Source organism: Thioalkalivibrio sp. AKL7, assembly GCF_000381705.1.
In the GTDB taxonomy this organism is placed as follows: Bacteria; Pseudomonadota; Gammaproteobacteria; order Ectothiorhodospirales; family Ectothiorhodospiraceae; genus Thioalkalivibrio; species Thioalkalivibrio versutus.
Map to the genome: position 1 here is coordinate 56,116 of NZ_KB906953.1, position 57,282 is coordinate 113,397.

At 67.2% G+C, this 57,282-nt stretch carries 50 protein-coding genes, 1 tRNA gene, 1 other RNA gene and 1 pseudogene (2 of these 53 cut by a window edge); 22 read left to right on the forward strand and 31 right to left on the reverse strand.

Annotated elements, in window-relative coordinates; all coding sequences use genetic code 11:
- The 6 genes in view from G315_RS0110690 to G315_RS0110715 are tightly spaced (at most 58 nt apart) and all read left to right on the forward strand, a layout consistent with a single transcriptional unit that may run on beyond the window.
- Positions 1-1,339, forward strand: partial view of a peptidylprolyl isomerase gene (locus G315_RS0110690; protein WP_019612497.1) — the 3' portion only. Its footprint begins 104 nt before the window's first position; the window shows 1,339 of its 1,443 coding nt (coding positions 105-1,443); its start codon lies off the left edge, out of view; the stop codon is at positions 1,337-1,339.
- Positions 1,305-2,363: a 4-hydroxythreonine-4-phosphate dehydrogenase PdxA gene (gene pdxA / locus G315_RS0110695; protein WP_019612498.1), complete on the forward strand. Its 1,059-nt coding sequence runs from the start codon at positions 1,305-1,307 to the stop codon at positions 2,361-2,363. Before G315_RS0110690 ends, pdxA begins: the two co-directional genes overlap by 35 nt.
- Positions 2,360-3,163 (forward strand): 16S rRNA (adenine(1518)-N(6)/adenine(1519)-N(6))-dimethyltransferase RsmA, encoded by an 804-nt coding sequence (gene rsmA, locus G315_RS0110700; RefSeq protein ID WP_018144094.1) that lies wholly within the window; start codon positions 2,360-2,362, stop codon positions 3,161-3,163. Before pdxA ends, rsmA begins: the two co-directional genes overlap by 4 nt.
- 34 nt (positions 3,164-3,197) lie before the next feature.
- Positions 3,198-4,175, forward strand: a complete 978-nt coding sequence (locus G315_RS0110705; RefSeq protein ID WP_018144095.1) for a glucokinase — start codon at positions 3,198-3,200, stop codon at positions 4,173-4,175.
- Positions 4,176-4,233: 58 nt separating this feature from the next.
- Positions 4,234-4,632, forward strand: a complete 399-nt coding sequence (gene apaG / locus G315_RS0110710) for a Co2+/Mg2+ efflux protein ApaG (RefSeq protein ID WP_018144096.1) — start codon at positions 4,234-4,236, stop codon at positions 4,630-4,632.
- 8 nt (positions 4,633-4,640) lie between these two features.
- A complete protein-coding gene (locus tag G315_RS0110715) occupies positions 4,641-5,474 on the forward strand; it encodes a symmetrical bis(5'-nucleosyl)-tetraphosphatase (protein WP_018144097.1) in 834 nt (277 codons plus the stop codon).
- A gap of 259 nt (positions 5,475-5,733) precedes the next feature.
- Here the strand turns inward: G315_RS0110715 and G315_RS14765 are convergent, their stop codons facing one another.
- The 3 genes from G315_RS14765 to ilvA all read right to left on the reverse strand — a co-directional run bounded on the left by G315_RS14765 (position 5,734) and on the right by ilvA (position 8,966).
- On the reverse strand, positions 5,734-6,006 hold the full coding sequence (locus tag G315_RS14765; RefSeq protein WP_081624473.1) for a hypothetical protein: 273 nt from the start codon (positions 6,004-6,006) through the stop codon (positions 5,734-5,736).
- 216 nt (positions 6,007-6,222) lie between these two features.
- Positions 6,223-7,209, reverse strand: coding sequence for an IS481 family transposase (locus G315_RS0110720; protein WP_019612499.1), 987 nt, complete (start codon positions 7,207-7,209; stop codon positions 6,223-6,225).
- 242 nt (positions 7,210-7,451) lie between these two features.
- Positions 7,452-8,966 (reverse strand): threonine ammonia-lyase, biosynthetic, encoded by a 1,515-nt coding sequence (gene ilvA / locus G315_RS0110725; RefSeq protein ID WP_019612500.1) that lies wholly within the window; start codon positions 8,964-8,966, stop codon positions 7,452-7,454.
- Positions 8,967-9,069: 103 nt separating this feature from the next.
- On the opposite strand from ilvA, the gene rpiA reads away from it, so the two are divergent.
- Complete coding sequence (gene rpiA, locus G315_RS0110730) at positions 9,070-9,732, forward strand: ribose-5-phosphate isomerase RpiA (protein WP_026313012.1); 663 nt, start codon at positions 9,070-9,072, stop codon at positions 9,730-9,732.
- A 19-nt stretch (positions 9,733-9,751) separates the two neighbouring features.
- A complete protein-coding gene (locus tag G315_RS0110735; RefSeq protein ID WP_018144100.1) occupies positions 9,752-9,961 on the forward strand; it encodes a DUF2905 domain-containing protein in 210 nt (69 codons plus the stop codon).
- A 75-nt stretch (positions 9,962-10,036) separates the two neighbouring features.
- Here the strand turns inward: G315_RS0110735 and G315_RS0110740 are convergent, their stop codons facing one another.
- The 11 genes from G315_RS0110740 to G315_RS0110785 all read right to left on the reverse strand — a co-directional run bounded on the left by G315_RS0110740 (position 10,037) and on the right by G315_RS0110785 (position 21,801).
- On the reverse strand, positions 10,037-10,870 hold the full coding sequence (locus G315_RS0110740) for a rhodanese-like domain-containing protein (RefSeq protein WP_019594654.1): 834 nt from the start codon (positions 10,868-10,870) through the stop codon (positions 10,037-10,039).
- 186 nt (positions 10,871-11,056) lie between these two features.
- Positions 11,057-14,899 carry a DUF3683 domain-containing protein gene (locus G315_RS0110745; RefSeq protein WP_019612501.1) on the reverse strand — a complete coding sequence of 1,281 codons (3,843 nt, stop codon included), beginning with the start codon at positions 14,897-14,899 and terminating at the stop codon, positions 11,057-11,059.
- A gap of 181 nt (positions 14,900-15,080) precedes the next feature.
- The gene (locus G315_RS14335) at positions 15,081-15,230 is read right to left on the reverse strand and encodes a DUF3096 domain-containing protein (protein ID WP_018144103.1); all 150 of its coding nucleotides are present in this window, start codon (positions 15,228-15,230) and stop codon (positions 15,081-15,083) included.
- Positions 15,231-15,318: 88 nt separating this feature from the next.
- Positions 15,319-16,236 carry an MBL fold metallo-hydrolase gene (locus G315_RS0110755; protein ID WP_018144104.1) on the reverse strand — a complete coding sequence of 306 codons (918 nt, stop codon included), beginning with the start codon at positions 16,234-16,236 and terminating at the stop codon, positions 15,319-15,321.
- 468 nt (positions 16,237-16,704) lie between these two features.
- Positions 16,705-16,840, reverse strand: a non-coding RNA gene (locus G315_RS14340) — RtT sRNA.
- Positions 16,841-16,876: 36 nt separating this feature from the next.
- Positions 16,877-16,950: transfer RNA gene (locus G315_RS0110760), tRNA-Gln, on the reverse strand.
- Between the two features lie 40 nt (positions 16,951-16,990).
- Entirely contained in the window at positions 16,991-17,383 is a 393-nt protein-coding gene (gene rpsI, locus G315_RS0110765; RefSeq protein WP_018144105.1) for a 30S ribosomal protein S9, read from the reverse strand.
- A gap of 31 nt (positions 17,384-17,414) precedes the next feature.
- Positions 17,415-17,843 carry a 50S ribosomal protein L13 gene (gene rplM, locus G315_RS0110770; RefSeq protein ID WP_018144106.1) on the reverse strand — a complete coding sequence of 143 codons (429 nt, stop codon included), beginning with the start codon at positions 17,841-17,843 and terminating at the stop codon, positions 17,415-17,417.
- A gap of 239 nt (positions 17,844-18,082) precedes the next feature.
- A complete protein-coding gene (locus G315_RS0110775; RefSeq protein ID WP_018168109.1) occupies positions 18,083-18,598 on the reverse strand; it encodes a DUF4168 domain-containing protein in 516 nt (171 codons plus the stop codon).
- 303 nt (positions 18,599-18,901) lie between these two features.
- Positions 18,902-20,329, reverse strand: coding sequence for a sigma-54 dependent transcriptional regulator (locus tag G315_RS0110780; protein WP_019612502.1), 1,428 nt, complete (start codon positions 20,327-20,329; stop codon positions 18,902-18,904).
- Positions 20,326-21,801, reverse strand: coding sequence for an ATP-binding protein (locus G315_RS0110785; RefSeq protein ID WP_018144109.1), 1,476 nt, complete (start codon positions 21,799-21,801; stop codon positions 20,326-20,328). Before G315_RS0110785 ends, G315_RS0110780 begins: the two co-directional genes overlap by 4 nt.
- Before the next feature lie 366 nt (positions 21,802-22,167).
- Here G315_RS0110785 and G315_RS0110790 point away from each other — a divergent pair, with 366 nt between their 5' ends.
- Entirely contained in the window at positions 22,168-22,851 is a 684-nt protein-coding gene (locus G315_RS0110790) for an MBL fold metallo-hydrolase (RefSeq protein ID WP_018144110.1), read from the forward strand.
- An 85-nt stretch (positions 22,852-22,936) separates the two neighbouring features.
- On the opposite strand, the gene htpX is transcribed toward G315_RS0110790, so the two are convergent.
- Positions 22,937-23,824 carry a protease HtpX gene (gene htpX / locus G315_RS0110795; protein ID WP_018144111.1) on the reverse strand — a complete coding sequence of 296 codons (888 nt, stop codon included), beginning with the start codon at positions 23,822-23,824 and terminating at the stop codon, positions 22,937-22,939.
- Between the two features lie 112 nt (positions 23,825-23,936).
- The gene (gene parC, locus G315_RS0110800) at positions 23,937-26,198 is read right to left on the reverse strand and encodes a DNA topoisomerase IV subunit A (protein ID WP_019612503.1); all 2,262 of its coding nucleotides are present in this window, start codon (positions 26,196-26,198) and stop codon (positions 23,937-23,939) included.
- Positions 26,199-26,324: 126 nt separating this feature from the next.
- Here parC and cls point away from each other — a divergent pair, with 126 nt between their 5' ends.
- The gene (gene cls / locus G315_RS0110805; protein WP_018144113.1) at positions 26,325-27,746 is read left to right on the forward strand and encodes a cardiolipin synthase; all 1,422 of its coding nucleotides are present in this window, start codon (positions 26,325-26,327) and stop codon (positions 27,744-27,746) included.
- Between the two features lie 164 nt (positions 27,747-27,910).
- Complete coding sequence (locus G315_RS0110810; RefSeq protein ID WP_018144114.1) at positions 27,911-30,817, forward strand: EAL domain-containing protein; 2,907 nt, start codon at positions 27,911-27,913, stop codon at positions 30,815-30,817.
- Positions 30,818-30,832: 15 nt separating this feature from the next.
- Here the strand turns inward: G315_RS0110810 and G315_RS0110815 are convergent, their stop codons facing one another.
- Positions 30,833-32,563, reverse strand: a complete 1,731-nt coding sequence (locus G315_RS0110815) for a diguanylate cyclase domain-containing protein (RefSeq protein WP_019612504.1) — start codon at positions 32,561-32,563, stop codon at positions 30,833-30,835.
- A gap of 153 nt (positions 32,564-32,716) precedes the next feature.
- On the opposite strand from G315_RS0110815, the gene G315_RS0110820 reads away from it, so the two are divergent.
- Positions 32,717-33,214: a DUF3293 domain-containing protein gene (locus tag G315_RS0110820; RefSeq protein WP_019612505.1), complete on the forward strand. Its 498-nt coding sequence runs from the start codon at positions 32,717-32,719 to the stop codon at positions 33,212-33,214.
- A gap of 8 nt (positions 33,215-33,222) precedes the next feature.
- Here the strand turns inward: G315_RS0110820 and G315_RS0110825 are convergent, their stop codons facing one another.
- Positions 33,223-33,690, reverse strand: coding sequence for a CopD family protein (locus G315_RS0110825; RefSeq protein ID WP_019612506.1), 468 nt, complete (start codon positions 33,688-33,690; stop codon positions 33,223-33,225).
- Positions 33,691-33,861: 171 nt separating this feature from the next.
- Here G315_RS0110825 and G315_RS0110830 point away from each other — a divergent pair, with 171 nt between their 5' ends.
- Both G315_RS0110830 and recG read left to right on the forward strand, forming a co-directional pair.
- Positions 33,862-34,251: a RidA family protein gene (locus G315_RS0110830; protein ID WP_019571141.1), complete on the forward strand. Its 390-nt coding sequence runs from the start codon at positions 33,862-33,864 to the stop codon at positions 34,249-34,251.
- Positions 34,244-36,337: pseudogene (gene recG, locus G315_RS0110835) on the forward strand (ATP-dependent DNA helicase RecG); the annotation flags it as partial. The gene G315_RS0110830 and the pseudogene recG, both read left to right, overlap by 8 nt.
- 240 nt (positions 36,338-36,577) lie before the next feature.
- Here recG and G315_RS0110840 read toward each other — a convergent pair.
- From G315_RS0110840 to G315_RS0110850, 3 genes are all read right to left on the reverse strand, one after another.
- Complete coding sequence (locus G315_RS0110840) at positions 36,578-37,120, reverse strand: DJ-1 family glyoxalase III (protein WP_018144120.1); 543 nt, start codon at positions 37,118-37,120, stop codon at positions 36,578-36,580.
- 22 nt (positions 37,121-37,142) lie between these two features.
- Complete coding sequence (locus G315_RS0110845; protein WP_018144121.1) at positions 37,143-38,417, reverse strand: S41 family peptidase; 1,275 nt, start codon at positions 38,415-38,417, stop codon at positions 37,143-37,145.
- A gap of 126 nt (positions 38,418-38,543) precedes the next feature.
- A complete protein-coding gene (locus tag G315_RS0110850) occupies positions 38,544-39,725 on the reverse strand; it encodes a murein hydrolase activator EnvC (RefSeq protein WP_038031819.1) in 1,182 nt (393 codons plus the stop codon).
- Between the two features lie 74 nt (positions 39,726-39,799).
- Here G315_RS0110850 and G315_RS0110855 point away from each other — a divergent pair, with 74 nt between their 5' ends.
- The 6 genes from G315_RS0110855 (at position 39,800) to G315_RS0110880 (ending at position 43,204) form a co-directional block, all read left to right on the forward strand.
- Positions 39,800-40,135 (forward strand): helix-turn-helix transcriptional regulator, encoded by a 336-nt coding sequence (locus G315_RS0110855; RefSeq protein ID WP_026182005.1) that lies wholly within the window; start codon positions 39,800-39,802, stop codon positions 40,133-40,135.
- A 28-nt stretch (positions 40,136-40,163) separates the two neighbouring features.
- A complete protein-coding gene (locus tag G315_RS0110860; RefSeq protein WP_018144124.1) occupies positions 40,164-40,592 on the forward strand; it encodes a rhodanese-like domain-containing protein in 429 nt (142 codons plus the stop codon).
- Positions 40,592-40,882 carry a glutaredoxin 3 gene (grxC, locus tag G315_RS0110865; RefSeq protein ID WP_018144125.1) on the forward strand — a complete coding sequence of 97 codons (291 nt, stop codon included), beginning with the start codon at positions 40,592-40,594 and terminating at the stop codon, positions 40,880-40,882. Before G315_RS0110860 ends, grxC begins: the two co-directional genes overlap by 1 nt.
- Positions 40,883-40,990: 108 nt before the next feature.
- Positions 40,991-41,518: a protein-export chaperone SecB gene (gene secB / locus G315_RS0110870; RefSeq protein ID WP_018144126.1), complete on the forward strand. Its 528-nt coding sequence runs from the start codon at positions 40,991-40,993 to the stop codon at positions 41,516-41,518.
- 15 nt (positions 41,519-41,533) lie between these two features.
- Positions 41,534-42,526, forward strand: a complete 993-nt coding sequence (locus G315_RS0110875; protein WP_018144127.1) for an NAD(P)H-dependent glycerol-3-phosphate dehydrogenase — start codon at positions 41,534-41,536, stop codon at positions 42,524-42,526.
- A gap of 99 nt (positions 42,527-42,625) precedes the next feature.
- Positions 42,626-43,204: a hypothetical protein gene (locus G315_RS0110880; protein WP_018144128.1), complete on the forward strand. Its 579-nt coding sequence runs from the start codon at positions 42,626-42,628 to the stop codon at positions 43,202-43,204.
- Between the two features lie 75 nt (positions 43,205-43,279).
- Here G315_RS0110880 and G315_RS0110885 read toward each other — a convergent pair whose 3' ends face one another.
- From G315_RS0110885 to G315_RS0110900, 4 genes are all read right to left on the reverse strand, one after another.
- A complete protein-coding gene (locus G315_RS0110885) occupies positions 43,280-43,564 on the reverse strand; it encodes a hypothetical protein (protein ID WP_018144129.1) in 285 nt (94 codons plus the stop codon).
- Positions 43,565-43,900: 336 nt separating this feature from the next.
- On the reverse strand, positions 43,901-45,559 hold the full coding sequence (locus G315_RS0110890) for a BCCT family transporter (RefSeq protein WP_018144130.1): 1,659 nt from the start codon (positions 45,557-45,559) through the stop codon (positions 43,901-43,903).
- 68 nt (positions 45,560-45,627) lie between these two features.
- Positions 45,628-46,779, reverse strand: a complete 1,152-nt coding sequence (locus G315_RS0110895; protein ID WP_018144131.1) for a putative zinc-binding metallopeptidase — start codon at positions 46,777-46,779, stop codon at positions 45,628-45,630.
- A gap of 110 nt (positions 46,780-46,889) precedes the next feature.
- Positions 46,890-48,179, reverse strand: coding sequence for an alpha/beta hydrolase (locus tag G315_RS0110900; RefSeq protein ID WP_019612508.1), 1,290 nt, complete (start codon positions 48,177-48,179; stop codon positions 46,890-46,892).
- Between the two features lie 245 nt (positions 48,180-48,424).
- On the opposite strand from G315_RS0110900, the gene G315_RS0110905 reads away from it, so the two are divergent.
- A complete protein-coding gene (locus G315_RS0110905; protein WP_019612509.1) occupies positions 48,425-48,904 on the forward strand; it encodes a cupin domain-containing protein in 480 nt (159 codons plus the stop codon).
- A 126-nt stretch (positions 48,905-49,030) separates the two neighbouring features.
- Here G315_RS0110905 and clpB read toward each other — a convergent pair whose 3' ends face one another.
- From clpB to rluD, 3 genes are all read right to left on the reverse strand, one after another.
- Positions 49,031-51,613: an ATP-dependent chaperone ClpB gene (gene clpB, locus G315_RS0110910; protein ID WP_018144134.1), complete on the reverse strand. Its 2,583-nt coding sequence runs from the start codon at positions 51,611-51,613 to the stop codon at positions 49,031-49,033.
- 274 nt (positions 51,614-51,887) lie between these two features.
- Positions 51,888-52,670 carry a peptidoglycan editing factor PgeF gene (pgeF, locus tag G315_RS0110915; RefSeq protein ID WP_019612510.1) on the reverse strand — a complete coding sequence of 261 codons (783 nt, stop codon included), beginning with the start codon at positions 52,668-52,670 and terminating at the stop codon, positions 51,888-51,890.
- Positions 52,663-53,622 (reverse strand): 23S rRNA pseudouridine(1911/1915/1917) synthase RluD, encoded by a 960-nt coding sequence (gene rluD, locus G315_RS0110920; RefSeq protein WP_019612511.1) that lies wholly within the window; start codon positions 53,620-53,622, stop codon positions 52,663-52,665. Before rluD ends, pgeF begins: the two co-directional genes overlap by 8 nt.
- Positions 53,623-53,701: 79 nt before the next feature.
- Between rluD and G315_RS0110925 the strand changes: the two genes are divergently transcribed.
- Entirely contained in the window at positions 53,702-54,544 is an 843-nt protein-coding gene (locus G315_RS0110925; protein WP_018144137.1) for an outer membrane protein assembly factor BamD, read from the forward strand.
- Between the two features lie 271 nt (positions 54,545-54,815).
- Here the strand turns inward: G315_RS0110925 and G315_RS0110930 are convergent, their stop codons facing one another.
- The 3 genes from G315_RS0110930 to sucD all read right to left on the reverse strand — a co-directional run.
- A complete protein-coding gene (locus G315_RS0110930; RefSeq protein WP_017940393.1) occupies positions 54,816-55,154 on the reverse strand; it encodes a P-II family nitrogen regulator in 339 nt (112 codons plus the stop codon).
- A gap of 320 nt (positions 55,155-55,474) precedes the next feature.
- Positions 55,475-57,169 (reverse strand): NAD+ synthase, encoded by a 1,695-nt coding sequence (locus tag G315_RS0110935; RefSeq protein ID WP_019612512.1) that lies wholly within the window; start codon positions 57,167-57,169, stop codon positions 55,475-55,477.
- 7 nt (positions 57,170-57,176) lie between these two features.
- Positions 57,177-57,282 carry the 3' end of a succinate--CoA ligase subunit alpha gene (sucD, locus tag G315_RS0110940; protein ID WP_018144139.1) on the reverse strand. The gene runs 770 nt beyond the window's last position, so the window shows 106 of its 876 coding nt (coding positions 771-876); its start codon lies off the right edge, out of view; it ends in the stop codon at positions 57,177-57,179.

The window sequence follows — 57,282 nt, forward strand, 5'->3', positions numbered from 1 at the left end:
GACCGCGCCCGCGGCCGGCGACCTCTCGCAGGGCGCGGTCGAGGCCCCGGTCACCCCCGGGGCCGCCCGCGACCGCGGGGCCCCGGCCGCCCCGATTACCCCGGAGGGCGACCGCTTCACCGACCGCATCCTGGCCGTGGTGGGCGACGACGTGATCACCCAGCGCGAACTGGTGGAACGCATGAACCTGATCGCCCAGCAGATGGTCGAGCGCGGCACTCGCCCGCCGGATCAGGACACCCTGGCGCGTCAGGTCATGGAGCGCCTGATCGTCGAGCGCGTGCAGCTGCAGGAGGCCGAGCGCGTCGGCATCAACATCGACGAGATGACCCTGAACCGCGCGATGGAGAACATCGCCCGCGAGAACCGCATGACCCTGCCGCAACTGCGTCAGGCCCTGATGCAGGACGGGGTGGACTTCAACGCCTTTCGCGAACAGATCCGCCACGAACTGACTGTGAACCAGCTGCAGCGCCGCCAGGTCGATCAGCGCATCCGCGTCTCCGACCCGGAGATCGCCGACCTGATCGCCTCCGAGAGCGGCGCGATCGACCGCGGCGTGCGCTACCGCATCGCGCAGATCATGGTCCCCCTGCCCCAGGGCGCGGATGCCAGCCAGATCGCCGAGGCACGCGAGAAGGCCGAAGCGCTGCGCCAGCGCGTGCGCGAGGGCGAGGACTTCGCCACCGTCGCGATCAGCGAGTCCCAAGGCCCTCAGGCCCTGGAAGGCGGCGACCTCGGCTGGCGCTCGGCCGGCGAAATCCCCGGCATGTTCGCCCGCGAAGCGGTGCTGATGCGCACAGGCGAGATCAGCGAGGTCCTGCGCTCGCCCGGCGGCTTCCACATCATGAAACTGCTGGACCGCGAGGGCGGCGACCAGACGCGCGTGCAGCAGACCCGCGTGCGCCACATCCTGATCAGCCCGGACCAGGTGCGCAGCGACGAGGACGCCCGCCGCCAGGCGCAGTCGCTGTACAACCGCATCCGCGAGAGCGCGAGCTTCGAGGACCTGGCACGCGCCAACTCGGACGACCCCGGCTCGGCCGCCCAGGGCGGCACCCTCGGCTGGGTCAGCCCGGGCGAACTGGTGCCCGGATTCGAGGAGGCCATGGACGCCCTGGAACCGGGCGTCGTCAGCGAACCGGTGGAGAGCCAGTTCGGCTGGCACATCATCGAGGTCCTGGAACGCCGCGAGGTCGACACCTCGCGCGAACAGATCCGGGCCCGTGCCCGCGAGATCCTGCAAAACCGCAAGCGCGAGGAAGAACTCGAGTTGTGGCTGCGCCGCCTGCGGGACGAGGCCTATGTCGAATACCGGGTCGACGGCTTCGGCTCCTGATCCGCGCGGGGCCCACGCGGTCCCGCGCCTGGCCCTGACCGCCGGCGACCCCGCCGGCATCGGGCCCGATCTCCTGATCGCCATGGCCCGGCAGCGCGGCCACGCGCAGCGCGTCGCCATCGCCGACCCGGACGTCCTCGAGGCCCGTGCCCGCCAGCTCGGCGAGTCCCTGCGCCTGATCCACTTCGACCCGGAACGCCCGCGCGCGGTCACCCCGGCCCACACCCTGGAGATCCTGCCCGTACCGGTGGCAACCCCGGTGGTCGCCGGCACCCTGGACCCGGCCAACGCCGAGCACGTGCTGGCCTTGCTGGCCACGGCCGCCGCCGGCTGCCTCGACGGCACCTTCGAGGCGATGGTCACCGGTCCGGTGCACAAGGGCGTAATCAACCGCGCCGGGATCGCCTTCAGTGGTCACACCGAGTGGCTGGCCGAGCGCGCAGGCGCGCCGATGCCGGTGATGCTGCTGGCCACCGAGGGCCTGCGGGTCGCGCTGGTCACCACCCACCTGCCACTGCGCGCGGTCCCCGACGCCATCACCGCAGACCGCCTGGAGGCCGTGACCCGCGTCCTGCATCACGACCTGCAGCGCGACTTCGGTATCGCCGACCCGGTGATCGCCGTCTGCGGGCTGAACCCGCATGCCGGCGAGGATGGGGTCCTCGGACGCGAGGAGATCGAGATCATCACCCCCACCCTGGACCGCCTGCGGGAAGTCGGCATGCGTCTGCGCGGGCCACTCCCGGCCGACACCGCATTCACCCCGCGCGCCCTGCACGGCGTCGACGCCGTGCTCGCCATGTACCACGATCAAGGACTGCCGGTGCTCAAGCATGCCGGCTTCGGCAGCGCCATCAATGTCACCCTGGGCCTGCCCTTCATCCGCACCTCGGTGGACCACGGCACGGCACTGGATCTGGCCGGCACCGGGCGCGCCGAGGTCGGCAGCTTCCAGGCCGCCGAACGCCTGGCCGAAACCCTCGCGGCGCGAGCCGCCGCACGCCGGAGCACCCCCAGGGCATGACCCGAATCAAGACCTCGTCGCCGATCCGCAAGCGTTTCGGCCAGAACTTCCTCCACGATGCCGGCATCCTCGCGCGCATCGTCGCGGCGATCGCCCCGCAACCCGGCGATGCCGTGCTGGAGATCGGTCCTGGCCGTGGCGCCCTGACGGCCGCCCTGCTGGAGCGCCTTGAGCATCTGGTCGCGGTGGAGATCGACCGCGACCTGGCGGCCGGCCTGCGCGCCGGCTTCCCCCCAGAACGCCTGGATCTGCACGTGGGCGACGCCCTGCATATGCAGCTATCCGACCTCGGCGCGTTGCCCGAGCGGGGCTGGCGTGTGGTCGGCAATCTGCCCTACAACATCTCCACCCCGTTGATGTTCCACCTGCTGGATCAGGTCGGCGCGATCCGCGACATGCACTTCCTGCTGCAACGCGAGGTCGTGGAGCGCATGACTGCCGCCCCCGGCAGCAAGCGCTACGGGCGCCTGACGGTGATGCTGGCCGCCCGCGCCGAGGCGACCGCCCTGTTCACCGTGCCCCCCGGGGCCTTCCACCCCCCACCCAAGGTCTACTCCAGCGTCGTGCGCATCACGCCCCTGGCCGAACCGCGCGTCGCGGCGACGCTGTACCCAACCTTCGCACGGGTGGTCAATCAGGCATTCTCCAGCCGCCGCAAGACCCTGCGCCGCGGTCTCTCCGGCCTGGCCGAGATCGCCGATCTCGAGGCCGCCGGCCTGGATCCGGGCGAGCGCCCGGAGAACATCGACATCACCGGCTTCGAGGCCCTGGCTCGACGCCTCCACCCCGCCACCCCCTGAACAGCCGGCGGCCGCGATCCGCTACCATGGGCCCATGGACCTGATCGTTGCCGATGTTGGCGGAACCAATACCCGCGTTGCCCGCGCCCACCGCGATGCGGACGGGTGGTCTTTGCACGAGGGCGAGCGCTACCGCAGCCGCGAACACCCCGACCTGGCCAGCATCCTCGAACGCTGGCGCACCGAGGTTGCGACAGTGGATACCTTTGCTGCGGCGGGTCTGGCGGTGGCCGGCCCCGTGCATCACGGCCGGGCGCGCGTCACGAACCTGCCCTGGACGGCGCTGGACACCACCACGCTCGCGGATCACCTGGGTCTGCCCGTCACCCTGTTGAATGACTTTGCCGCCATCGGCGCGAGCCTCGACGCCCTGCAGCCACAGGACTGCGAAACCCTGCAGGAAGGAGCGCACGATCCCGCCGGCCTGCGCCTGGTCGCGGGCGCCGGTACCGGACTCGGCACCTGTCTGGTGGGCCCGCCCGGCGCCGCCACCATCTTTCCCGGCGAGGGCGGCCACGCGCGCTTCTCGCCCAGCGGGGCGGAGGAGGCCGCACTGGGCGATTTCGTGGCCCGCGAACTGGGATACTGCACACGCGAGCATCTGCTCAGCGGTCGCGGGATCGCCCGCATCGGGCATTTCGAGCTCGACCGCCAGCCTGACCCGGAATTGGCGCAGGCCCTGGAGACCGCCGAACCCGCCGCGGCGATTGGCGAACTGGCGCTCGCCGGGCACCCCGCGGCTCAAGCCGTCATCGATCGCTTCGTCGGTGTCTACGCCGGGCAACTGGCTGACATGGCCCTGACCGCACTCCCCAGCGGGGGGGTCTTCCTGGCCGGTGGCATCGCCCCGCGCTGGCTCGAGGCGTTCCGCGGACCACGCTTTCGTAGCACCTTCCGTAATCGCCCACCGATGACCCACTTGCTTGAGCAATTGCCCGTGGCCCTTATCATGCACCCCGAACCGGGCCTGCTCGGCGCTGCCGTGTACGCCAGCCGGTCCGTGAAACCCTGATGCCGGGCCTGCCCCGCGCACGGGCGTTTCCCGCTCACGAATCTGGAGCCGCAACCGCATGAACCAGCCCCAAGAGCACGACACCGAAGCCCACACCATCGAGATCGAGGTCTCCACTGCCTATGTGGAAGACCAGTCGGAACCCGATGACGACCGCTATGTCTTCGCCTATCACGTGGTGATCCGCAACGCGGGGGCGCTGACCGTGCAACTGCTCAACCGCCACTGGATCATCCGCGATGGCCGCGACCAGACGCAGGAGGTACGCGGCGAGGGCGTGATCGGGGAACAGCCCAGCATCGAGCCCGGTGACAGTTTCGAGTACACCAGTGGCACGGTGATCGAGACCCCGGTGGGCACCATGGAAGGCAGCTACGGCATGCGCGACGAACGCGGCAACACCTTCGACGCGCCGATCCCGCCGTTCACGCTATCCGTCCCGCGCACGCTGCACTAGGCGGCTCGATGGCACTGTACGTCGTCGGCGACCTCCAGGGCTGCCTGGACCCGCTGGAACGCCTGCTGGAGAAGGTGCGCTTCGACCCGGCGGCCGACCATCTATGGCTGGTCGGCGACCTGGTCAACCGTGGCCCGGACTCGCTCGGCTGCCTGCGCCGGGTCCGGGCGCTGGGGGATGCCGCCACCACGGTACTGGGCAACCACGACCTGCACCTGCTGGCCACCGCCGAAGGCGTGCGCCCCCCCGGCGGCAAGGACACCCTGCGCCCGGTGCTGGACGCCCCGGACGCCGCCGACCTCCTGGACTGGCTGGCGCGGCGCCCGCTACTGCAATCCGACACGGCCAGCGGCTGGATGCTGGTGCATGCGGGCCTCCCGCCGGCCTGGGACCCGGACACAGCGCAGACCGAGGCACGGCGCGTGGAGGCCGATCTACGCGACCCCGCCCGCCGTCAGGCGCTGTTCGAGGTCATGTACGGCGATGAACCGACGCTGTGGAGCCCCGATCTGGACGGCTACGACCGCTCCCGCTATACCATCAACGCCTTCACCCGCATGCGCTACATCACCGCCGACGGGGCGCTGGAATTCGCCGGCAACGGCCCGCCGGAAGAGGCCCCATCCGGCCTCACCCCCTGGTTCCAGGTACCCGGCCGCGCGGCCGCCGGCCACCCGATCGCGTTCGGCCACTGGGCCGCACTCGGACATCGCGTCGGACCGGACTGGCTGGCCCTGGACAGCGGCTGCGTCTGGGGCAACCGCATGACCCTCGCCCGCCTCGACAACACCGACGGCGATCCCGCCCGCGTGACGACCTGGCAGACACCCTGCCCCACCTGACCCGGCCGCTACCGCGCGCCACCTTCCGGGCACCCGCCTTCCATCCGGCCGCATATGCCATGTTGTGGCTGGCCATGGTCCATCGCTCGGTGTTTACGGTGGCTTCGGTCCGCATACTGCCGTGCGCTGTCTCGCCAGCGCGCCGCGAGGTACTTTCTTGCTTGCCCAAGAAAGTACCCTTCGAGGCGCACCCGGATTCCGCCCGGGAACCTTGCTCCAGGGTCCTCGGGCCGGCGGCGCGGAACTCGCTGCGCTGCGCTCAGACATCCAGCGCCCCGAAGTTGTAGAAAACGGGCCGGCCCGAGAACCCTTCCGCAAGGGGCTCCATACGGGAGGCGAAGGTCAAAACCGACGGTATCCGGTAGGGTGCGGTTGAGCGCAGCGAAACGCACCGTTCCCCACGTCGTGCGAAACCCTGATGCGATTCGCTGCGCTCATCACATCCTACGCCCCCCGGCGCCCGCTTCGCGGGCGCGGCACGCAACGGCCAAAGGCCGAGCGTGCCGAAGATGCGGGAACAGCCTACCTCCAACCAATGGCGCAGGCCTTCGGATCGCAATTGTCTTGACCTACCTCCCCGTTGTCGTCGCGCCGAGTGGAGAGGCTTTTCGCGGGATTCAAGGCGCTGGATGTCTGAGCGAAGCCGAAGGCGTAGCGAGTTCAGCGCCGCCCGCGAAAAGCCTCGGAGCGAGGGAAACCCCGGCCCGCGCAGCGGGCCGGGGTCGCGGCAGTCGGGCGTGTTTCTTGGTTACTTGTCAGGTCTCGGCTGGTTATAAACGCGTTTTCGAAAGCAGTCGGGGTGGGTTTGCTGCCACGCCTTGAGGGCCGCTACGGGCGTTCGGTGACCCAGGGCCTTTTGCTGGATGGCGTGGTTGTACAAGTACAGGTAATGGTACAGGGCATCCTGCATCTGCTCGCTGGAGTCGATGTGGTACGTGCGCAGGAGATCGGCAATGCGCCCGTTGAAGCGCTCGACCATCCCGTTCGTCTGGGGCTTTCTGGGCTGGGTCAGGCGGTGTTGGATGCCGTGTTCGGCGCACAGCCGGTCGAATGGGTGACGGCCGGTCGGCTGGCGCTCTCCGGTGACCACAAAACGGTCGGTGAACTCCTTGCCGTTGTCGGTCAGTACATGCGTGACGTAGAACGGTGCCCGTTCGAGCAGCCGTTTCAGAAAGTCTCGCGCTGCCGCCCCGGACTTGGATGAACGAACTTCGAGATAGACCCAGCGAGTCGCCCGATCGATCGCCACGAACAGATAGCGACGCGAGGACTCTTCAGCCAGCTTCGGCAGGTACTTCACATCCACATGCACAAAGCCCGGGACGTACGCCTTGAAGGCCTTGCGGGGTGGCGCCGGCTCCCCCTCGGCCTGCTGCCGCAGCGCCTTCAGGCTGGCCACGCCGTGGCGGCGCAGGCAGCGGTCCAGGGCGGCGCGGCTCAGGTCCGGCTGCACGAACTCGCGGGCCACGACCAGCAGATCATCCAGCGACAGCCACAGCCACTCGCGTACCGCGATGAGGATGGCTTCCTCTCCGGGCGTCAGGGCCGTCTTCATCTGGTGCGGGCGGTGAGACCGGTCCTGGGTGTCTTCCCGGTGGCGCCACTTCATCACCGTATGGCGACTGATGCCCAGGCGGCGTGCCAGGTCCCGGTGACGGACCGACGGCGGTGCTTGCTGGATCTCGCGCCGGGTCCGCGGGGTGGTACGGGCGTTCACGTGAATCGCACTGGACATCGAATCACCTCCGGTGGGGCTCTGCCAACAGGGTAGCTAGCCACTCCCGAGCTCGAAACAGCGGCTCCTTCTCCGACGGTAGGTAACCACCTGAGACCTGACAGTTACTTCTTTGCACGAGCAAAGAAGTAACTCGGGGCGCGCTGGCGAGTCAGCGCGTGGCAGTATGCGGACCGGCGCCACCGTAAACACCGGACGACGAACCCGGACCAGCCACAATCAGGCGGGCGGGCGAGACGCGGTCAGCGCAGGAAGAGGGAGTAGGCCGGATTCCCGGTCTCCTCGTGCCATGGATACCCGACCTCCTTCAGGAAAGCACGAAAGCGCGCCCGATCCTCGGCGGGGATCTGCATGCCGACCAGCACGCGGCCATAGGCGGCGCCATGGTTGCGATAGTGGAACAGGCTGATGTTCCAGGTCTGCCCCATGTGCGTCAGGAAATTCAGGAGCGCGCCGGGTCGCTCCGGAAACTCGAAGCGGTAAATCCGTTCGTTGCGGACCTCGCCACCGTGGCCGCCGACCATGTGCCGGAGATGGAGCTTGGCCACCTCGTTCTCGGTCATGTCCAGAACGTCGTAACCCGCCTGCTCCAGGGCCGACAGGATTTCCTGGCGCTCGGCGTCGCCCCCCTCCAGTTTGATACCGGCAAAGACCTGGGCCTTCTCGTCATCCGCGTAGCGGTAGTTGAATTCGGTGACTCCGCGCTTGCCGATCGCCTGACAGAACTGGCGAAAGCTACCCGGACGCTCGGGGATGGTGACCGCAAACAGGGCCTCGCGATGCTCGCCGATCTCGGCGCGCTCGGCCACGTGGCGCAAGCGATCGAAGTTGATATTGGCCCCGCTGAGTACCGCCGCCAGGTTCGCGCCCTGCAGGCCCTCGCGCTGGATGTACTGCTTCATCCCGGCCACCGCGAGGGCCCCGGCCGGCTCGGCCACCACGCGGGTGTCATCGAAGATGTCCTTGATGGCCGCGCAAATGGAGTCGGTGTCCACGAGGAGGACCTCGTCAATCAGGTCGCGGCACAGACGGAAGGTCTCCTTTCCGACCTGACGCACAGCCGCACCGTCGGCAAAGATCCCGACCTGCTTGAGGGTGACCCGGCGGTTCTGTTGCAGCGCCTTGTACATTGAGGGCGCATCGTCCGGCTCCACGCCGATGACCTTGATCTCCGGACGCAGGCGCTTGATGTAGGCCGCCATGCCGGCCGCCAATCCGCCCCCCCCGATGCAGACAAACACCGCGTCCAGTTCGCCCGGGTGCTGGCGCAATAGCTCCATCGCCACCGTGCCCTGCCCGGCGATCACGTCGGGATCGTCGAACGGATGAATGAAGGTGTAGCCGTGTTTCTGTTCCAGTTCGCGGGCGTGGGCGGCCGCCTCGTCGAAGGAGTCGCCGTGCAGCACAGCCTTGCCACCGAACCGGCGCACCGCGTCGATCTTGATCGACGGCGTGGTCACTGGCATCACGATCACGGCCTTGATGCCGAGGTGACTGGCCCCCAGTGCAACGCCCTGCGCATGGTTGCCGGCGGAGGCGGCGACCACGCCCTTTGCGCGCTGCTCCGGGGTCAGCTGGGCGATCTTGTTGTAGGCGCCACGCAGCTTGAACGAGAACACCGGCTGCAGATCTTCGCGCTTCAGCCACAACGTGGAGCCAAGGCGCTCCGACAGATTCGGCATCGGGTCCAGTGGCGTCTCGCGCGCGACATCGTAGACGCGTGCCGTCAGGATCTTCTCGAGATAGGGGAATTTCATGGCCCAAACGATAGCATGCGAGGCCTTAACGCTTCCGCTTGTCCCGGGGACGGAGCAGTCGGTATCCTCAATGGGTTACGGACAGAATATTCGGGAGACGGTGATGAATCAGGACGAAATGAAAAAGGCGGTCGCCGAGGCGGCGCTGGAACGGATCGAGAGCGGCTGGATCGTGGGTGTGGGCACCGGTTCCACCGCGAACTACTTTATTGACGCCCTGGCCGGCATCAAGGGCAAGATCGATGGCGCCGTGGCCTCCAGCGAGGCCAGCGCCGAGCGCCTGCGCGGCCACGGTATCGAGGTACTGGACCTGAACTCCGCCGGTCCGCTGCCGATCTACGTCGACGGGGCCGACGAGGCGACCCGGCATCTGCACCTGACCAAGGGCGGCGGCGGGGCGCTGACCCGCGAAAAGATCGTCGCGGCGGCGTCGAAGACCTTCGTCTGCGTGGTCGACGAAACCAAGGTCGTCGACTATCTGGGAGCCTTCCCGCTACCGATCGAGGTCATCCCGATGGCGCGCAGCCACGTGGCCCGCGCCCTGTCGAAGCTGGGCGGCAACCCGGAACTGCGCGAGGGCTTCAAGACCGACAACGGCAACGTGATCCTCGACGTGCACAACCTGCGCATCATGAACCCCGTGGAGCTCGAATCCGAGCTGGACCATATCGCCGGCGTCGTGACCAACGGACTGTTCGCCCGCCGTTCGGCGGATGTCATGCTGGTGGGCTCCGCCTCGGGCGTCGAGGAGATGACCGCCGGTTAAGCGGGTCGAGTCCGCCACGGTGAACGCGACGGGCAAATGGCTGATCATCATCGGCGGGCTGATCGTCCTGATCGGTCTGCTGTGGCCATGGCTCGGAAAAATCCCCTGGGGCCGGCTCCCGGGTGACATCGTGATCGAACGCGAGAACGCCCGCTTCTACTTCCCGCTCACCACGATGATCATCGTCAGCGTGGTGATCACGATCCTCCTGGCGCTGTTTCGTCGCTGATACCGCTCCAGAAAAAAGGGCCGGGATCATATGATCCCGGCCCTTTTTAACGTGGGCAAGCGGTGAGACCGCCAATCAGCGCGCCATCACCTCATCGTAGAATTGCTGCAGGCCGCCTTCCAGGAAGTGGTAGTTCTCGATGCCGCGTTCCTCCAGGTGATACTGCAACCAGCGCACCTGCTGACCGTTCTGGTCAAAGATCAACAGCGCATCACCATCCCGGTTGGCCTGGCCGAGGATGCGGTTAAGCGTATCGATGTTCTCCAACGGGGCCGACATCTCGCGCCCGGCAAACAGCGAGATCTCGTCACGCTCCTCGTTGCCGCGCACGTCCAGAACCACCGCATTGTCGTCGTTGCGAACACGACGGGCGAAGGTGTCGGCATCCAGCAACCGCGCCTCGAAGGCCTCGTCCGTGATGAGTTGGGTCTCGGGGTCCTCGATCGGCTCGCCGCGGAGCATGGCCAGCCCCGGGTAGCGGTCTGCCCAGTCCGCGACGCCGGCGTCATAGGCCTGGGTCGGACCGAGCCCGGCCGCGTTGGCCCGCGCGGCAGCGCGATAGGACATGTAGCTCTCGCGCCCGTTGCAGTAGAACACCAGGGGCCCGCCATGCTGCTCTTCCAGGGCCCGTACCTGATCCTCGAAATCCGGAGCGCCCAGCGGTACATGATGGGCCCCCTCGATGTGCAGGATGTCGTATTCCAGACGCGGGCGGACATCGATCACCGTGGAGCGCGACAACTGGCCCCGCAGATCGAACAGGTCCACGGCATCCACGCCGAATCGCTCGTAAAGACTGCGGCCGGGAAATTCGACAAAGGCCTGGGCACTGGCCACGACGGGGGCCGCCGCCAGCCCGAAACAAAGGGCCATCACGGCGAGACGGGGACTCAAAGAGCGAAAGGTCATGCGAACTCCCTTGCATGGACGGGTGGACATGCCGCATACACTGCCGCGGCCTTGACGGGCATTGCGTACGCCCGATGGGGCGACGCGACGTGACGATCCTTTATTCCGTCGCGAACGCCCGGTGCCCCCGATTGTAGCCAACCCGGGCGGGCCATGTGCAGCACCCACTTGTGCCGGCTCCAAGCCCTACAGCAGGACCTTCTCGATCCCGCCCTCGCGCGCCCGTTCGATGAAGGCCTTCTGCCAGCCATCGCCCATCAGACGGTTGGCCATCTCCACCACGATGTAGTCGGTATCCATCCCGGTATCCTCGCGATAGCGCGACAGACCCTGCTGGCAGGCCGGGCAGGAGGTCAGCATCTTCACGTTGCCGTCCTTCGCCTTCTCCTCTCCGGTCAGCTCCTTGATGCCCTTGTGCAGCTCTTCCTGCTTGCGGAAGCGCACCTGGGTGGCGATATCCGGACGGCTGATCGCAAAGGTCCCGGCCTCGCCACAGCAACGGTCGGACTGCAGGACGTCCTGCCCCATCAGTTTGGAGGCGACATCGGTCGGCTTGTGCGACTTCATCGGCGAATGGCAGGGATCGTGGTACATGTACTGCACACCCTCGAGCCCCTCGAGATGGACGCCCTTCTCCATCAGGTACTCGTGGATGTCCAGCAACCGGCAACCCGGGAAGATCCGCTCGAACTCGTATTTCAGGAGCTGATCCATGCAGGTGCCGCAGGACACCACCACGGTCTTGATGTCGAGGTAGTTGAGCGTGGTCGCCAGACGGTGGAACAGTACCCGGTTCTCGGTGCTGATCTGCTGGCCCTTCTCGAAATCGCCACCGGCATTCTGCGGATACCCGCAGCACAGGTAGCCCGGCGGCAGCACGGTCTGCGCGCCCACGTCGTAGAGCATGGCCAGGGTGGCCAGGCCCACCTGACTGAACAGGCGCTCGGAACCGCAACCGGGGAAGTAGAACACCGCATCCGAATCCAGATCGGTCTTCACCGGGTCGCGCAGGATCGGCACGTAGCGCGAATCCTCCAGCCCCAGCATCTGGCGGGTGGTCTGGCTCGGCAGCCCGGCGGGCATCGGTTTTTTCACGAAGTGCACGACCTGCTCGTGCATCGGTGCCTTGCCGGTGGTCGAGCGCGGGGTCTTGCCCTCCCCGGTCAGGCCGAACTTCTTGAACGACCAGTGGCCCAGACGCTGGGCGGCGTAGCCCATCTGGATCGCACCCTTGCGGATGCCCTTGATGGTGGCCGGGTCCTTGGCGTTGAGGAACGCCATGGACATCATCGTCGCCGGCGTCGCCTTGCGCTTGCCCTTCTTGTTCAGAATCGAACGCATGTGCATGGTCACGTCGCCAAAGTCGATGTCGACCGGACACGGATTCAGGCACTTGTGGCAGATCGTGCAGTGATCCGCGACGTCGTTCATCTCCTCGAAGTGATTCAGCGACAGCCCGCGCCGGGTCTGCTCCTCGTAGAGGAACGCCTCGACGATCAACCCGGTCGCCAGGATCTTGTTGCGCGGCGAGTACAGTAGATTGGCGCGCGGGACGTGCGTGTTGCACACCGGCTTGCACTTGCCGCAACGCAGGCAGTCCTTGATCTCGTCGTTGAGATCGCCCAGCTCGCTTTGTTCAAGGATCAACGCCTCCTGCTTGACCAGGCGCAGCGACGGCGTATAGGCATTGGACAACCCGGAGCCCACCAGCAGCTTGCCGGCGTTGAAAACGCCATTCGGGTCGACGTCCTTCTTGTACTTCGCGAACGACTCGATGCGTTCGGGCTCCAGATACTGCATCTTGGTCAGCCCGATCCCGTGCTCGCCGGAGATCACCCCATTGAGCTCGCGTGCCAGGCGCATCACTTCATCCACCAGGCGCTCGGCCTGGTGCATCATCTGGTAGTCATTGGAATTGACCGGGATGTTGGTGTGCACGTTGCCATCGCCCGCGTGCATGTGCAGGGCGATGAACAGGCGGCTGGTCAGTACCCGGTCGTGGATCGCGGCCAGCCGCTTGCGCACCGGCTCCAGCTGGTGCCCGCCAAAGATCTCGAACAGCGGGCGCTCGACCTCGGCGCGGTAGGAGATGCGCAGGCTGCGCCGCAGCAGCACATTGATCAGCTTGTCATGGTCGCGCAAGTCCGCACGAGCGGGCTCGTCCAGCAGCTCGTCACACTCCGAGGCCTGGGTGAAGAAGTTGTCCGAGATTGCCTCCCAGCGCTTCTTCACCGTCTCCAGGACCTCCACCGCACGCTCGCGCTTGGCCTCGAACCACTGCTGGCCCTCGCCACCGGTGTCGTCCAGCAACTCGCGCAGCTCCGGATGGTCACCGCGCATGCACTCCTGCATCTCGTCGACCATCCGGAGCTTGTTCTTCAGCGACTCGCGCACGTTCAGGGTCTCGATCCCCTCGGTGTACTCCGCCAGGCGCTCCAGCGGGATCACCACGTCCTCGTTGATCTTGAACGCGTTGGTGTGGTGAGCAATCGCCGCGGTGCGGGCGCGATCCGCCCAGAAGCGCTTGCGCGCCTCGGGGCTGACCGCAACGAAACCCTCGCCATTGCGGGCGTTCGCCGCGCGCACCATCCTGGCCGCCAGCTTGCCCAGGGCATCCTCGTTGTCGGAGACAATGTCGGCGACCAGGACCATCTTCGGCAGGTCACCACGGGCGCCCTTCGGGGTGTACTTCACCGCCCGCACGTAGCGCTCGTCGAGATGCTCCAGACCCGCCAGCAGGACTTCGTCCTCGGCGTCCACCGCATCCTTGATCTCGACGATCGCCGGCACGGCCTGGTGCAGATCGGTCCCGTAGAACTCCAGACACACGGTGCGGATGTTGTCCGGCATCCGGTGCAGGATGAACTCGGCCGACGTAATCAGACCGTCACAGCCTTCCTTCTGGATGCCCGGCACGCCCATCAGGGTCTTGTCGGTCACATCCTTGCCCAGCCCCAGCTTGCGGAAGCTCTGCCCCGGCATCTCCAGGATCTCGGGCTCGCCCTTCGGGGTCTTGCCGTCCGGCTGATAGCGGCTCACACGGAAGCGCACGACCTCGGCGTCGTGGATCTTGCCGAGGTTGTGGTCGAGGCGCTCGACATACATCCACTCCGCCTCGGGGGTCACCATGGTCCAGGCGGCCAGGTTGTCCAGCGCGGTACCCCACAGCACGGCCTTCTTGCCGCCGGCGTTCATCGCGACGTTGCCGCCGATGGTGGAGGCGTCCTGCGAGGTCGGATCCACCGCGAACACCAGACCGTTGCGATCGGCCAGCTCGGAGACGCGTTTGGTGACCACACCGGCCTCCACGCGCACCACCGGGACGTCACGCTCCACGCCCGGCAGGGGTCGGCGCTCGACCTCGCCCAGACCTTCCAGCTTCTCGGTGTTGATGACCGCCGAGCGCTTGGACAGCGGGACGGCACTACCGGTGTAGCCGGTGCCACCGCCACGCGGGATCACCGTCAGGCCGAGCTCGATGCAGGCCGCGACCAGCGGGCCCATCTCTTCCTCGGAATCCGGGGTGAGCACCACGAACGGGAGCTCCACACGCCAGTCGGTCGCATCGGTCACGTGGGAGACCCGCGCCAAGCCGCCGAACTGGATGTTGTCCTTGTGCGTCAGGGACTTCATGCGCTTGCGCACCTGATCGCGCAGCGCGGCGGTATCGGCGAACTCCTGCGCAAAGGCGGACACTGCCGCCTGCGCGCGCTGGCCCAGCTTGAGCGCCTTCTCGTTGCCGTCGGCCCGGGCCGTGATCTGGCCCAGCCGATGCTGCATGGCATCAATCAGCGCCTTGCGGCGCTTCTTGTCCTCCAGCAGATCATCCTGGATGTACGGGTTTCGGGTGACCACCCACATGTCGCCCAGAACCTCGAACAGCATGCGCGCAGACACCCCCGTCCGACGCTCCCCACGCAACTCATTGAGGAGGTCCCAGGTATCGGAACCCAGGAAACGGATAACGATTTCGCGGTCGGAGAATGAGGTGTAGTTATAGGGTATTTCTCGGACGCGTTCGGCGGTCATTGAGGCGTAGCCCCCCGATCAGAATGTGGCCAAAGAGTAACGGGTCCGCACGCCCTGCGCACGAAGTCGCACTGTTGGTCCATGCTTTTGGGCACCAAACTATCGGTGACGGGGACCTTTACGTCGCCAGGGCGGCGCTGATCGATTCACGCATCCGCGCTGGTGCCCCACGAGCATCTCCCTAGAAATACGCCAGCAGACCCAGCACCCCGATAACAATCAGATAGATCGCGACGATGTAGTTCAGCAGGCGGGGCCGGATCAGGATCAGGATGCCCGCCACCAGGGACAGGATGGCCATGAGCAGGCCCGGTTCAATATTCAGCGTCATTGGCGATCATTCCTTTCGCTTGTGGGATTCAGGGATACATCAAGGACCCGCAACGGACGCACCGACCGGGCTTCCCCTGGGGCCGATCTCAGAAGAGCTTCTCTTCCATCTCCAGATAGACCGCGTTGGCGTTGCTGCGGTTGGTCTGTTCGAAGGCCGGCAGGTCTTCGTAGTCACTCCAGTCCATCGCGGAGTAGGCCTCGTCGAAGGAATCCATGTTCTCGACCGCCACGGCCATGTGCTCGCGCAGCTTCACCAGGTAGTCGCGGGTGAACCTGACCGCCCGGGCCGCCTGATCGGTCGCCTCGCCATGCCCCGGAATCAGGAACTTCAGGTCCATCTCCATCAACTCTTCCAGGCGCTTGACCCAGTTCTCCGAATCCAGCGCATCGTCGCCCAGAAACGGGATCCGACCATCGAACACGATGTCGCCGGCGAACACCACGCCGGTCTCCTCCACCACCATGATGATGTCGTCCGGCGAGTGTGCGGGCCCCGCGTGCACGCACCGGAAGGTCTTCCCGCCGAGACGGATGGTGTACTCGTCCTCGAAGAATTCGTCCGGCGGGATGATCTGGGTGTCCTCGTCCACCCATGGGGCCAGCACGCCCCGGCGCTGCTCGAGCCGCGCCACCGCACCGGCGCCTCCCAGATAGTCCCGCGCGCGCGCCTGCCCGATGATTTTGGCATCGGTGTGGTCCGCGAACGCCTGCAGGCCATAGATGTGATCCGCGTGATAATGACCTGCGATCACGTACTTGATCGGCTGGTCGGTCACCTCGCGGATCCGGCGAATCATCTCGAAACCAAGTGGCGGCGTCCCCAGGGCGTCATATACCACCACGCCCTCGTCGGTCACGACGAACCCCGCATTCGAGGTATGCCCCTCGTTGTCGGGATCCGGAATACCGGAGATCCCGATCATGTACCAAGTGTCCAGCCCTTCGACCTCGTGGGCTGTCACATCCACGCTGACCGGCTCGTAGGGATTCTCGGGTACCGACATGGTCAATCCTCTCTTCTCTGGCATTTTGATCGATCCGACCCAGTGCGGCCGGGTTCTGCGGAATTGGACGGAAAAAGGGCGGGAGAATTCCCTGCATTTCCCGATCACTGTCGAGGGATTGTAGCGGAGTCGGGAGCGGGGTTGATGGGATGCCGGGGTCCCGGCGTTTGTGGCTACCGGGGGCCGGTCGCCAAGGTCGGCGTCCACAAATCAGCGGGGCGGTGTCGAAACGTTCTGGCCCGAATCGTTGCCTGGCTCCGGGGATGGCAGTGCGCCCCTTCGAGGGGCGCACTGCCATGGCTGGGGGACCAGGATGATTCGGCGGCTACGCCGCCTCACCCCTTAGGGGCTGCACACGCTGCGCGCGTGCAGTGCTTCGCTGCGCTTCGCCGAACCTTCCAGGTTCGAACCCTGGTCCGCTCAAATATCCATAGAAAAGGGCCCCACGAGGGGGCCCTTCTCTATGTTTGGCTGGGGGACCAGGATTACTCGGCGCTATGCGCCTCGCCCTTCGGGCCAGCGCCGCATACGGCGCTGTTCGGCTCGGCTACGCCTCACCGTCGAACCTTGCAGGTTCTCATCCTGAAATCTTCCAGCCATTCATGAAAAAAGGCCCCACAAGGGGGCCTTCTTCCATGAATGGCTGGGGGACCAGGATTCGAACCTGGGTTGGCGGAGTCAGAGTCCGCAGTCCTACCGCTAGACGATCCCCCAGTAAACCGGGTCGGGTGCAGCCCGAAACTCGACGCGAATTTTAGCGCTTCGAGTACTGGGTTGCACGACGGGCCTTGCGCAGGCCGATCTTCTTGCGCTCCACCTCGCGGGCATCGCGGGTCAGGTGACCACCACGACGCAGCGACGGGCGCATGTCTTCGTTGTACTGCACCAAGGCGCGGGCAATGCCCAGACGGATCGCGCCGGCCTGGCCGTTGCCGCCACCGCCTTCAACGGTCGCGATCACGTCGAAGTTGCCGGTCGACTCGGTCGCCTCCAACGGCTGGCGTACCACCATGCGCGAGGTCTTGCGGCCGAAGAAGTCGTCCAGCGGCTTCTCGTTAACCGTGATGTTGCCCGTGCCGGGACGCAGGAAGACGCGCGCCGAGGCGGTCTTGCGGCGGCCGGTGCCGTAATACTGATTGATAGCCATTCGGATCGATTCCCTTGCTGATTCTGGCGGCTCAGACTTCGAGCGGCTGCGGCTGCTGGGCCGTGTGCCGGTGTTCGGTACCGGCGTAGACCTTGAGCTTCTTGAACATGGCCCGGCCAAGCGGGTTGCGCGGCAGCATGCCCTTGACGGCAAGCTCCAGCACCTTCTCCGGATGACGCTCGATCATCTGGGTGAAGTTGGCTTCCTTGATGCCACCCGGGTAACCGGAATGGTGGAAGTACTTCTTGTCCATGGCCTTGTTGCCGGAGACGCGGATCTTCTCCGCGTTGATCACGACGATGTAGTCGCCGGTATCGACATGCGGCGTGTACACGGGCTTGTGCTTCCCGCGCAGGCGATGTGCGATTTCCGTGGCGAGTCGACCGAGGGTCTTGCCGTCGGCGTCGACGAGAAACCAGTCGCGTTCGACTTCGGCCGGCTTGGCGCTAATGGTACTCATGATGTTCGATGCTCCGAGGTCGGGGCGATTCAGAAAGCGCGCAAGAATAACGCTTCCCTCCGCCCAATTCAAGCTACAGGGACAATTCCCGAGACCCGAAGGCGTCCGCCCTCGGGGGAATCACGGATCAATGTGCAGAACATTCGCGTGCATGCCCCGGACACAAACAAGGGGCCGCCCCGAAGGCCGGCCCCTGCAACCCCCCGGGCGCAATGCCCGGGGAGGTTTTGCGCTGCCCGTTACAGCTGGGCTTCAGCGCGTTCCTGGACTTCCTGCATCAACTCGGGGTCGTTCTGCAGGGCCATGGCCACTTCGTTGTATTCCTCGACGCTCATGCCCGAGTCTTCAACCGCGTTGACCATTTCGTCCTGTGCTTCCTGCTGCATGGACTGGGCTTCGGTTTCGTCCTCGGCACTCTGCAGCCGGTCGGCGAAGTCTTCGCGCACTTCCTGCACCGCAACGAAGGCGGTTACGAAAGTGTCGATGTCTTCTTCGCTCAGATCCACCTCGGGGGCTTCCTGCATCGGGGCACCGCCCTGGGCCGCGCCACCCTGGGCACCACCCTGAGGCGGCTGGCCGCCCTGAGCACCGCCACCGGCACCGCCTTCCTGGGCCGGCGGCTGGCCGCCCTGGGCACCGCCCATGTCGCCCCCACCGGCACCACCTTCGGCACCGCCGTACTGGGCGGAGGCGGCTCCACCCACGGCAAACAGGGAGGTCAGGGCCATCGCGAGCATCGTCTTGCGCATATTCATCATGTTGCTCCTTTTCCTTTGGATCGTTCGGATCTCGGGGCGAAGCCGGCTACGACTCAAGGTCGATCGTCCGCACGCCCGATTTCGTTGCAACCGTGTGAGGAGGAATGGTCCGTCACTGCGGTTCCGATTCCTCGATTGCTGTCCCAGTAGGAGCAGGCATCGTGCCAAGATTGGAAAAAGACAAACAAAACACTTTGAAACAGCGACTTATGACCTCATCATCCCGAAAGGGCCGGGGAACGCCCCAACGGTAAACCGGGTCATAATGACACATGGGTCAGGTCGACCCGGGTCAGGATGTCACGATGGGTCGGATTCCCCGAGTTTGCGGTACAGCGTCTTGCGGCCGATGCCGAGGATCCGCGCAGCGCGTTGCTTGTTGCCGTCCACATGCTCCAGCACCCGACGAATGTAGTCGCGCTCGCGCTCCTCCAGGGTCGGCCACTGGCCGTCGTCGCCCATCCCCGGGACCGGCGTCGCCCCCTCCGCCCGGTCGCCCGTCGTTCCGCCGGGATCCTCGGCGAGCGCCTCGAATACGCGCTCCGGCAGATCACGGGTCTCGATGACCTCGCCGGCCGCCAGGGTGGCGGCACGCTCCATCAGACTCGCGAGTTCGCGGACGTTCCCCGGGAACGGATACCGCACCAGCGCACGCAGGGCCTCCGGGCTCAGGCGACGCTCGGGCAGATCGCGGGCCAGGGCCTGCTGACGCAGGAACTGCAGGGCCAGGCGTTCGATATCATCGCCACGCTCGCGCAGCGGCGGGATCTCGATACGAAAGGTCTCCAGGCGATAGTAGAGATCCTCACGGAAACGACCGTTGGCAATATGCGCCTGCAGATCCTGATGCGTGGCCGCCACGATACGCACATCGGTCGCGATCTCCTCGTTGGCGCCCACTGGACGCACGCGACCATCCTGCAGAAGACGCAACAGCTTGCTCTGCATGGCCACCGGCATCTCGGCAATCTCGTCCAGGAACAGGGTGCCGCCGTCGGCCTCGGTAAACAGGCCGCGCCGAGCCCCCTTGGCCCCGCTGAACGCACCCGCCACGTGCCCCAGCAACTCCGACTCCAGCAGGGCCTCGGGGATGCCCGCGCAGTTAATCGCCACGAACGGACCACCGGCCCGCTCGCTTTCCGCATGGAGCGCGCGCGCCACCAGTTCCTTGCCGGTCCCGGACTCGCCGGTGATCAGGACACTGCCGTCGGCGGCCGCGATCCGCCGAATCAGGTCGAACAACTGCAGCATGGCCGGACTGCGGCCCTGCATGCCGTGAAAGCCATCGGCCTGCGCAAGGACCTCACGATAGCGACGCACCTCGTCCTTCAAACGCCGCGCCTCGGTCACCCGGTCGGCGGCCAGGCGCAGGTGATCCAGATCCACCGGCTTGGTCAGGAAGTCATCGGCCCCCGCCTTCAGCGCGGCCACTGCCTGGTCGATGGTCCCGAAGCCCGTGAGCATGATGAACCCGGGTGCCGGCACCCGGGCGCGGGCCTCCTGGAGCACCTGGAAGCCATCCGCGCCGGGCAGGCGCAGGTCGCTCACCACCAGACTGAAGGCCTGCTGCGCAAGCACCCGCGCGGCATCCTCGGCACTGGCGACCGCCGTAACCGCGTAGCCGGCCTCGGTCAGCTCCTCGGTCAGCAGCTCGCGATGCCCGCGATCGTCCTCCACGACCAGGACCGACTCCGGGGGCGTTGCGGGGACTTGTGCCTTGCTGCTCATCGAAGCGAATCCTCCTGGGCGCCAGCGGCCACCGGCAGATGCACGACGAAACGGGTCTCCCCCGCGACACTGCGATCCAGCATCACCGTACCCCCGTGGTCCTCCAGCGCCACCTGCGCCACCGCCAGCCCGAGCCCGGTCCCCTCGCCGGTGGGCTTGGTGGTAAAAAAGGGCTCGAACAGGCGTTCGGCCTGCTCATCGTCTATCCCTCGCCCGGCCGTAGGGCCGTCGTCCGCCACCACCAGCTCGACCCGGTCGGACGAGGCATGCCAGCGGACCCGGACCTCGCGGGCGGCGACCTGCGCGGCATTCTCCAGCAGATTCTCCAGGGCCTGGCCCAAGCGCAGGCGGTCCGCGGCGATGGTCAACTCGGGGCCTTCGAGCCGGAATTCCACCCCGCCGGAGGCATGCCGCTCGCGCACACGCTCGACCAGATCTCCAACCAGCTGCGCGAGATCCAGCGAGCGTTCCTGCAACGGATTGCGCCGGGCAAAGTCCAGCAGCTGGCGCACGATGGTCTCCACCCGCTCCAGCTCGGCCTTCAGCGCCTCCATCTCGGTGCGCGCCGGATCCGCCTCCGGCAGGTGCCGGATGGCGCGCTGCACGCGACCGGCGATAATCCCGAGCGGCGTCCCCAGTTCGTGTGCCACGCCGGCCGCCAGCTGCCCGATCGCCGCCAGCTTCTCCGAGTGCCGCAGCTTCTCCTCCAGCCGTCCCTGCTCAAGGCGTTGCGCCTCCAGTTCGGCCTCCGAGGCCTCGCGACGCTCCATCATGCGGTTCATCGAGACGGCCAGGCCGCGCAGCTCCGCCGGCCCCTGTTCCGGCGCCCGCAATCCACGCTGACCCTCGCCAATCGCGCGCATCGCGGCCATCAACCGAGACACATGCCGCCCCACCGCCCGGTGGTACCCGAACAGCACCACCAGCAGAAACAGCCCGCTAATCCCCAGCATCAGCAACCCACCCTGCCACTGGAGCTGCGCGACGAAGGCCCGGAACGGTGTGACGTCGCGCGTCACCTGCAACAGCCCCACGATGCGACCGGCCGGATCGGACAACGGAAGAAAGAACGAAAAGGTCTCGCGCCCCTGATGTTCGCCGAAAGCCCCGAGACTCCCGGTTTCGCTGATGACCTGCGCCTCGCCACGGCGCTGCAGGGTCGGACTGGGCGGGCCACTGGCCGCCACCATCCGGCCGTCGGCATCGTAGACATAGACCCCGAACACCTCCTCGATCTGGAACAGGGAGTCCAGCGACTGCTGCACACCGGCCGCGTCGTCCTGCAACATCGCACCGGCCACAGGCAGGCGGATCGAGCGCGCCACCAGCTCGATGTCCTCCTGCATCCGGTTTTCCATCTGGGTCTGAAATTCGTGCAGACCCAGCGCCACCACCGCGGCCATCAGCAGCAACAGGGGCATCAGCACGAACGACAACACCGCGGTGCGCAGACTGTTCAGGCGTCGGGTCATAAAGGGCGATTCGCAGCGTCGTCGAAGGCCACCATGGTAGACACGGCGGCCGGCATGACGCGAATTGCAGGCAAAAAAAAGCGCGGGTCGAGGCCCGCGCCAAGAAAACCACCAAAGGAGGATGGAGGAGTCCACCAACCGCTGACAGGGGGGACAGCGATTAGCGTATGCAAATCTTCTAATATGGCGATATTCTTGTCAAGTGGTGAATGCGCAGGGGGTCGCAGATTCACCGCATCGTCATATCACGTACCCTTGAAGACCTGCATACCCCGTAAGACGTCCGCTCGACGGTTCTATTCCCGGGTGCGCGCAATCCAGCGCCTCCAGCCTTCAAAATTCGAATTCATTCACGGATCCGCCGCTATGCTTCGCCATCTGAGCCACCCTGTCACCCCGCTTGCCCAGAACGCCACCCTGATCTGGTGCGACGTCACCGGGGCGGCGGCCTGGGTCGATCCCGGCGCGGATGCCGCGGCCCTGGAACGGATCGCGCGGGATCAGGGCGTCCACCTGGAAAAGATCCTGCTGACCCATGGCCACCTGGACCACGTGGGCGCGGCCGCCGAACTGGCCAAACGTACCGGCGCGCCGATCATCGGCCCGCACCGCGACGATGCCTTCTGGCTGGACCAGCTCCCGGCGCAGGCGCAGATCTTCGGCTTCTCCGAGGTCCAGCCACTGGTGCCCGATCAGTGGCTGGACGATGGCGACACCGTCGAGCTCGGGCAAGCCACGCTCCACGTCCTGCACTGTCCCGGCCACACCCCGGGCCACGTGGTCTTCCACGATCCGGAGGGCCGGCTCGCCCTGGTCGGTGACGTCCTTTTCCATGGCGCGATCGGCCGCAGCGACTTTCCGCGCGGCAACGGGCGTGAGCTGCTGGACTCCATCACCGGCAAGCTCTGGCCACTGGGCGACGACACCCGCTTTGTCCCCGGCCATGGCCCCGAGTCGACCTTCGGTGAAGAACGCCGCAGCAACCCCTTCGTCGGCGACGACGTCATCTCCACCTCCGACGACGAACCCGGACGCGGTCGCTACTACTGATCCGACCGGCCGCCGCCCCGGCACTGCAAACGAAAAAGGCCGCCCCGAAGGGCGGCCCTCTCCCGGTACACATAAAGGGTTGCGGTCAGCCGTTGGCGCGCAGCGCCGCGATGCGCTGTTCGATCGGCGGGTGGCTCATGAACAGCTTCTTCAGCCCCTGAGCCATGCCACCGCGAATGCCAAAGGCGGCCATCTGGTCCGGCATGTCCACCGGGCGACCGGAGGCGCGCGCCAGCGACTCCAGCGCCCCGATCATCTTCTCGCGGCCGGCGAGCTGCGCCCCGGCCTCGTCGGCACGGAACTCGCGCTGGCGCGAGAACCAGAACACGATAATGGACGCCAGGATCGCGAGGATGATCTCGGTCACGATGGCGGTGATCCAGAACGCCGGCCCGTGACCGGACTCGTTCTTGAAGATCACGCGATCGACAAAGTGACCGATCACGCGCGACAGGAAGATGACGAAGGTATTGATCACCCCCTGGATCAGCGCCAGGGTCACCATGTCACCATTGGCCACGTGGCCCACCTCGTGCCCCAGCACGGCCTCGACCTCGCCTTGCCCCATGTTCTGCATCAACCCGGTGCTGACCGCGACCAGGGCATTATTCCTGCTCATGCCGGTGGCGAAGGCGTTCGGGTCCGGCGACTCGTAGATACCAACCTCCGGCATCCCGATTCCCGCCTCGCGGGCCTGACGGGTGACCGTCTCCAGCAGCCACTGCTCGGTGGCGTTGCGCGGCTTGTCGATCACGTGGACCTTCATCGTCTTCTTCGCCATCCACTTGGAGATGGCCAGCGAGATGAACGACCCACCAAAACCGAACACGGCAGCGAAGATCAGCAGCGCGGTCAGATCGAGATTGACCCCTTGGTCATCCAGGATGCTTTCCACCCCGAGGATGCGCAGAGTGATGCTGAGAACGATCAGAATGGCGAAGTTGGTCGCCAGAAACAGCACGATACGTTTCATGAAGCTTTCCTGTACTCCAATTAATAAACTCGACGGGATGAGCCGATAGTCGGGGCGCAGCGGCCAAATTCAAGCACCGCCGCGTTCACAGACCACACAGGTACGCGCGGGTTCAGGCCGGGCGCACCTCCAGGCTGTCCGCGTTCTGATAGCCGCGCGGGAGCTGACGCCCGCGACGCGCGCGCTCGCCAACGTACTCGGCCCATTCCACCGGGGCCAGTGCCTTGAAGCGCTTGCCCGCATGCACGACCAGGGTGTCCTGCGGCGCCAGCACAGCCACCCCGAGCACCCGCTCGGAGCCATCCTTGAGCGCCGCGGACGGGATGCCGATCAGCTTGTTGCCCTTGCCGCGCGCCAGTTCCGGCAATCCCGCGGCCGGAAACACCAGCAGATAGCCGCGGGTCGTAACCACCGCGATGTGATCCTCGTGCGGGTTGCGCACCGGCGCCGGCTGCAGCACGGCCGCGCCAGCCGGTACGCTCAGCACGTTCTTGCCTGCCTTCTGCCGGCCGAGCAGGTCACCCAGCTTGGCAATGAAGCCGTAGCCGTGATCCGAGCCCAGCAGCCAGCGGTCTTCCTCCGCCCCGGTGGCCAGGCCGATAAAACGCGCCCCCTCCGGCGGGTTCACCCGGCCGGAAAGCGGCTCGCCCTGGCCGCGCGCCGACGGCAGCGTGTGGGCCGCAATGGTGTAGGTGCGACCGGTGGAGTCGATGAACGCCACCGGCTGGTTGCTGCGCCCGATGACTGCCGCCTGGAAGGCATCCCCGGCCTTGTAGTTGAGCCCGCGGGGATCGACATCGTGGCCCTTGGCCGCCCGCGCCCAGCCCTTCTCCGAGAGCACGATGGTCAGCGGCTCGGTGGGCACCAGTGCCGATTCGTCCAGCGCCTGCGCGGCCGCGCGTTCGACCAGCGGCGAGCGCCGCTCGTCGCCATACTCCTTCGCGTCCTGCTCGATCTCGCGGCGGACCAGGGTGCGCAGGCGGCGCTCGGAGCCCAGCGTCTTCTCCAGCTGGTCGCGCTCCTGGCTAAGCTCGTCCTGCTCGCCGCGGATCTTCATCTCCTCGAGCTTCGCCAGGTGGCGCAGTTTCAGCTCCAGGATCGCCTCGGCCTGGATATCGCTCAGGCCAAACCGGCTCATCAATTCCGGCTTTGGCCGGTCGTACTCGCGGATGATCGCGATCACCTCGTCGATATTGAGATAGGCGATCAGCAGGCCTTCCAGCACGTGCAGCCGCGCCTGCACCTTCTCCAGCCGCCATTGCAGGCGCCGGCGCACCGTCTCGATCCGGAACTGTAGCCACTCGCCGAGCAGCCCTGCCAGGTCGCGCACCCGCGGCCGGCCGTCAAGGCCGATCACGTTCATGTTCACGCGGTAGGTCTTCTCGAGATCCGTGGTCGCGAACAGATGCGCCATCAGGCCCTCGACGTCCACCCGGTTCGAGCGCGGGGTGATCACCAGGCGCGTCGGATGCTCGTGGTCGGACTCGTCGCGCAGGTCCTCGACCATCGGCAGCTTCTTCGCGCGGATCTGGGCGGCGATCTGCTCCAGCAGCTTGGCGCCGGAGACCTGGTGCGGCAGCGCGGTCACCACGATGTCGTCGCCCTCGCGCTCGTAGCGCGCCCGCGCCCGGATCGAGCCCTGGCCGGTCTCGTAGACCTTTCGCAGCTCGGCCGGCGGGGAGATGATCTCGGCCTCGGTGGGGAAATCCGGCGCCGGGAGGATCGCGCACAACTCCTCGACCGTTGCCTTCGGGTGCTCCAGCAGGTGCACGCAGGCGGCGGCCACCTCGCGCAGGTTGTGCGGCGGGATGTCCGTCGCCATACCCACCGCGATCCCGGAACCCCCATTGAGCAGCACGTTCGGCAGCCGCGCCGGGAGCATCTTCGGCTCGTCCAGCGCACCGTCGAAGTTGGGCACCCAGTCCACCGTGCCCTGACCCAGTTCGGAAAGCAGCAGCTGCGCATAACGCGACAGGCGCGACTCGGTGTAGCGCATCGCCGCAAAAGACTTGGGATCATCCGGCGAACCCCAGTTGCCCTGCCCGTCGACGAACGGATAGCGATAGGAAAACGGCTGCGCCATCAGCACCATCGCCTCGTAGCACGCCGAGTCCCCGTGCGGATGGAACTTGCCGAGCACGTCGCCCACGGTGCGCGCGGACTTCTTGTACTTGGCGGTGGCGGAGAGCCCCAGCTCGCTCATCGCGTAGATGATCCGCCGCTGTACGGGCTTCAGGCCGTCGCCGATATGCGGCAGAGCACGGTCCAGGATCACGTACATGGAGTAGTCCAGGTACGCCTTCTCGGTGAAGTCCTTCAGCGGCAGCTGCTCGCCGCTGTTGGCGAACAGGCTGGGGGTCTCGATATCGGTCATCGACAGTCTCGCGGACGTGGATGGGCCGGGGTTTTACGCCGGGTCGGGCCCGCGTACTGTAGCGGGCACGCGCCCGGCGTTCCACGGGTGCGGTCGGAAAACCCATCATCGACAAGGAGTCCGTCCGTGCCGGATACAGGCTGGACCGCCAGTATCGTCGCCATCGCCGTCTTCGCCCTGGCGGTGATGAGCGTCGTGCACGCGCTGCTGCAACGCCGCGATACCGGGACCGTCATCGCCTGGGTCGGGCTGATCGTGTTGCTGCCCCTGGCCGGCTCGCTGCTCTACTGGCTGTTCGGCGTCAATCGTATTCGCCGGCGGGCCCACGCCCTGCGCGAGGGCTATCTGATCGCCGACCCCAGCACCGACGGGAGCAGCCTGGCCGAGCCACCGGAACGCTGGCAGCGCCTGCTGCGTTCCGGGGACCGCCTGAGCCCGTTCCGCCTGGTCGGTGGCAACGCGATCGAACCGCTGTTCGACGGCGATCGCGCCTACGCGCAGATGCTGGCCGCGATCGACGCGTCCCGTCACAGCATCAGCCTGGCCACGTACATCTTCGACTATGACCAGGTAGGCGAGCGCTTCGTCGCCCACCTGCAGCAGGCACAGGACCGGGGCGTGCAGGTGCGCATCCTGATCGATGCCATCGGCGCCCGCTACAGCCGTCGCAACACCCAGCGCCAGCTGCGCCGGGTGGGCCTGCCTGCCGCCGCCTTCATGCCGGTACACCTGCCGAGCAGCCTGGCCGCCTTCAACCTGCGCAATCACCGCAAGATGCTGGTGATCGACGGCGCCCGCGCCTTCACCGGCGGCATGAACATCCGCCGCGGCCACAGCCACACCAACCCGGGACCGCACCCCATACACGACCTCCACTTCGAGCTGCGGGGTCCGGCCTGCACCCAGTTGCAGCGGGTCTTCGCGGAAGACTGGCAATTCGCCACCGGCGAACGCCTGGAGGGTCCGCTCTGGCTTCCGCAGTCCGTAGACCCCGCCGGCGCCCGCGCCTGCCGCGGCCTTCCGGACGGCCCGGACGAGGACTTCGAGGTCCTGAACTTCACCCTGCAGTCGGCGCTGGCCGAGGCACGCGAACAGGTCACCATCGTGACCCCGTACTTCCTGCCCGACGTGGCGCTCACCGGGGCGCTGAAGGCCGCGGCCCTGCGCGGGGTCCAGGTCGACATCCTGATCCCCGCCCGGAGCAACCTGCGCCTGGTGGAGTGGGCCAGCCGCCCGCAGCAGGCCGAACTGCTGGAGCGCGGCTGCCGGCTGTGGCTCACACCACCACCGTTCAACCACGCCAAGCTGATGCTGGTAGACCGCGAGTGGGCCCTGGTTGGCTCTGCCAACTGGGACCCGCGCAGCCTGCGCCTGAACTTCGAGTTCAACCTGGAATGCCTGGATGCCGGACTGGGCCAGGAACTGGCCAGCTGGACCGACGCGCTGCGCGCACAGTCGCACCCCCTGACCCTCGAGGAGGTCCGCGCCCGGCCGCTCGCGACCCAACTGCGCGACGGGGCCGCGCGCCTGCTCACGCCGTATCTGTGACCGACCGTTAGCCACCCCCGCGGTGACCCTCACGCGAACCGGGACGCGCGCGCGTGGTCTTTTGTACTGTAGCGGCAGGGACCGAGCGCGGGCACCGACCCGCATCGCTTCACCGCAGGGGGGCAAGGGATGGCACGGCACTGGGACGCAAGCGCAGGGAACCGATGAACGGGATCCTTGCGCCATCGCTCTACCTTGCAGCGGGGCTGGCGATCTATGCCACGCTCAGCCACCTGCTGCACAGCCGGCAAAGCGCCCGGAGCAGCACCGAGCACCGGCTGTTCGCCGCGATGTGCGCCCTGATGGCGGTGCTTGCCGTCGGATCGGCCCAGACCTACCAGGCCGGCACCGTCGAGGCCTATACCCGCGCACTCACCCTGAACGTCTATCTGCTGGGACCGTTCTACGTGCTGTTCGCCGCCTTCGTCGCGGCCCATACGCGCACCCCCGCCCGCTGGCTGATCTCCGGACTTCTGGTACTACTGGTCATCACCTGGGTGGTCAACACCCTGCAGCCCTACAGCATGCAGTACCAGGTGATCGACGAACTCCGCCTCCTGGAACTCCCCTGGGGCGAAACCGTGGCTCTCGCAGTGGGCACCATCAGCCCCTGGTTCGGCTTTGGCGTGCTCGCGGTCTTTCTGGTCCTGGGCTTCGCCCTCACCACACTGATCCGGCACTACCGGCGCTATCGCCAGACCACCACCCTGCTCCTGCTGGGCGGGATCGGGGTCTTCGTCCTGTTCACGTTGCAGGGCGTCCTGGCCCGGGGCGGCGCACTGGAGATGCCCCAGCTCGCGCCATTCGGCTACGTGGTGATCGTCGTCATGATGAGCCTGGTACTGAACCGCGAGACCGGCGAACGCCTGCGTGACTCGGAAAGCCGTTTTCGGGCGCTGGTGGAGCAATCCCCGGTCGGCATCCAGGTACTCACACCGCAGGGTGAGATCCGCCAGTGCAACGCCGCCTGGGAAACCATGCACGGCGCACAAGCCTCCCTGCCAGGCGGCAACGTTCTCGACCGTCCGAATGCCATCGACCGGCACATCCACGAACCGCTCAAGGATGCCCTGCGCGGACACTACCGCGAGATCGGCCCTCTGCCCTACACCCCGCCAGCCCGCCCCGACCAGTCGGCCGAACCCGCCGACCCCGGCCCGGCGACCCAGACCACCCCGCTCATCACCCCCGAGCGCTGGCTGCGGGGCTGCATCTACCCACTGCAGGATGTCCGTGGCGAGGTACAGGACGTGATCGTGATGCAGGAGGACATCACCGCCGCGCACCGCAGCGAGGACGCCCTGCGCCTGATCGCCGAGGGGCTGCAGGCGCGCTCGCGCGAGGAGTTCTTCCAGCAGCTGGTTCTCAAGCTGAGCAACCTGTTCGCTGCCGACTATGCCCTGATCGGCATCGAGGATCCGGAAAAACCCGGCGTGGTGGAGACCGTCGCCCTGTGTACCGCGGGGCAGATCGTGGAGAACTTGCGCTACGACCTCGCCGAGACCCCCTGCGAACGTGTGCTGGAGATCGGTACCTGTATCTACCCCTGCGACGTACAACAGCGCTTTCCGGGCGACGAGATGCTGGTGGAGATGGACGCCGAGAGTTATCTGGGGGCCCCGTTGCTGGACAGCCAGGGCACGCTGCTGGGGCACATCGCCATGGTCAACCGACATCCGGTGGAGGATGTCGACAAGGCGATGGAGATCCTCGGGATCATGGCCGACCGCGCGGGGGCCGAACTGGAACGCCTGCACACCGAGGAACACATCCATGCCCTGGCCTACCACGACTCCCTGACCGGGCTGGCCAACCGCACCCGCCTGCACGACGACCTGACCCGCCATATCGAGGAGGCCACCGCCGACCACCTGCATGGCGGGCTGATCCTGATCGACCTGGACCACTTCAAGACCATCAACGACGCCCTGGGGCATGCGGTAGGCGACACCGTGCTGGGCGCGGTGGCGGACCGCCTGCGCAGCCATGCCCCCGAGGATGCGCTGATCGTGCGCCTGGGTGGCGACGAGTTCGCCGTTGTCCTGCCCCCCTGCGCCCGGGTACGCGAGACCCTGGAGCCGGAACTGCAGGCAATCGCCGAGCGCATCCTGGAGGCCCTGCAGCGCCCGATCATCATCGGCGAACGCACCTTCGGGGTCGGCGCCAGTCTCGGCTGCGTATGCTATCCCGACGCCGGAGAAAGCTCGGCAGAAGCCCTGCGCCACGCCGATATCGCCCTGTACCAGGCCAAGCGTGCCGGCCGCGGCGGGGTGCAGTTCTACCGCCATGCACTGCAGGACGAGGCACATGCCCGCCTGCAGATCGAGGACGGGCTACGACAAGCGGCCGAACGTGACGAGCTGGACCTGCACTACCAGCCGCAGTTCGACACCGCCGAGCGCCTGATCGGGGTCGAGGCCCTGCTGCGCTGGCAGCACCCGGAGATGGGCCAGGTCCCGCCGGATCTCTTCATCCCGGTCGCCGAGGAGACCGGCCTGATCCACGGGGTCGGTAACTGGGTCCTGGAACACGCCCTGATGCGGCTGTCGCAGTGGCAGGCCGGGAACCTGCAGCCACCTCGCCTGGCCTTGAATCTCTCGCCCTGGCAACTGGCGCGCCCGGACTTCGTCGACCAGTTCCAGGCGCGGCTGCGCCGATACGGGGTGGACGGCCACGCCCTGACCCTGGAGGTCACCGAATCCGGCCTGCTGCGCGACCTGCCGGACGCCATCACCAAGCTGGGCGCGCTGCGCCGGCTGGGCATGCGCATCGCCCTGGACGACTTCGGGACCGGCTATTCCTCGCTCGCCTACCTGCGCGACCTGCCGGTGGACGAGCTGAAGATCGACAAATCCTTCGTCAAGGAGCTGCTGGCCGGCGGTGACCGGACCCTGATCGAAAACATCGTGGACATTGCCCGCAACATGGAGCTCGACGTCATCGCCGAGGGCGTGGAGCACCCGGAGCAGCGGGAGCAGCTCCTGGCCCTGGGCTGCACCCGGTTCCAGGGCTTCCTGTTCAGCGCGCCGCTGACGCACGAACAATTCGTCGCGCGACTGCATCGGCCGTAGACGAGGCCGGCCGATTCAGTCGCGAGCGGCCGGGTCTTCCAGCCCGCAACCCAGCGCGCCGCGCCGGCGCAGGGACAGATCCGTTTGCCGGCGCTCCTCTCCGGAGCATTCCCGGTACAGCACGATCCGGCTGCCGCCTTCCTCCTTCGCCACGTACATCGCGCGGTCGGCGCGCTGCAGCAACGCCTCCACATCGTCCCCGTCCTCGGGGTAGAGCACCGCCCCCATGCTGAGCCCGACGCGAACCGACTCGCGATTCACCTCCACCGGCTCCTCGAAGCGTTCGATCAGCTTGAGTCCGACCCCCGTCACCGCATCCGGATCACGCACATTCTCCAGCAGCAGCACGAATTCGTCGCCGCCCACGCGGGCCACCACGTCGCTCTCGCGCACGCCCTCGCGCAGACGCCGCGCCACGGTCACGAGCATCACGTCGCCGGCATCGTGTCCCAGGCGATCGTTGATCGGTTTGAAGCCGTCGAGATCGCAGACCACCAGGGCCAGGCCGGTACCGGCACGCTGGGCCCGGCGCAGGGCCTGCTGAATATGCTCCTGCAGCAGACTGCGATTGGGCAGGCCGGTCAGGGAGTCATGATGGGCCTGGTGCCACAGGCGCTCCTCGGAGGCCTTGTCGCGGGTGATGTCACGGACCATCCCGAGGACCTGCACGGCGCGGCCTTGGGCGTCCCGATCGATTTCGCCCTCGACCCGCACATGGCGCAGCCCGCCGTCCGCGCGCACCACCCGGTGATCCACCCGGTAATAGGCCTCGTGATCCAGCGCCTCGTTGGTGGCGCGGCGCACCCGCGTACGGTCGTCCGGATGGATGGCTCGCATGTAGGCCTCGAATCCCGCGGTATCGGTTTGCGGGTCGAGCCCGAACAGATCGAATACATGCGTGGACCAGTTCATCCGCAGACCACGAATATCCCAGTCCCAGTAACCGGACCCGGCAATCCGCTGGGCCTCTTCCAGGCGCTCGGTGGTCTCCTGCAGGGCCGCGGTTCGCCGGGCCACCGCCGCCTCCAGCCCGGCCTGCGTCTCGCGCAGGCGCGCCTCGATCTGCTGGCGTCCCTCCAGTTCCTTGTGCAAGGCGGCGTGATCACGCCAGATCCTCCGGCGCACCCGCACCCACATCAGCACAATCATCAGCATGGTCAGGACGGTGGCCACCAGCATCACCTGCTGCGCCTGTTCATGGCGCTGCGCCATGGCCGCCACCGCCTCCTCGTTATCACGTTCGAAGGCCGCGAGGATGGCCTCCATCTGTTCCAGCACATCCTCCTGCACCGGCATTGCGTCCGCATACAGGATCGCCAGCGCGTCGTTGCGCCCACCCGCCAGGGCAATGTCGAGGAGCTCGGACAGGATCGGGGCACCGGTCGCGGTCAGCGCACGCAGTTCGGCCAGCAGCGCGGCGTCGCGTGGGGTCCGAGCCAGTAATTCCGCACCCTCGCGGGCGTCCAGGAAGCGCTCGGCCAGCTCGCGAAACTCCCGCTGGTAGCGATCCTGCAGGGCCGGGTCCTCGGCACTGATCACCAGCGAGGCGCGCAGCATGCGCTCGCGCACGAGGCTGCGCATGCGATGCACGCGGTCCACCTTCTGCACGTATTCCTCGGTAAGGGCCTGGACGTCGTACTGCAACTGCTGCACCCGAAGCCAGCTGGCGACGGCGACCACCGCAACCAGCAGCAGCACCACAACAAAGGCACCGGTCAGCCCGGGAACGAAGGGACGCGGGGCCATCGCGTCTCAATCCCAGCCGGGGAGGGGCCGGTCCATGGACGCACCCGCACCCGACGAGGCACCACAAACCGCTGTCGCATCCTTGACGCGCATCCCGCTCCCCCTGTTTGATCGACCATATCCGCACGATCCAGGCGGGGAGGTTGCCGCGAGATGTCCACCAATACAAGCAAATACCGCGACCGGATGTCCGCCTCGCGCCCGGAGTCGCCCGCTCCCGTAGCGCAGCTGGCGACACTGGAGAAGGCCTACCTAAGCGCCGCCTACTGCCTGGAGATCGAGGGCAGCAGCCGAGTTCTGTACATCGACCAGCCCGCGGAGGATGTCACGGCCTGGATGGCCGAGCGGGACATGCAGCGCCTGGTCCTGTTCACCGCCTGCAATCCGGGCAGCCGCCCGGGCACCGAGGGTGAAAACATCCAACGCCAGCGCCGGCTGGAGCAGACCGTGGCCGAGCACGGCCTGCGCGCATGGCCTGCCCGCAACCGCGACCCGCGCGGCCAGTGGCCGGACGAACCGGGCCTGGCCATCGCGGACCTGCCCGACGACCTGCTGGCGCGCTGGCTGGAGGCCTTCGGCCAGAACGCAGCCGTGCTACTGGAACCGCCGGCTCTGCCCCGGCTGGTATGGCACCCGGGGCTAGGAAGGTAGCGTGCCTCCTACAACGGCAGGCGACCGCCCGAAGCGACCACGATCGTCACCAGACCGATGACGGTGTTGATCCCGACCAGGATGCGGATCTGCCCCAGCCGGCGCAGGCCTTCCGCGGTATCGTTTGCCGCAATGGCCTTGCGCATCCGCCGATAGGGGGCGAAGAACACATGGGCAAAGATCGCCATCATGATCAGACCCAGCAGCAGCATGGTGTGCACGCTGGGATGCACATCACCCATGCCGCCGAACACCCCGAAGATCAGGTAGAAGCCGGTCACCAGGATTACCAGCACCGAGGCCCAGACCCAGGGGAAGAAGCGCGCGAACACCCCCTCCCAGAGCTTCAGCCGCGCCGGCCCCTCGAGCTGCTGCCCGGCCACCGGGCGCAGGAACATGTAGGCGAAGAACATGCCGCCCACCCAGATCACCACGGCCAGTACATGCAGCACGTTTGCCAATGCGTATCCCGTCATTGCCTGCTTCCTTTTGTCATTACGGATGTGGCCCGCAGTGTAGCCGTCCGCGTGCACGGCTGCCGAGCCCCCCGACCGCACACGCGTGCGGATTGATCAGTAGAATGGCGGGTCCGCATCCAGCAATCGCTGGCCCTATCAAGATTCAACCCGGCAGTACAAGGAGTCCACATGTCGCGCGAGATCATCCAGACCGAAAACGCCCCGGCCGCCATCGGCCCCTACTCGCAGGCCGTGCGTACCGGCGACACCCTGTACCTGTCCGGCCAGATCCCGCTGGACCCGGCCACCATGGAACTGGTCGACGGCGGCATCGAGGACCAGATCCGCCAGGTGTTCGCCAACCTCCAGGCCGTCCTGGAGGCGGCGGGAGCCAGCACCGCCGATATTGCCAAACTGAACATCTTCCTGATCGACCTGGCTCACTTCCCGCTTGTGAACAAGATCATGAGCGAAGTCTGCAACGAGCCCTACCCGGCGCGTGCCGCGATCGGCGTGGCCGCCCTGCCCAAGGGCGCCCAGGTGGAAATGGACGCCATCGCCTGGTGCCCGCGCGACTGATCGCGCTGCGCGAACCCAACCGGTGGAGCTGCAGGTCCCGCTGACCGCGCTGAAGGGTGTCGGCCCGGCGGTGGCGGAACGACTGGAGCGTCTGGGTCTGGAGCAGGCCGGGGACCTGCTGTTCCATCTGCCCCTGCGCTTCGAGGATCGCACGCGCCTGACGCCGATTGCCGCGCTGCGTCCGGGGCTGGCTGCACTGTTCGAGGGGCGCGTCACCCACTCCGAGGTGGTCCACCGCCGCCGGCGCATGCTGGTGGTCACCCTGGCCGACGGCCAGGCCCAGGTCCTGCTGCGGTTCTTTCACTTCGGGGCCAACCAGCAGCGCCGCCTGAGCCCCGGCACGTGCATCCGCGCCTTCGGCGAGCCCCGCGGCATGCCCGGCGCACTGGAGTGCGTGCACCCGGAGATCCAGACCGTGGGCGATAGCCCGCCGGCGATGGAGTCGCACCTGACCCCGATCTACCCGACCACCGAGGGCGTGTCGCAAAAGCTGCTACGCCAGCTGGTCGCGCACGCCCTGCCGGGGATGCAGGCCCTGCCCGACCTGCTTCCGGAACTGCCCCGGCAGGGCCTGCCTGGCCTGCACTCCGCCCTCGAGCAGCTCCATCACCCACCGGCGCAGGCCGACGCACTGGCCGCCCTGGACACCCCGGAGAACCGCAGCCCGGCGCGCACGCGGCTGGCCCTGGAAGAGCTCTGCGCCCACCAACTCGCGCGCATGCAGCAGAGCCGGATGCCCGCGGACACACGCAGCGCCCCGGTCATCCAGTCCCCGGGGGCGCTGTGGCAACAACTGCGCGGGCAGCTCCCCTTCGAACCCACCGGCGCACAGGAGCGTGTTACCGAAGAGATCCTGGCCGACCTCGCGCGCCCGCAGCCGATGAACCGTCTGGTCCAGGGCGATGTCGGCTCCGGCAAGACCCTGGTCGCGGTCGCAGCCGCGCTAGCGGCGGTAGAGGCCGGCTATCAGGTGGCGTTCATGGCCCCGACCGAACTACTCGCCCGCCAGCACGGGCGCAATCTTGCCCAGTGGATGGAACCACTGGGCGTCGCGATCGCCTGGCTGGGCGGACGCCAGACGGCCAGCGAGCGCGGCCAACTGCTCGCGGAACTGGCCAGCGGGCAGCGCCAGGTCGCGATCGGGACCCACGCCCTGTTTCAGGAGGAGGTGCGGTTTCATCATCTGGGGCTCGCAATCATCGACGAACAGCACCGCTTCGGCGTGCACCAGCGCATGGCCCTGCGCGACAAGGGCAACGGCCGGATGCCGCATCAGCTGATCATGACCGCCACCCCGATCCCGCGCACCCTGGCCATGGCCCTGTACGCGGAACTGGCCAGTTCGGTCATCGACGAACGCCCGCCCGGGCGCACCCCGGTACGCACCGCGCTGATCAGCCACGAGCGCCGTGACGAGGTCATCGAACGCATCCGCGCCGCCTGCGGCTCCGGTACCCAGGCCTACTGGGTCTGCCCGTTGGTGGAGGAATCGGAACAACTGGAGGCGGAATCCGCCGAGGCCACTGCCGAACGCTTGCGCGAGGCGTTGCCGGAGCTGACCATCGGACTGGCCCACGGACGCATGAAGGGACCGGAGCGCGATGCGGTGATGGAGCGCTTCCGCGCGGGCGCGATCGACCTGCTGGTGGCGACCACCGTGATCGAGGTCGGCGTCGACGTCCCCAACGCCAGCCTGATGATCATCGAGAATGCCGAACGCATGGGGCTGTCGCAGCTGCACCAGCTGCGCGGCCGGGTCGGGCGCGGCAGTGCCGCGTCGGCCTGCGTGCTGCTCTACCGTCCGCCACTGGGCGATACCGCACGCGAGCGCCTGGAGGCGATGCGCCGCACCGACGACGGCTTCGAGATTGCGGAGGTGGATCTCAAGCTGCGCGGTCCGGGCGAACTGCTGGGCACGCGCCAGACTGGCGATCGCAGCTTCCGCGTCGCCGACTGGTCACGCGACCAGGACCTTCTGGACGAGGCCGCCACTCTCGCGGCACGCATCGAGAACGACCCGGCGCGCGCCGCCGCCCTGATCGAACGCTGGCTGGGCACCGCCACCCGCTACGCGACCGTGGGATAGCCCAAGAACGAAGGGCGAATCCACCCCGAAGCGCAGGAGACAGCGGGTGTTGATGACGACCGCCATCGGACCTCTTGAGGCGCATCAGAAAGGCCACGATCGTTTTGCAGCGGGCAGGATGCGGATGAGCGCAGCGAATCGCATCGGCCTCGCGGAATGGTCCGGCCCCGATGCGTTTCGCTGCGCTCAACACATCCTACCCTCTTCGTGTCTTCCTTCGTGTCTTCGTGGCTAAGGCCATCAGGGTCTTAGCAGCGGGCCCTCGACGGCGTCGCGGGCCTCGCGGCCGGCGAGCTGTTCGATCAGGGTCAGGGCGAAGTCCATCGCGGCACCCGGGCCACGGCCGGTGATCAGACGCCCGTCGATCTCCACCGGGGCGCCGGTGGACGGGATTCCCGCCTCGTCCAGCGCGCCGGTAAAGGCGGTAACGGTGCGGCCCTCCAGCAGCCCGGCCTCGGCCAGCGCCTTGGGCCCGGCACAGATCGCGGCCAGGTATCCCTCGCGTTCGGCCTGCGCCCGCAGCAAACCCTGCACCCGGGCGTCGTCGCGCAGGTGATCGGCGCCGGGCAGGCCACCCGGCAGGACGATCAGGTCAAAGGACCGATCCAGCACCTGATCAACCGTGGTATCCGGCTGGATGACCGTGCCCCGCGAACAGGTCACCGGCCCGGGCTCCAGCCCGGCCACGGTGACCTCGAATTGCGCCCGGCGCAGCAGGTCGATGATCGTGACCGCCTCCAGTTCCTCGGCCCCGGCGGCCAGGGGCACCAGTACGTTCGGCATCAATCCTCCCTGTCCGCCGCGCTCAGCGGCGGTTGTAGAAGTTCAGGCCCTTCAGGAGATTCAGCGCCTCGTTCATGCCGTAATCGCGCTCGGCCAACGTCTCGCCATTGTCTTCGTCCGCATCCACAGATTCCGGCAAGCCGTCACGGCCCATGCGGGCGCCGCCATTTTCGCTGTCGGAGCGCTGCACCACGAGCTGCTGCAGGCGGATGTCCGGGTCAATCCCGTCCTCGTTGATGGCACGGCCATCAGGCGTGAAGTAACGCGCGGTGGTCAGCTTGATCCCGGTGTTCTGGGTCAGCGGCAGGATGGTTTGCACCGAGCCCTTGCCGAAGGTGTTCTGCCCCATAACCACGGCCCGCCTGTGGTCCTGCAGCGCACCCGCCACGATCTCGGAGGCGGAGGCCGATCCGCGATTGACGAGGACGACCATCGGCGCGCCCTTGAGAACATCCCCCGGCGAGGCCTGGTAGCGGAACTGCGAATCCTCCAGCCGACCTTCGGTGTAGACGATCAGGCCTTCTTCGAGGAAGGCGTCCGAGACGCCCACAGCGCCCGTCAGGATGCCGCCGGGGTTGTTGCGCAGATCCAGCACGAGCCCCTGCAGCTCGCCCTGTTCCTGCAGGTCTTCGATTGCCCGCACCAGGTCGCGTGCCGTGCGCTGCTGGAAATTGCTGATGCGTACGTAGCCGAAGCCGTCCTCCAGGATCTCGGAGCGCACGCTCTGCACCTGGATCACATCGCGGGTGATGGTGATTTCTTTCGGGCGGTCCTCGCCATCACGCAGGATGGTCAGGGTGATGTCCGAGCCTTTCTCGCCACGCATCTTGGCGACCGCGTCGGACAGGGACATACCCTTCACCGACTCGCCATCCAGGCGAATGATCAGGTCACCGGCCTCGACCCCGGCACGGCTGGCCGGGGTGTCATCGATCGGCGCGATGACCTTGACGAAGCCGTCTTCCATGCCAACCTCGATGCCCAGCCCGCCAAACTCGCCGGAGGTCCCGACCTGCATGTCCTCGAAGTCCTGTTCGTCCAGATAGGCCGAATGCTGGTCAAGGCCGGACAGCATCCCCTGGATCGCACTGTCCAGGAGATCCTTGTCTTCGACCTCGGTGACGTAATTGCGCTTGATGCGCATGTATACGTCAGTGAAGCGCTGCAGATCTTCTACTGGCAGAGCGGATTGCGCGCCATTGTCGCGGTCGGCGTAGACGGCCACCGAAACACTCAGCATGACCCCGACAACCAGTCCGACGATCAGGGAGTATCCGGTGCGACAAGACTTGCTCATTACCTTTCCTCGTTCACTTGAGGTGATTCGTGTGAAGATGGTAGCACCCGCAATGTGACGGCTGCCTGAATGCACGCCGCCGATCGGCCTTTTGCCGGGGCATGGGCGCATTCCATCTTGCTTCCTCTACTGAGAGGGCCACCAGCTTTCGGGGTTCAATGGCCCGCCGTTGTGACGGATCTCGAAGTAAAGCCCGGGCGCGATCGCCTCGCTGCCCTCGCCCGCCACGGCCAGTTGCTCGCCGGCGCCCACGGTCTCGCCTTCCGCCACCAGGATCTCCTCTACATTGGAGTAGAGCGTCAGGTAGCGCTCCCCATGATCAACGATCACCAGGAAGCCGTAGCCCTGCATCCAGTCGGCGTAGACCACCCGGCCGAAGTGCACCGCGCGTACCGCCGTGCCGTTATCGACCTCCAGCACCGCGCCGCGCCAGCGTGAACGCAGGCGGCTACCACGGGACTCGTTGAAACTGCGAATCACTCGGCCTTCGGCCGGACGCGGGAGTTCGCCCTCCAATTCCACGAAGCCGACGTCCGGCCGTTCGGGGGTAAACTCGCGGGGTGCCGCGGCACGCGCCGCGCTGCGTGCCTCGACCTCCTCGATTACCGCCTCCAGGGTTTCGGCATTGCGCGCCAGGCGCTCCAGTTCCAGCGACTCGTCCTCGATGGCCGCCTCCAGCTCCGCCATCGCCTGGCGCTGGTGCGCCTCCTCGCGTTCCAGATCCGCGACCGCCGCGCGGGCCTGCTCTTCCCGTTCTGCCAGCACCGCCCGCTCCCGCGCGAGTTCCTCGCGCGCCGTCTCCAGCGCCTCGATTCGATCGCGCAACACGACCAGGGCCTGCTCGCGCGCTTCGCGGATGCGCGCGGCAAACGCGGCCTGATGGCGATGCTCCGCGGCCTGACCGTCGCTCCGTCCGGGATGGCGTTCGCCCTGCCACTGATCGCGCACCAGGCGGGCCGCGGCGCGGCGTTCTGCCTCCAGCCGCTCCCGGGCCTCGTCCACACGGTCCTCCTGGTCGGCGACCACCGCCTCCTGACGCGAACGCGCCCGCGCCAGCTCGCGCAGCTCCTGGCGCGAGGCCTCGGTCCCGCGAGCGGCCTCCGCAAGCAGCCCTTCCAGCTGCTGCAGGGCCGCGTAACGCTCTTCCTGGCTGCGCTCCAGGTCCTGGATGGCCTCGCGCGTCTCGCGCAGCTCCGCCTCCGGTTCCAGCGCCACGGCGCTGACCGGCCACAGAAAACAGAGCAACACACCGCACCACAAAAGGGCGCGTGAACCGCTTGGATGACTCAAGATTGCGCAAATTCGCATATCGGGGTACGTTTAGGTTCTTATATTCTGACCCAGTTGCGAGGGCCTGCCCTCGCGAGCAAGAGAGGCATGCCGTGAGCAACGAAACGGTTGAAGACGAAATGTACGTCGAAGACGGTTTGATGTCCCAGGACGAAGACATCGAGCGGGCCTCGCGCTCGCTCAAGGCCATGTCCCACCCGCTGCGTCTGAAGATCCTCTGCATTCTCGGCGATCGCGAAATCAGCGTACAGGAAATCGTCGATCAGGTCGGGACGTCGCAGAGCAACATCTCGCAGCATCTCGGCATCCTGCGCGACAAGGGCATCCTCGCCACGCGCAAGGACGCCAACCGGGTTTACTACCGGGTGGGGGACTCCCGGACCCTGCGCCTGATCGGTATGATGCAGGACGTTTTCTGCAGTTCCTGACACCCACCCCTCCGATCCGGTCTCCCGAATGCTTGAACGCCTGCCCGAATTTCTCGCCAACCACCCCATCCTGACCGGCGCCCTGCTGGCGGTGATCGGGATGATCCTGTTCGTCGAACTGCGACGCCTGAACCGCAAGTATCGGTCGCTCTCGCCGGTCGAGGCGGTGCGCGTGATCAACCAGGACGACGCCCTGGTGCTGGACGTGCGCGAGGACAACGAAGTCGCCTCCGGGCGCATCGGCGGTGCCAAGCACATCCCGCTCGGCAGCCTGAAAAAGCGCATGGGCGACATCGAGAAATACAAGGACAAGCCGGTAGTGGTGTACTGCCGCAGCGGCAACCGCTCCGCCAGCGCCGCGCAGCAACTGACCGCGGCCGGGTTCGAGGACGTAGTCAACCTGCAGGGCGGCATCCAGGCCTGGCAATCGGCCAACATGCCCATCAAGAAGAAGTAATGCAGTTCGAGGTCTACTCCAGCGGGCGCTGTCCATTCTGCCTGCTCGCGCGGCGCCTGCTCAACCAGCGTGGCTACCCTTTCGCGGAGTATGCCGTCGACCGCGAACCCGGTCTGCGCGCGGAGATGGAACAGCGCGCCGCCGGCCGCACCTCGGTCCCGCAGATCTTTCTCGGCGATACGCACATCGGCGGCTTCGACGAACTGCAGGCGATGGACAGTAACGGCGAACTGGCGCGCCTGGCCAGCGAGGCCGGCCTCGAAGCCCCGACCGACAACGCATCCGGATAACACGCGCCGCCGGCAACGGGCGGCAAACGGGATCGCCCCGGCCACCCCGAAAAACACCGCTCATCCCCCTTACAATGCCCCGATTCCAGACGACTGCGAGACAACATCATGGCTGAAGAGAAGAATTCCCCGAAGAGCGGCAACGGCGCGGCCCAGGCCGAACAGAGCGACCGGCCCGACTTCTCCATCCAGAAGGTCTTCATCAAGGACCTGTCCTTCGAGGCGCCGGAATCCCCCGAGGTATTCATGCGCGAGTGGAAGGGCGAGACCAACATCCAGCTGAACACCAACGCACGTCCGATCGACGAGGCCGCCGGCGCCTTCGAGGTGGAACTGGGCCTGACCGTGACCACCGAATCCGACGGCAAGACCGCCTATCTGGTCGAAATCAAGCAGGCCGGCGTGTTCATCGTGCGCAATTTTGCCGAGGATCAGCGCAACCACCTGCTGGGTGCCTACTGCCCCAACGTGCTGTTCCCGTTCGCCCGCGAAACGGTGGCCGACCTGGTACTGAAGGGCGGCTTCCCGCAGCTCCTGCTACAGCCGGTCAACTTCGAATCGCTGTATGCCCAGCACCTGCAGGAACAGAAGCAACAGGCCGGCGGGGAACAGGCCGAGCCCACGCAACAGGCCTGACGCGAGGCGCAACCGATGCGTATCGCGGTCCTCGGAGGCGGCTGCTGGGGCACGGCGCTGGCGCTGCATGCGGCCCGCCTGCATGCCGACGTCGCCCTGTGGGTGCGTGGGGACGATACCGCCACGCGCCTGCAGCACCAGCGCGAGAACGCCCGCTACCTTCCCGGCCACCGCTTCCCGGACAACCTGCGCGTCAGCGCCGACCCGGCAATCGTCGATGACCGCGATCTGGTCCTGATCGCGGTCCCCTCCGGCGCGTTCCGCGAGACCCTGCGCTGGCTGGCCCCACGGCTGGCGCGCGCGCAGATTGTGGCCTGGGCCACCAAGGGCCTGGAGACGGCGACCGGGGCCTGGCTGCACGAGATTGCCGAACAGGAACTCGGGCGGGAGCGCCCGCCCGCCCTGATTTCCGGCCCCTCGTTTGCCGCCGAGGTCGCACAGGAGCAACCCACCGCACTGTCGGTCGCCTCCAGCGACGAGGGGCACATGGACGCACTGGTTGCGGCCCTGCACGGGCGCTCGCTGCGCCTGTACCGCAATACGGACGTGATCGGCGTGGAACTGGGCGGCGCGCTGAAGAACGTGCTCGCGGTGGCCACCGGTATTGCCGACGGCGCCGGGTTCGGGGCCAATGCGCGCGCCGCACTGATGACCCGTGGGCTGGCCGAGATCCAGCGCTTCGGCGCGGCGGTCGGCGCCCGTCCGACCACCCTCACCGGCCTCTCCGGACTGGGGGACATGATCCTCACCTGCACCGACAACCAGTCGCGCAACCGGCGCCTGGGCCGGATGCTGGGCGAAGGCCTGGATCTCGACACCGCCCGCGCGCGGGTGGGACAGTCGGTGGAGGGTGTAGAGACCGCCCGGGTCGCTGTGGCGCGGGCGAAGGCACTGGAAGTGGACATGCCGATCTGCGCCGAGGTGCACGCGGTGCTCTATCAGGGCCGCCCGGTGCACGACACTGTGCGCCGGCTGCTGGAACGCGACGCCACCCGCGAAGAGGACTGAACCCGCGTCCGCAAAAGCCCCGCGCGACACCCGCACAATCGCCCGTACGCTCCGGTCGGACTACCGTGGCCCTCACACGCGAACGCAACGGAGAACCGCATGAGCAAGGCCTGGAAGGAACTGGACCTGGAAGGTGGCGGCCTGCAGGCGGTCAACGCCCGCCTCGCTCGCGAGATGCGCACCCGCCCTGCGGCCTACGCTGCGTGGATCCTGTTCCCGCTCGGGCTGCATCGCTTCTACCTGCGCGAGCCGCTGGGCGGCGCCGGCTTCCTGGCACTCAGTGCGGCCACCCTGGCCCTCGCCGGATTTGGCCCCGCCGCCTGGTGGTTGCTACCGCTGATTATTGGCGTGTCATGGGCGCTGGTGGACCTGTGGTGGATCGACCGTCGGGTGACCGACTACAACAAGGAGCTACGCAAGCAGCTCTTCCTGCGCAAGGGCCACAAGCCACCGCAGGACTACCGTGGCCGCTACACCAGCGACGAAGACGCCCGCCGCGAACTGGACGAATACCAGCAGATCAAGGAAGCCGAAAAGCCCGGGCAATCAGGCCTGGCCGGTCGCAACGACCCGGCCCGCGACGCCGGCGGCAAGCGCCGCATGCCCAGCTTCAACGAACAGGAAGCCATGCTGCGCCAGATGCGCAAGGACAAAAACAAAGGCGACGGGAACAACTGACCGCCGCCTTCACAAGATCGCCGAGGTTGCGCCGCCCCCGGTTGCGGCCACGCCCGACGGCATGGCCCGTGGCGCTCAGTTCTCGCCGGGGCGCCACACGCCACTGGCCTCCTGCGGCGGCGGGGCGGTCTGCTTGCGGCTCTCGACGTCCACGAACACCGACTCGGTAAATTCGGAGAGCTGCTTGAGGTACTCCTTGCGCTCGTTCACCGACTCCGGCATCTGCGCGACCATGAACCCGGTGATTGCGCTCAGGTACTGCACGGCCACGATGGGTTGCTGCGCCTTCGGGTCCACCTCGGTCAGCAGATCCTGGACCTTCTGAATCAACTCGCCGGACAACTGCAGGGTATCGCTCATGGGGTTCCTCTCGCGGTTCGTGAAATCGTTGCGCACAGGCTACGGCAAGCCCCGCCACCCCGAAAGTGAACGCAAGATGCGCGGGCCTTTCCCTCCCTGGTGTGTTCACCACGAAGCGCGCGAAGGCACGAAGAAGGTCAAGTTCAAGAGCGATTTGAACCACAGAGGGCACAGAAGACACGGAGAACATCAGGGTTGAAGGGCAAGGCGGATCGAACTGCGCCTTCGCCACCCAGGCGTTACCGCGTTCCTTCCTTTTCTCTGTGCCCTCTGTGGTGCAAAGGCTTTTGACCTTCTTCGTGCCTTCGTGTGCTTCGTGGTGGAAAACAGGGGCGGTCAGGAGCGACGAGGGTCGTCGTCTTCGTCACGGGCCTCGGGGGCATCGTCGTCCATGTCAAAGTCCTCGTGGACGCGATCCGGCGGAATTGTCCATGGCTCGCTGGGGGCGACCGTATGCGCGCCCGGGCGTGGGGCATAGCGCTCGTCTTCCAGGGCGCGCATCAGGCCCACCACCATCATCAGCATCACCAGCGAGAACGGCAGCGCGGCCAGGATGACTGCATTCTGCAGGACCTCCAGCCCTCCGGCCAGCAGCAAGACGCCGGTCACCAGACCGATCATCGCGCCCCACAGGATCAGGTGAATCGCCCGGTGTTCGGTGGCCCCATGGGCCAGCAGGGTGTTGATGACCACGATGCCGGCATTCGCGGAGGTCAGCAGGTAGGTCGCGATCAGCACCGTGATCAGCACGGCGCCGGTCTGCGCGATCAACCAGGGTTCCAGGGTCTCCATGGTGGCGAAGGTTGCCATGGTCAGGTCTTCCGCCACGCGATCGGCAATGTTTGCGATGCCCTCGACCTCGGCGTGCAGGGCCGTACCGCCCAGCAGCGCAAGCCAGAAGAAGGTGATCAGGGTCGGCACCAACAGCACCCCCGTGACGAATTCGCGCAGGGTGCGCCCGCGCGAGATGCGCGCGATGAACAGCCCAACGAACGGCGCCCAGGCCAGCCACCAGCCCCAGTAGAAGACCGTCCAGTCGGAGTGCCACCCGTCCAGGTGGTGGGCATGGGTGTACAGCGACAAACCCAGCAGGTTCTGCATGTAGCTGCCGCTGGACTGCACCACCAAGGCCAGCAAGTACTGGGTCGGCCCCCATACCAGCAGGAGTCCAAGCAGAGCGACACTGAGCCACAGATTGGCCTGGCTGACCCGCTGCACCCCGGCCTGCATCCCGGCCACCACCGACACGATCGCAGTCACCGTCAGCAGCGCCGTCAGCAGCAGGAGACCGCGATCCCCTTCCAGCGAGAGGCCCAGGGTATGCGCCAACCCGGCCTCCAGCTGCTGGATACCCAGCCCCAGGGTCGTTGCGATCCCGAAGACCGTGGCCACAATGGCGAGCAGATCCACCAGATCGCCCGGCCAGGTATGGCTGTACTTGCCGATCAGCGGGTGCAGGGCCGAGCGCAGCGCCAGCGGCTGGCCCTTGCGGAAGCTGAAATAGGCCAGGATCAGCGCCAGCAGCGCGAACACGCCCCAGGCGTTCAGCCCCCAGTGGAAATACGTCAGCACCATCGACATGTCGGCGGCGGCCGCCTGGTCGCCGTTCTCGCTCAGGAACGGGTTGCCGCCGTAATGCGACAGCGGCTCGGCCACCGCCCAGAACAGCAACCCCACGCCCATGCCGGCGGCGAACAGCATCGACAGCCACGACAGCGTGGTGAACTCGGGCACTTCGTCGTCACGTCCCAGGCGCACGTCCTTGTAGCGCCCCACCCCGAGCCAGATCACCATGACCAGGAAGAAGGCCATGATCACCACGTAATACCACTCCAGCAGCGGCGTCACGAAGGCACGCGCATCCCCCACCACCGCGCCCAGCTGCTCGGTTCGATAAACCCCCAGCAGGGCGATGATCACCACGAGGATCAGCGCCAGCGGCGCAACACGCGGGTTCAGCCCCTTGAACGGGCCGCGGGTGGCAACGTTGTACATCTGGCGTCCTTTCGCTTGCGCGATGGATGTATTTCAGGACCGGACCTTTGCCGATCCATGCCAGCAGATCAAGGGCCGGTGGCGCCCGCCGGTTGTACGCGGCTGCCCATGCGGAAATCCTGAATGACCTGATGCACGAACGCCAGCTTGGCGATCGCGGTAGCGGTCAGCACGAAGGGGTAGACATGCGAGTGGCCCATACTGCGGTTGAGGCTGTTCAGGGCGCTGACCAGCGGCAGCCAATGCTCCAGAAGCAGATCGAAGTCCGCCGTGGCATAGGCATCAAAAGCCGGCAGATTCCCCTGTGCCCCCAGCCGCGCCGACGGTCCGGCGACGGGTTCGATGTCCATGTTGTAGGCAGAGGCCGTGTCCAGCGTATCCACGATGTGCAGATAGTGGGCCCAGGTCTCGGCCCAGTCTTCCCAGGGGTGGGAGCTGGCATAGGCGGACACGAACGAGGCCTGCCAATCCGCCGGCGGACCGCCGGTGTAATGGCGCCGCAGGGCCTCGTCGTAGTCCGCGCGCTCGTCGCCGAAGCGCTCGCGAAAATCGGCATGCCAGTGGGTACCACGAATCAGACGATCCCAGTAGTAGTGCGCGGACTCATGGCGAAAGTGGCCGAGAATGGTGCGATAGGGTTCGGCCATCGCCTCGCGCATGCGCTCGCGCACCGCGGGATCGGCCTCGGCGATATTGATCGTAATGAGCCCGTGCGAATGGCCGGTGACCACGCCACCGCCCTCGCGGAATTCCGGGGCCGGGTCGGCCAGGAAATCAAACGCAATCCCCCCAGGATCGCTTTTCCGCGGCACCACCGGCAGGCCCAGGCGCAACAGGCCATATACCAGGCGTCGCTTTTCGGCCTCCAGACGCTCCCACAGCCGCGCATTGCCCGGCACACTGAGGTCCGGGATGGTGCGATTCAGGCGGCAGGCGCGACAGAAAGGCTCGGCTTCCTCATAGGGCACCATCCAGTTGCACACCGCATCCACCGCATAGTGCCGGCACTGGCGATAAAACAGCCCGTCCGGCTCGTCCGCTACCCGCCACAGGCCACCGGGGATCGGTCGCCCGCGGGCGCCCACAGCCTCCCCCGCCGGCACCAGGGCGGAGACCTCCAGGCGGTCCGGCAGGAATCCCAGCCGGTGGCCGCAGCGGGTACAGAAGGTGTTGTCGAAGTACACCCCCTGCCCACAGACCTCGCACTCGAACAACTGCATCGCGCTCCCCGTTGGCTGGCCTGCCGAGGACGTCCAGGCGACAGGCATGCCTTCAGACTACGCCGATCCCATGGCGCCGTCGCGACGGCAGGCACCAACACAGACGGCAGTCAGTCCCCCCGTACGCCGGACAAGAGCCCGTCCACTCGCTCCAGCACCAATGGATGGGACAGGATGCCGGCGTGCGTGGTCGCCACCCCGAAGACCGAGGCCGCCGCGCGCTGCGCGGGCGGGTGCAGCATGCTGGCGAGGGTGACCACCCCGTCCGCAGTGGCGCGCGCGCCTCCCTCTCCGCGCTGGTAGCCAAACAGCAGGTGCAGCTCGGTCACCTCCGTGTTGGCATCCGTGAACAGGCCTTCCAGGTAATCGCTGCCCGGGGCCATGTCGCGCCATACCGGAATGACCACCGGCGAACGCTCAACACCCCGCTGGGCGCGTTCGTGTCCGGCCCACGGGGTGGACAGGGTGATCATCGCCGGCACGGTCGCCGCCGCCTCGCGCCGGGCGCGCTCGTTCAGGAAGCCGCGCGCGATCAGCCCGCCCATGCTGTGTGCCACCACCGGCAGTGACTCGACGCCGTGGCGTACCTCCAGCTCCTCGACCACCTGTGCCAGGTGCACCGCGGCCGACTGCAGCGGCAGCCCGGAGGCGTAATAGTAGAACCACGGCTGGTAACGCTCTCGGTCAAGCCCCTCCAGCAGCCCAGCGAAGTCCCGCGGCGAGCCGTTCATCCCGTGCACGAACAGCACGGGTGTCCGTGCGCGATCGTATGGCTCAAGAAAGTACACCCCGGCATACCCCGCCAGCACGAAATCCAGGGGGCGCCACTGGCTGCCCCGCGCCACCTCGGTCGCGAAGCGCGGATCCTCCAGGTGGGCGATCTCGCCGTAGGCCGTCACCCGACCCAGGCTCAGCGGCGCCGCGCCGCCCCCGGGACCCCGTGTATCCGGCAGGTGAATGGCGTGCGCCAGGCGATCATTCCCGTTCACGCGGATATCGATCCCGGTCAGCCGTCCGCCAGGGCCACAATCCAGCGCATCGCCGCCCGCGACATGCTGGACCGGTGCGCCAGCCGGATGCGCGCGATCACCATCCTCGTCGCGGAAGGCCAGCACGCTGTAACGACCAGGCTCCAGGGCAAAGAACCAGCTCCCGCCGCGCGCGCTCACCACGTGGTCTGCCGGTTCGGGCACAACGGCGCCGGCGACCGGCTCGCGGAACACCGCCACCACATAGGGCCCGGTCCGTTCCACCCCATCCGCCCCTTCGTTCGATCCTACCGTACCGCTGATCACACAGGCCCCGCCCATCCGCGCCAGCTGCTCGCGCGCATCCAGCAGCGAACACCCCACCAGCCCCAACACCACCGCCAGGACCGCACACACCCGCAACACACCCATCCCGAACATCCCTATCCGACAGCTCTCAGACCCCGAGTGTAGCGAGCCGGCAATCGTGGCGCTGCCCGGTGCCCACCCACCGCAACATCCGCCCCCCTGCCGCAAGATCTTGGAAGTCACCCCCACGTGAACCAGCCAGACTTACAGGCAAAGGCCGCTCCGGACGGACACCCGCCCGGTCAGCCACACCACGACACGCTCCCCCCGGAGCGTGCCGGGTAAAGCCGACCCACAGGAGGTGCACCATGTTCAAACACGATATCCCGCCCACCGCGGCCATACCCCGCCTTGCCTCGGCCGCCGCCGCCCTCGCGCTGGTCGCCGCCTGGACGGTCGCGACGGCGGACCAGGGCCCGGCCTTCATCCACGAACCCGATTCCCCCGATCTCGAATGGGGCCCGTGCCCGGACTTCATGCCGGATGGCTGCCGGCTCGCCGTGCTGCAAGGTGACCCGGCGCAGCCCAATGCCGACGTCTTCTTCCTCCTCCCCGGCAACAGCACCGCGCCCCACCACTGGCACACCAGCGCCGAACGCATGGTGCTCGTCAGCGGCGAGATGCAGGTCGACTACGACGACCAGGATCCGGTCGTGCTCCGACCCGGCACCTATGCCTACGGACCGGCCCGGCTGGCACATACCACCCATTGCACATCGGACGAGGACTGCATCCTGTTCATCGCCTTCGAGGAACCGGTGGACGCCCACGCCAGCCACGACGACTGACCCCGTCACCGTCCAATCACCACCGCCGGATGCGGCCGCCAGCCCCTTCGCCCGCTCTGCTGCTCCCGGACCCAAAAAAGGCCCGCACGGGGCGGGCCTTGTTGGATCGGAACAGCGACAGCCCGGTCAGGCGGCAGCGGCAGCCCGGGTAAAGGCAAGCTGGTCGCCAGCCAGGTCCACCTCGATGGTATCGCCGGGGCCGAATTCGCCGGACAGCAGCGACTGGGCCAGCGGGTTTTCCATCTGCGTCTGGATGGCCCGCTTGAGTGGACGCGCGCCGTACACCGGGTCGAAACCGGCGGCGCCCAGGTGATCCAGCGCGGCGTCGGTGACGGTGAGCCCCAGATCGCGCTCCTCCAGACGCTTGCGCAGGAACTGCAGCTGGATGCCGGCAATCGCCCGGATCTGCTCGCGCTCCAGCGGGTGGAACACCACCACATCATCCACGCGGTTGATGAACTCGGGGCGGAAGTGCTGCCCGACGATCTCCATCACCGCGGCCTTCATTGCGTCGTAGTTCGCCTCGCCGGCCATCTCCTGGATCTGCTGCGAGCCGAGGTTGGAAGTCATCACGATCACCGTGTTGCGGAAGTCCACGGTGCGCCCATGACCGTCCGTCAGACGACCATCATCCAGCACCTGCAGCAGCACGTTGAACACATCCGGGTGCGCCTTCTCGACCTCGTCCAGCAGGATCACGGAGTACGGCTTGCGGCGCACGGCCTCGGTCAGGTAGCCGCCCTCCTCGTAGCCGACATAGCCCGGGGGCGCCCCGATCAACCGCGCCACCGAGTGCTTCTCCATGAACTCGGACATGTCGATGCGCACCATGGACTCTTCGGTGTCGAACAGGAACGACGCCAGTGCCTTGGTCAGTTCGGTCTTGCCAACCCCGGTCGGGCCGAGGAACAGGAACGAGCCATTCGGCCGATTCGGATCGGACAGGCCCGCCCGCGAACGGCGGATGGCGTTGGCCACCGCGCGCACGGCTTCCGTCTGGCCGACCACGCGATCACCCACGGCCTCTTCCATGCGCAGCAGCTTGTCCTTCTCGCCCTCCAGCATCTTGGAGACCGGGATGCCGGTCCAGCGCGCAACCACCTCGGCGACCTCCTCGTCGGTCACCTTGGTGCGCAGCAACTGGGTCTCCTGGCTCTCCATCTCGTGGGCCATGGCCAGGGACTTCTCCAGATCCGGGATGCGCCCGTACTGCAACTCGGACATGCGCGACAGGTCGCCGGCACGGCGGGCGGTCTCCAGCTCGGTACGTGCGCGCTCGAGCTCTTCCTTCAATTGCGCGGCGCCGGAGACCGAGGCCTTCTCGGACTTCCACACCTCTTCCAGATCGGAGAGCTCGCGCCCCAGGCGATCGATCTCGCCCTCCAGGGTATCCAGCCGCTTCTTCGAGGCGTCGTCGGATTCCTTCTTCAGGGCCTCGCGTTCGATCTTCAGCTGAATCAGGCGCCGTTCCAGGCGATCCATGACCTCGGGCTTGGAGTCGATCTCCATGCGGATGCGCGAGCTGGCCTCGTCGATCAGGTCGATCGCCTTGTCCGGCAGCTGGCGATCGGTGATGTAACGCTGCGACAGCTGCGCCGCGGCGACGATCGCCGGGTCGGTGATCTCGATCCCGTGGTGGACCTCGTAGCGCTCCTTCAGACCGCGCAGGATAGCGATGGTGTCTTCCAGCGTGGGCTCGTCGACCACCACCTTCTGGAAGCGGCGTTCCAGCGCGGCGTCCTTCTCGATGTTCTGGCGGTATTCGTCCAGCGTGGTCGCGCCGATGCAGTGCAGCTCGCCGCGCGCCAGGGCCGGCTTGAGCATGTTGCCGGCATCCATCGCGCCCTCGGCCTTACCCGCGCCGACCAGGGTATGGATCTCGTCGATGAACAGGATCACGCGACCCTCTTCCTGCGACAGCTCCTTGAGTACGGACTTCAGCCGCTCTTCGAAATCGCCGCGGTACTTGGCCCCGGCCAGCAAGGCGCCCAGATCCAGTGCAAGCACGCGCTTGTCCTTCAGCCCCTCGGGCACCTCGCCGTTGATGATGCGCTGGGCCAGACCCTCGACAATCGCGGTCTTGCCGACCCCGGGTTCGCCGATCAGCACCGGGTTGTTCTTGGTGCGGCGCTGAAGCACCTGGATCGAGCGGCGAATCTCCTCGTCGCGCCCGATCACCGGGTCCAGCTTGCCCTGCTCGGCGCGCTCGGTCAGGTCGATGGTGTACTTGTCCAGCGCCTGGCGGTTCTCCTCGGCGTTCGGGTCGTCCACCTGGGCACCGCCGCGCATGTCGTCCACCGCCTTCTCCAGGGAGTCCTTGTTGGCGCCGGCGTTGCGCAGCATCTCGCCCACACCGGCCTTCTCGGCGATCGCCGCGAGCAGGAACAGCTCGCTGGGGATGTACTGGTCCTTGCGCTCCTGGGCAAGCTTGTCGCAGACATTCAGCATGCGCCCCAGGTCATTGGAGACATGCACCTCGCCCGCGGCACCCTCCACTCTGGGCAGGCGGTCCAGCGCCTCGCCCAGCGCGGAGCGCAGCTGGCGCACGTTGGCGCCGGCGCGGTCGAGCACGTGGCGGATGGTGCCGCCCTCCTGGTCCAGCAAGGCCAGCAGCAGGTGGGCCGGTTCGATGAACTGGTGGTCGCGGCCTACCGCGAGCGATTGTGCATCCGCGATGGCGGACTGAAACTTGGTCGTCAGGCGATCCATTCGCATTGGGAAACCCCTCGGTCAAATCTGGGTGAACTGACACCAATGATGGGGGCAATCCCCCGACCTTCAAGGATAGACGGACGGAAACCCCCTCATCAGACAAACGCCAACACCGTCACGAACGAACGTCGGGGCTGCGCCCGGAGGTTGCCACGGCCCCTGCGGGGTCTCGCAATGACGGGGGCAGGAAAAAGCACCGTCATCGCGAGGCGCGCAGCGACGCAGGCGGCGATCTCCATGGGCAACCCATGCGCCGGACCGAGCGTCGGGGTTAGCGCAGGCGGCCGGGATCGACCCAGACGAGCGTGCCCATGCGGCCGGTCTCGCCATCGCGGCGGTAGGAGAAAAAGGTATCCGCCTCGCTGAAGGTGCAGCGTCCGCCACCGGCGACCTGCGCCACCCCGGCCCGCTGCAGGCGCTGCCGGGCCAGCAGGTAGAGATCCGCCAGCAGGCGGCCCTCGGCGCCGGGTCGGAACGCGGCAACGGCCTCCGGGTCGTGCGCGAAAAAGGCCTCGCGGACCTCGGAGCCCACCTCGAAGGCCGCAGGGCCAATGGCCGCCCCCATCCAGGCCTGGATCGGCATCCCCGGGCGCAGCGTCTTCAGGGCCTCCACGCTGGCCTCCAGCACCCCGTCGGCCAGCCCGCGCCAGCCGGCATGCGCGACCCCAACCGCCGCGCCATCGGCGGTCGCCAACACCACCGGCAGGCAGTCGGCGGTCTGCACCGCACAGACGACCCCGGGCCGGTCGCTGACCACTGTGTCGGCCGCGGCCGCGTCGCCGGCCTCCAGCGCCGCGTGCAGGGCGTCGGCGTTGGTCACGCCGGTGCCGTGGACCTGGCGCGGCCAGGCGATCGGCGTGGCCAGCCCCAAAGACTGTTCCAGCCGACGCCGATTCTCCGCCACATGCTCCGGGTCATCGCCGGTGTGCAGCGCCAGGTTCAGCGCGGCCCAGGGCCCGGTACTGACGCCGCCCACCCGCGTGGTCTGGACCGCGCGCACGCCGGCCGGCAGTTCGCCGGGGGACGGCGCCAGCAGGGGCAGGGTCTCAGGCATCACCGGTCTCCCGGGCATCGGCGCGCAGGGCTGCAAGCAGGCCCTCGAAGTCCTCCGGTAGCGGGGCCTCGAACGCGCAGGGTTCGCCGCGGGTCGGGTGCTCGAACTCCAGGCGCGCCGCATGCAGGGCCTGACGCTTGAAGGCCGCCACCGTGGCCTTGGCCGCCTCACCCATGCCCTTGACCGGCCGCGGGCGTCCGCCGTAGGTCAGGTCGCCCACGATCGGGTGGCGGATATGCGCCATGTGTACGCGGATCTGGTGGGTACGGCCGGTCTCCAGACGCACGTTCAGCAGGGTATGGGCGGGGAAGCGTTCGGCCACGCGGTAATGCGTGACCGCGGGCTTGCCACCGCCGGTCACCGCCTGGCGCTTGCGATCCACCGGGTGGCGCCCGATCGGCTCCTCGATAGTGGCACCGCTGATCACCTGCCCCTGGACCAGGGCCCGGTACTCACGGTGCACGCTGCGCGCCTGCAACTGGCGCACTAGGGCGGTCTGCGCCTCCGGGGTACGCGCGACCACCATCAGTCCGGTGGTGTCCTTGTCGAGGCGGTGGACCACGCCCGCGCGCGGCAGCTGCGCCAGCTCCGGGGCGTGGTACAGCAGGGCATTGACCAGTGTGCCGTCGCGATGCCCGGCTGCCGGGTGGGCCACCAGCCCGGCCGGCTTGTTGATCACCAGCACCGCCGCATCCTCGTACAGGACATCCAGCGCTATGGCCTCGGGCTGCGCCGCCAGCACCGGGGCATCCGGCGCCAGCAGCTCGACCCGCTCGCCCCCTCGAACCGGCGTGCGCGGGCGCGGCGAGGCGCCGTCCACCCGCAACGCCCCCTCCTTCAGCCACTGGGTCAACTGGCTGCGCGAATACTCGGGGAACAGCTGCGCCAGCGCGGCATCCAGGCGCTGCCCGGCCGCCTCCTCCGGCAGATGGGCCTCACGCGGTTCACTCATTGCGCGGCCTCCCGCTCGTCGCCACCGGGGCTTGATGTTGTAGAATCCTTGGACTTTGGTTCATCTGTGAGGCCTCGCCGTGATTTCTGTCCCGCACCTGTCGCGCCTGCTCGTCGTTCTGTTCGTGGCGCTCGTGGTCGCCGGCTGCGCCGGGCGCGAAGACCCCACGCTCGGCTGGTCCGCCAGTCAGCTCTACGGCGAGGCCAAGAACGCCCTGAACGAGGGCAACTACGATCAGGCCGTCGAATACTACGAAAAACTCGAGGCGCGCTACCCGTTCGGGCGCTACGCCCAGCAGGCGCAGATCGAGATTCCCTATGCCTACTACAAGGCCGGCGAGCCGGAACCCGCCCTGGCGGCCGTGGACCGCTTCGTGCAGCTGAACCCGCGGCATCCGAACCTCGATTATGCGTACTACCTGCGCGGGCTGATCAACTTCAACCGCCAGCAGGGCTTTCTCGCCAACCTGTTCCCGCGCGACCCGGCCGAGATGGACCCGGAACCCTTCGACCAGGCCTTCCAGGACTTCGACCGCCTGATCCGCGAATTCCCGGACAGCCGCTACGCCCCGGACTCCTACCAGCGCATGCTCTACATCCGCAATGCACTGGCCGCCTACGAGCTGCGCGTGGCAGAGTTTTACATGGAACGTACCGCCTGGGTCGCCGCGGCCCAGCGCGCGCGCAACGTGGTGGCCACCTATCCCGGGGCCGAGGTGATGCCGAAGGCCCTGGCCGTGCTGCACCGCGCCTACACCGAACTCGGCCTGGAAGACCACGCCGAGAACACCATGACGGTGCTGGAACTGAACTACCCGGATGCCGCCGTCGCCGTGCGCGCCGGCGAACCGGTGGAGCTGGAAGGCGAGGAACGCCGCGGCCTGTGGCGCGTGATGGACCGCATCCCCTTCCTGACGAATTAACCGGGGAAAGCGGCACAACCGTAAAGCCATCCCCGGCCGGCGCCCCGCACCACCTTGGGGGTGGCACCGTCATTGCAAGGAGGCGAAGCCGACGTGGCAACCTCCTGATGTTCGCAGAGCGCCGGGATCCAGTGGTTCCGGACGGAGGTTACTCGCTACGCTCGCCCTTCGGGCCGGCCTGCGGCCGTTCAACGCCGCTTCGCTGCTTTTGTGCCACGTCGGCTTCGCCTCCTCGCAATGACGCTGCGATCCCCCGCCGTGCGGGCCGAGGCTACAACGCTTCGCTGCCCTCTTCGCCGGTGCGGATGCGGACCACGCGCGACATGTCGGACACGAAGATCTTGCCGTCCCCGATCTTGCCGGTGCGCGAGGCCTTCACGATCGCGTCAATGCAGGGATCGACACGGTCGTCGTCCACCACCAGTTCCAGCTTCACCTTGGGCAGGAAGTCGACCACATATTCCGCGCCCCGGTAGAGTTCCGTATGGCCCTTCTGGCGCCCGAAACCCTGAACCTCGGTCGCGGTCATGCCGGCAATACCCATCTCGGTCAGGGCCTCGCGGACATCTTCCAGCTTGAACGGCTTGATGATCGCCTCGATCTTCTTCATGCGAATCCCTTTGGTTGAGCCCGCTGCGCGGGCGCTTGTCTCACATCCGGAAGTGTATCAAACCCCCGGCGCTGCGCTGGAAGATCCGCCCCGGCGCGGTCCGAGGCCCCCGCCATTGCGAGGCGAGCAGCGCCGTGGCGACCTCCGTGGGTGGCCCCGATGCCGGCCAAGGCGGACATCGGTGGTTCCGGACGGAGGTTACTCGCTACGCTCGCCCTTCGGGCCGGCCTGCGGCCGTTCAACGCAGCTTCGCTGCTTTTGTGCCGCGTCGGCTTCGCCTCCTCGCAATGACGGTGCGCGCGTCCGGCGTCGCGTATCGCTCAATCCGGACGATACCCCGAGGTAATTGGGTAACGCCGGTCGCGGCCGAAGGCGCGCGGGCTGACCCGCACCCCGGGCGCGGCCTGGCGGCGCTTGTACTCGGCGATGAACACCATGCGCGCGATGCGCTCCACCGTGGGGCCGTCGAAGCCCTGGGCGACGATCTCGGCGACGGACTGCTCCTGCTCGACGAAGGCCTCGAGGATCGCGTCCAGCACGTCGTATGGCGGCAGCGAGTCGGCATCCCGCTGGTCCGGCGCCAGCTCGGCGCTGGGCGGGCGCTCGATCACCCGCGGCGGGATCGCCGCGCCGCACGTGTTGCGCCAGCGTGCCAGGCGGTACACCCACTGCTTGGAGACGTCCTTCAGTGGCGCGAAACCGCCATTCATGTCGCCGTACAGCGTGGAATAGCCCACCGCCATCTCGGACTTGTTGCCGGTGGCCAGCAGCAGCTTGCCGCTGCGGTTGGACAGCGCCATCAGCAGCACGCCGCGGGCGCGCGCCTGCAGGTTCTGTTCGGTCATGTCTCCCGCCCCGGCCGGATACGCCGCCAGGGCATCCCCCAGCCCGGCCATGAAGCTCTCCACCATCGGCTCGATGGCGATCTCGTGGTATTCGAGACCCAGAAGCCGCGCCTGCTCCTCCGCATCCTCGATGCTCATCGAGGCGGTGTAACGATAGGGCATCATCACCGCGGTCACCGCCGCCGGGCCCAGCGCATCCGCCGCCAAGGCCGCAGTCAGACCGGAGTCGATGCCGCCGGACAGGCCCAGCAATACCCCCGGGAAGCCGTTCTTGCTCACGTAGTCGCGGATGCCGATCATCAGCGCCTGATAGAGGTCACGGGCGTCCGCCTCGTCCGGTTCCGGGCCGGGGTCGGTCAGGGTCGGAAGAATGCCGCAGGCGGACAGATGCATGTGCTCGTCGCGGGACCGCAGGACCGGCCCCTGCGCACTGCGACTCGCCTCTACCTGGCCCTGGCCGGTGGCCCAGGCGGGCAGCACGGCGCGGGCCCCGTTGACCGGGTCGTGCACGAACGAGCGGCCGTCGAACACCAGTTCGTCCTGCCCGCCCACCTGGTTCACGTAGACCACCGGACAGCCGGTCTCGGCCACCCGCGCCCCGACCACCTGCAGGCGTTCCTCGGCCTTGCCGCGGTGGTAGGGCGAGGCGTTGAGATTCAGCAGGAGCTCGGCCCCGGCAGCCTGCGCCCCGGCGGCCGGACCCGGCTGCCAGATGTCCTCGCAGACGGTCAGCCCGATCTGCCAGCCATCCAGCTCGACCACGCAGGGGGCATCGCCGGCAACGAAATAGCGCTGCTCGTCGAATACCGAATAGTTGGGCAGGACCTGCTTGGCGTAGCGCGCGATACAGGCCCCGTCGCGCAGCCACAGGGCCGCATTGATCAGGCCGCCATCTCCCTGCACCGGGGCACCCAGGATCACGTCGATACCCCGCGCCGCCCTGGTGATCGCCACCACCGCGCGCTCCACGCCCAGCAGGAAGGCCGGGCGCAGCAGCAGATCCTCGGGGGGATAACCGGTGACCGCGAGTTCGGGGAAAACCACCGCGCGGGCGCCACCGGCACGGGCCTGCTCGATGGCCTCGAGGATATGGTGGCGATTGTCGTCCAGCCCGCCCACGACCGGATTGATCTGGGCCAGGGCCAGACGCAGAGGCTGGTCAGGGGTCATCGGCGACTCAGGCGCGGGCGAGCGCGGACTGCATCGCGGCGCCCAGCTCGGCCGGGCTCTCCGCCACGGTCGCGCCGGCCTCGCGCAGGGCCGTCATCTTCTGCTCCGCGGTA

Excerpts from the sequence above, each read along its gene's own strand:
- G315_RS0110850 (WP_038031819.1), bottom strand. The coding sequence starts at position 39,725 with ATGCGAATTTGCGCAATCTTGAGTCATCCAAGCGGTTCACGCGCCCTT.
- G315_RS0110905 (WP_019612509.1), top strand. The coding sequence starts at position 48,425 with ATGTTCAAACACGATATCCCGCCCACCGCGGCCATACCCCGCCTTGCC.
- G315_RS0110860 (WP_018144124.1), top strand. The coding sequence starts at position 40,164 with ATGCTTGAACGCCTGCCCGAATTTCTCGCCAACCACCCCATCCTGACC.
- G315_RS0110810 (WP_018144114.1), top strand. The coding sequence starts at position 27,911 with ATGAACGGGATCCTTGCGCCATCGCTCTACCTTGCAGCGGGGCTGGCG.
- rpiA (WP_026313012.1), top strand. The coding sequence starts at position 9,070 with ATGAATCAGGACGAAATGAAAAAGGCGGTCGCCGAGGCGGCGCTGGAA.
- G315_RS0110740 (WP_019594654.1), bottom strand. The coding sequence starts at position 10,870 with ATGACCTTTCGCTCTTTGAGTCCCCGTCTCGCCGTGATGGCCCTTTGT.
- G315_RS0110820 (WP_019612505.1), top strand. The coding sequence starts at position 32,717 with ATGTCCACCAATACAAGCAAATACCGCGACCGGATGTCCGCCTCGCGC.
- G315_RS0110780 (WP_019612502.1), bottom strand. The coding sequence starts at position 20,329 with ATGAGCAGCAAGGCACAAGTCCCCGCAACGCCCCCGGAGTCGGTCCTG.
- G315_RS0110715 (WP_018144097.1), top strand. The coding sequence starts at position 4,641 with ATGGCACTGTACGTCGTCGGCGACCTCCAGGGCTGCCTGGACCCGCTG.
- G315_RS0110705 (WP_018144095.1), top strand. The coding sequence starts at position 3,198 with ATGGACCTGATCGTTGCCGATGTTGGCGGAACCAATACCCGCGTTGCC.
- G315_RS0110845 (WP_018144121.1), bottom strand. The coding sequence starts at position 38,417 with ATGAGCAAGTCTTGTCGCACCGGATACTCCCTGATCGTCGGACTGGTT.
- G315_RS0110825 (WP_019612506.1), bottom strand. The coding sequence starts at position 33,690 with ATGACGGGATACGCATTGGCAAACGTGCTGCATGTACTGGCCGTGGTG.
- parC (WP_019612503.1), bottom strand. The coding sequence starts at position 26,198 with ATGACCGATATCGAGACCCCCAGCCTGTTCGCCAACAGCGGCGAGCAG.
- G315_RS0110885 (WP_018144129.1), bottom strand. The coding sequence starts at position 43,564 with ATGAGCGATACCCTGCAGTTGTCCGGCGAGTTGATTCAGAAGGTCCAG.
- G315_RS0110935 (WP_019612512.1), bottom strand. The coding sequence starts at position 57,169 with ATGACCCCTGACCAGCCTCTGCGTCTGGCCCTGGCCCAGATCAATCCG.
- G315_RS0110840 (WP_018144120.1), bottom strand. The coding sequence starts at position 37,120 with ATGCCGAACGTACTGGTGCCCCTGGCCGCCGGGGCCGAGGAACTGGAG.
- rsmA (WP_018144094.1), top strand. The coding sequence starts at position 2,360 with ATGACCCGAATCAAGACCTCGTCGCCGATCCGCAAGCGTTTCGGCCAG.
- G315_RS0110720 (WP_019612499.1), bottom strand. The coding sequence starts at position 7,209 with ATGTCCAGTGCGATTCACGTGAACGCCCGTACCACCCCGCGGACCCGG.
- grxC (WP_018144125.1), top strand. The coding sequence starts at position 40,592 with ATGCAGTTCGAGGTCTACTCCAGCGGGCGCTGTCCATTCTGCCTGCTC.
- G315_RS0110900 (WP_019612508.1), bottom strand. The coding sequence starts at position 48,179 with ATGGGTGTGTTGCGGGTGTGTGCGGTCCTGGCGGTGGTGTTGGGGCTG.
- ilvA (WP_019612500.1), bottom strand. The coding sequence starts at position 8,966 with ATGAAATTCCCCTATCTCGAGAAGATCCTGACGGCACGCGTCTACGAT.
- G315_RS0110755 (WP_018144104.1), bottom strand. The coding sequence starts at position 16,236 with ATGTCGGTACCCGAGAATCCCTACGAGCCGGTCAGCGTGGATGTGACA.
- G315_RS0110790 (WP_018144110.1), top strand. The coding sequence starts at position 22,168 with ATGCTTCGCCATCTGAGCCACCCTGTCACCCCGCTTGCCCAGAACGCC.
- G315_RS0110880 (WP_018144128.1), top strand. The coding sequence starts at position 42,626 with ATGAGCAAGGCCTGGAAGGAACTGGACCTGGAAGGTGGCGGCCTGCAG.
- G315_RS14335 (WP_018144103.1), bottom strand. The coding sequence starts at position 15,230 with ATGACGCTGAATATTGAACCGGGCCTGCTCATGGCCATCCTGTCCCTG.
- clpB (WP_018144134.1), bottom strand. The coding sequence starts at position 51,613 with ATGGATCGCCTGACGACCAAGTTTCAGTCCGCCATCGCGGATGCACAA.
- rplM (WP_018144106.1), bottom strand. The coding sequence starts at position 17,843 with ATGAGTACCATTAGCGCCAAGCCGGCCGAAGTCGAACGCGACTGGTTT.
- G315_RS0110875 (WP_018144127.1), top strand. The coding sequence starts at position 41,534 with ATGCGTATCGCGGTCCTCGGAGGCGGCTGCTGGGGCACGGCGCTGGCG.
- rluD (WP_019612511.1), bottom strand. The coding sequence starts at position 53,622 with ATGAGTGAACCGCGTGAGGCCCATCTGCCGGAGGAGGCGGCCGGGCAG.
- G315_RS0110930 (WP_017940393.1), bottom strand. The coding sequence starts at position 55,154 with ATGAAGAAGATCGAGGCGATCATCAAGCCGTTCAAGCTGGAAGATGTC.
- pdxA (WP_019612498.1), top strand. The coding sequence starts at position 1,305 with ATGTCGAATACCGGGTCGACGGCTTCGGCTCCTGATCCGCGCGGGGCC.
- G315_RS0110890 (WP_018144130.1), bottom strand. The coding sequence starts at position 45,559 with ATGTACAACGTTGCCACCCGCGGCCCGTTCAAGGGGCTGAACCCGCGT.
- secB (WP_018144126.1), top strand. The coding sequence starts at position 40,991 with ATGGCTGAAGAGAAGAATTCCCCGAAGAGCGGCAACGGCGCGGCCCAG.
- G315_RS0110745 (WP_019612501.1), bottom strand. The coding sequence starts at position 14,899 with ATGACCGCCGAACGCGTCCGAGAAATACCCTATAACTACACCTCATTC.
- htpX (WP_018144111.1), bottom strand. The coding sequence starts at position 23,824 with ATGAAACGTATCGTGCTGTTTCTGGCGACCAACTTCGCCATTCTGATC.
- G315_RS0110815 (WP_019612504.1), bottom strand. The coding sequence starts at position 32,563 with ATGGCCCCGCGTCCCTTCGTTCCCGGGCTGACCGGTGCCTTTGTTGTG.
- G315_RS0110785 (WP_018144109.1), bottom strand. The coding sequence starts at position 21,801 with ATGACCCGACGCCTGAACAGTCTGCGCACCGCGGTGTTGTCGTTCGTG.
- G315_RS0110830 (WP_019571141.1), top strand. The coding sequence starts at position 33,862 with ATGTCGCGCGAGATCATCCAGACCGAAAACGCCCCGGCCGCCATCGGC.
- G315_RS0110895 (WP_018144131.1), bottom strand. The coding sequence starts at position 46,779 with ATGCAGTTGTTCGAGTGCGAGGTCTGTGGGCAGGGGGTGTACTTCGAC.
- pgeF (WP_019612510.1), bottom strand. The coding sequence starts at position 52,670 with ATGCCTGAGACCCTGCCCCTGCTGGCGCCGTCCCCCGGCGAACTGCCG.
- apaG (WP_018144096.1), top strand. The coding sequence starts at position 4,234 with ATGAACCAGCCCCAAGAGCACGACACCGAAGCCCACACCATCGAGATC.
- rpsI (WP_018144105.1), bottom strand. The coding sequence starts at position 17,383 with ATGGCTATCAATCAGTATTACGGCACCGGCCGCCGCAAGACCGCCTCG.
- G315_RS0110775 (WP_018168109.1), bottom strand. The coding sequence starts at position 18,598 with ATGAATATGCGCAAGACGATGCTCGCGATGGCCCTGACCTCCCTGTTT.